Source organism: Shewanella sp. JNE2, assembly GCF_023159115.1.
GTDB classification, from domain to species: Bacteria; Pseudomonadota; Gammaproteobacteria; order Enterobacterales; family Shewanellaceae; genus Shewanella; species Shewanella putrefaciens.
In genome coordinates this window covers 1,326,442-1,384,112 of record NZ_CP096169.1, presented here as the reverse complement: position 1 = coordinate 1,384,112, position 57,671 = coordinate 1,326,442, and the positions used below count along the sequence as shown (strand labels likewise).

At 43.3% G+C, this 57,671-nt stretch carries 45 protein-coding genes and 2 pseudogenes (2 of these 47 only partly in view); 22 read left to right on the top strand and 25 right to left on the bottom strand.

Annotated features, from left to right (window positions below; all coding sequences use genetic code 11):
- Both MZ182_RS06230 and MZ182_RS06225 read left to right on the top strand, forming a co-directional pair.
- Positions 1 to 656, top strand: partial view of an RsmB/NOP family class I SAM-dependent RNA methyltransferase gene (locus MZ182_RS06230; RefSeq protein WP_248065659.1) — the end only. The gene continues 736 nt to the left of window position 1, outside the view; only the last 656 of its 1,392 coding nucleotides appear in the window; its start codon lies beyond the left edge, outside the window; the stop codon is at positions 654 to 656.
- A 288-nt stretch (positions 657 to 944) separates the two neighbouring features.
- Positions 945 to 1,103 (top strand): small highly charged protein, encoded by a 159-nt coding sequence (locus tag MZ182_RS06225; protein ID WP_041408228.1) that lies wholly within the window; start codon positions 945 to 947, stop codon positions 1,101 to 1,103.
- A 297-nt stretch (positions 1,104 to 1,400) separates the two neighbouring features.
- On the opposite strand, the gene MZ182_RS06220 is transcribed toward MZ182_RS06225, so the two are convergent.
- The 3 genes from MZ182_RS06220 to MZ182_RS06210 all read right to left on the bottom strand — a co-directional run bounded on the left by MZ182_RS06220 (position 1,401) and on the right by MZ182_RS06210 (position 4,041).
- On the bottom strand, positions 1,401 to 1,940 hold the full coding sequence (locus MZ182_RS06220) for a YfaZ family protein (RefSeq protein ID WP_248065658.1): 540 nt from the start codon (positions 1,938 to 1,940) through the stop codon (positions 1,401 to 1,403).
- A 164-nt stretch (positions 1,941 to 2,104) separates the two neighbouring features.
- Positions 2,105 to 2,611 (bottom strand): GNAT family N-acetyltransferase, encoded by a 507-nt coding sequence (locus tag MZ182_RS06215; protein WP_025007430.1) that lies wholly within the window; start codon positions 2,609 to 2,611, stop codon positions 2,105 to 2,107.
- A gap of 59 nt (positions 2,612 to 2,670) precedes the next feature.
- Positions 2,671 to 4,041, bottom strand: a complete 1,371-nt coding sequence (locus MZ182_RS06210; protein ID WP_248065657.1) for a magnesium transporter — start codon at positions 4,039 to 4,041, stop codon at positions 2,671 to 2,673.
- Positions 4,042 to 4,188: 147 nt separating this feature from the next.
- Between MZ182_RS06210 and MZ182_RS06205 the strand changes: the two genes are divergently transcribed.
- The gene (locus MZ182_RS06205; RefSeq protein ID WP_248065656.1) at positions 4,189 to 4,674 is read left to right on the top strand and encodes a glutathione peroxidase; all 486 of its coding nucleotides are present in this window, start codon (positions 4,189 to 4,191) and stop codon (positions 4,672 to 4,674) included.
- Between the two features lie 564 nt (positions 4,675 to 5,238).
- Here the strand turns inward: MZ182_RS06205 and MZ182_RS06200 are convergent.
- The 5 genes from MZ182_RS06200 to MZ182_RS06180 form a co-directional block, all read right to left on the bottom strand.
- Positions 5,239 to 7,077, bottom strand: coding sequence for a M1 family metallopeptidase (locus MZ182_RS06200; RefSeq protein WP_248065655.1), 1,839 nt, complete (start codon positions 7,075 to 7,077; stop codon positions 5,239 to 5,241).
- Positions 7,078 to 7,542: 465 nt separating this feature from the next.
- Positions 7,543 to 8,514: a PstS family phosphate ABC transporter substrate-binding protein gene (locus MZ182_RS06195; protein WP_011790078.1), complete on the bottom strand. Its 972-nt coding sequence runs from the start codon at positions 8,512 to 8,514 to the stop codon at positions 7,543 to 7,545.
- Between the two features lie 226 nt (positions 8,515 to 8,740).
- A complete protein-coding gene (gene phoR, locus MZ182_RS06190) occupies positions 8,741 to 10,039 on the bottom strand; it encodes a phosphate regulon sensor histidine kinase PhoR (RefSeq protein WP_011790079.1) in 1,299 nt (432 codons plus the stop codon).
- A 79-nt stretch (positions 10,040 to 10,118) separates the two neighbouring features.
- Positions 10,119 to 10,808, bottom strand: coding sequence for a phosphate regulon transcriptional regulator PhoB (gene phoB, locus MZ182_RS06185; RefSeq protein ID WP_011623460.1), 690 nt, complete (start codon positions 10,806 to 10,808; stop codon positions 10,119 to 10,121).
- A 186-nt stretch (positions 10,809 to 10,994) separates the two neighbouring features.
- Positions 10,995 to 11,960 carry a porin gene (locus tag MZ182_RS06180; protein ID WP_011790080.1) on the bottom strand — a complete coding sequence of 322 codons (966 nt, stop codon included), beginning with the start codon at positions 11,958 to 11,960 and terminating at the stop codon, positions 10,995 to 10,997.
- Between the two features lie 291 nt (positions 11,961 to 12,251).
- On the opposite strand from MZ182_RS06180, the gene rdgC reads away from it, so the two are divergent.
- Positions 12,252 to 13,166, top strand: coding sequence for a recombination-associated protein RdgC (rdgC, locus tag MZ182_RS06175; RefSeq protein WP_011918960.1), 915 nt, complete (start codon positions 12,252 to 12,254; stop codon positions 13,164 to 13,166).
- Between the two features lie 81 nt (positions 13,167 to 13,247).
- Here the strand turns inward: rdgC and MZ182_RS06170 are convergent, their stop codons facing one another.
- The gene (locus MZ182_RS06170; RefSeq protein WP_248065654.1) at positions 13,248 to 15,059 is read right to left on the bottom strand and encodes a M61 family metallopeptidase; all 1,812 of its coding nucleotides are present in this window, start codon (positions 15,057 to 15,059) and stop codon (positions 13,248 to 13,250) included.
- 134 nt (positions 15,060 to 15,193) lie between these two features.
- On the opposite strand from MZ182_RS06170, the gene MZ182_RS06165 reads away from it, so the two are divergent.
- From MZ182_RS06165 to MZ182_RS06145, 5 genes are all read left to right on the top strand, one after another.
- The gene (locus MZ182_RS06165) at positions 15,194 to 17,365 is read left to right on the top strand and encodes a tetratricopeptide repeat protein (protein ID WP_248065653.1); all 2,172 of its coding nucleotides are present in this window, start codon (positions 15,194 to 15,196) and stop codon (positions 17,363 to 17,365) included.
- Positions 17,366 to 17,517: 152 nt separating this feature from the next.
- Complete coding sequence (locus MZ182_RS06160; protein ID WP_011790084.1) at positions 17,518 to 19,074, top strand: sensor domain-containing diguanylate cyclase; 1,557 nt, start codon at positions 17,518 to 17,520, stop codon at positions 19,072 to 19,074.
- A gap of 55 nt (positions 19,075 to 19,129) precedes the next feature.
- The gene (gene ppnN, locus MZ182_RS06155; protein WP_011790085.1) at positions 19,130 to 20,485 is read left to right on the top strand and encodes a nucleotide 5'-monophosphate nucleosidase PpnN; all 1,356 of its coding nucleotides are present in this window, start codon (positions 19,130 to 19,132) and stop codon (positions 20,483 to 20,485) included.
- A gap of 21 nt (positions 20,486 to 20,506) precedes the next feature.
- Complete coding sequence (gene xni, locus MZ182_RS06150) at positions 20,507 to 21,295, top strand: flap endonuclease Xni (protein ID WP_248065652.1); 789 nt, start codon at positions 20,507 to 20,509, stop codon at positions 21,293 to 21,295.
- A 110-nt stretch (positions 21,296 to 21,405) separates the two neighbouring features.
- Positions 21,406 to 21,834 (top strand): DUF3192 domain-containing protein, encoded by a 429-nt coding sequence (locus MZ182_RS06145; RefSeq protein WP_248065651.1) that lies wholly within the window; start codon positions 21,406 to 21,408, stop codon positions 21,832 to 21,834.
- Positions 21,835 to 22,817: 983 nt separating this feature from the next.
- Here MZ182_RS06145 and MZ182_RS06140 read toward each other — a convergent pair.
- Positions 22,818 to 25,646: a prolyl oligopeptidase family serine peptidase gene (locus tag MZ182_RS06140; protein ID WP_248065650.1), complete on the bottom strand. Its 2,829-nt coding sequence runs from the start codon at positions 25,644 to 25,646 to the stop codon at positions 22,818 to 22,820.
- Positions 25,647 to 25,899: 253 nt separating this feature from the next.
- Between MZ182_RS06140 and MZ182_RS06135 the strand changes: the two genes are divergently transcribed.
- Entirely contained in the window at positions 25,900 to 26,910 is a 1,011-nt protein-coding gene (locus MZ182_RS06135) for an isocitrate dehydrogenase (RefSeq protein WP_011790092.1), read from the top strand.
- Between the two features lie 97 nt (positions 26,911 to 27,007).
- On the opposite strand, the gene rlmM is transcribed toward MZ182_RS06135, so the two are convergent.
- From rlmM to MZ182_RS06115, 4 genes are all read right to left on the bottom strand, one after another.
- Positions 27,008 to 28,093: a 23S rRNA (cytidine(2498)-2'-O)-methyltransferase RlmM gene (rlmM, locus tag MZ182_RS06130; RefSeq protein ID WP_248065649.1), complete on the bottom strand. Its 1,086-nt coding sequence runs from the start codon at positions 28,091 to 28,093 to the stop codon at positions 27,008 to 27,010.
- A 177-nt stretch (positions 28,094 to 28,270) separates the two neighbouring features.
- Positions 28,271 to 28,663: a DUF423 domain-containing protein gene (locus MZ182_RS06125; protein WP_014610175.1), complete on the bottom strand. Its 393-nt coding sequence runs from the start codon at positions 28,661 to 28,663 to the stop codon at positions 28,271 to 28,273.
- Between the two features lie 28 nt (positions 28,664 to 28,691).
- Positions 28,692 to 29,366: an alpha/beta fold hydrolase gene (locus MZ182_RS06120; protein WP_248065648.1), complete on the bottom strand. Its 675-nt coding sequence runs from the start codon at positions 29,364 to 29,366 to the stop codon at positions 28,692 to 28,694.
- Positions 29,347 to 30,258, bottom strand: a complete 912-nt coding sequence (locus MZ182_RS06115) for a transcriptional regulator GcvA (RefSeq protein WP_011790096.1) — start codon at positions 30,256 to 30,258, stop codon at positions 29,347 to 29,349. Before MZ182_RS06115 ends, MZ182_RS06120 begins: the two co-directional genes overlap by 20 nt.
- A 177-nt stretch (positions 30,259 to 30,435) precedes the next feature.
- Here MZ182_RS06115 and MZ182_RS06110 point away from each other — a divergent pair, with 177 nt between their 5' ends.
- Positions 30,436 to 30,675 carry a hypothetical protein gene (locus tag MZ182_RS06110; protein WP_011790097.1) on the top strand — a complete coding sequence of 80 codons (240 nt, stop codon included), beginning with the start codon at positions 30,436 to 30,438 and terminating at the stop codon, positions 30,673 to 30,675.
- An 85-nt stretch (positions 30,676 to 30,760) separates the two neighbouring features.
- Here MZ182_RS06110 and thiI read toward each other — a convergent pair whose 3' ends face one another.
- From thiI to pomA, 3 genes are all read right to left on the bottom strand, one after another.
- Positions 30,761 to 32,215 (bottom strand): tRNA uracil 4-sulfurtransferase ThiI, encoded by a 1,455-nt coding sequence (thiI, locus tag MZ182_RS06105; protein WP_011790098.1) that lies wholly within the window; start codon positions 32,213 to 32,215, stop codon positions 30,761 to 30,763.
- A 213-nt stretch (positions 32,216 to 32,428) separates the two neighbouring features.
- Positions 32,429 to 33,355, bottom strand: a complete 927-nt coding sequence (locus tag MZ182_RS06100; protein ID WP_011790099.1) for a flagellar motor protein MotB — start codon at positions 33,353 to 33,355, stop codon at positions 32,429 to 32,431.
- 3 nt (positions 33,356 to 33,358) lie between these two features.
- Positions 33,359 to 34,126: a flagellar motor protein PomA gene (gene pomA, locus MZ182_RS06095; protein ID WP_011790100.1), complete on the bottom strand. Its 768-nt coding sequence runs from the start codon at positions 34,124 to 34,126 to the stop codon at positions 33,359 to 33,361.
- Positions 34,127 to 34,437: 311 nt separating this feature from the next.
- Here pomA and xseB point away from each other — a divergent pair, with 311 nt between their 5' ends.
- Genes xseB through dxs form a run of 3 tightly spaced genes read left to right on the top strand, consistent with a single transcriptional unit; the run spans position 34,438 to position 37,451 of the window.
- Positions 34,438 to 34,677, top strand: a complete 240-nt coding sequence (xseB, locus tag MZ182_RS06090; RefSeq protein WP_011790101.1) for an exodeoxyribonuclease VII small subunit — start codon at positions 34,438 to 34,440, stop codon at positions 34,675 to 34,677.
- 2 nt (positions 34,678 to 34,679) lie between these two features.
- Positions 34,680 to 35,561, top strand: coding sequence for a (2E,6E)-farnesyl diphosphate synthase (gene ispA, locus MZ182_RS06085; protein ID WP_014610172.1), 882 nt, complete (start codon positions 34,680 to 34,682; stop codon positions 35,559 to 35,561).
- Between the two features lie 21 nt (positions 35,562 to 35,582).
- Positions 35,583 to 37,451 (top strand): 1-deoxy-D-xylulose-5-phosphate synthase, encoded by a 1,869-nt coding sequence (gene dxs, locus MZ182_RS06080; protein ID WP_011790103.1) that lies wholly within the window; start codon positions 35,583 to 35,585, stop codon positions 37,449 to 37,451.
- 104 nt (positions 37,452 to 37,555) lie between these two features.
- Here the strand turns inward: dxs and grpE are convergent, their stop codons facing one another.
- Complete coding sequence (grpE, locus tag MZ182_RS06075; protein ID WP_011790104.1) at positions 37,556 to 38,176, bottom strand: nucleotide exchange factor GrpE; 621 nt, start codon at positions 38,174 to 38,176, stop codon at positions 37,556 to 37,558.
- 100 nt (positions 38,177 to 38,276) lie between these two features.
- Between grpE and nadK the strand changes: the two genes are divergently transcribed.
- The 7 genes from nadK (at position 38,277) to MZ182_RS06040 (ending at position 49,301) form a co-directional block, all read left to right on the top strand.
- A complete protein-coding gene (nadK, locus tag MZ182_RS06070; protein ID WP_081429782.1) occupies positions 38,277 to 39,155 on the top strand; it encodes an NAD(+) kinase in 879 nt (292 codons plus the stop codon).
- Between the two features lie 846 nt (positions 39,156 to 40,001).
- Positions 40,002 to 41,645, top strand: coding sequence for an L-lactate permease (locus tag MZ182_RS06065; protein ID WP_011790106.1), 1,644 nt, complete (start codon positions 40,002 to 40,004; stop codon positions 41,643 to 41,645).
- A 77-nt stretch (positions 41,646 to 41,722) separates the two neighbouring features.
- Positions 41,723 to 44,527 carry an FAD-binding and (Fe-S)-binding domain-containing protein gene (locus MZ182_RS06060; RefSeq protein WP_011790107.1) on the top strand — a complete coding sequence of 935 codons (2,805 nt, stop codon included), beginning with the start codon at positions 41,723 to 41,725 and terminating at the stop codon, positions 44,525 to 44,527.
- Between the two features lie 312 nt (positions 44,528 to 44,839).
- The gene (locus tag MZ182_RS06055; RefSeq protein WP_011790108.1) at positions 44,840 to 45,583 is read left to right on the top strand and encodes a (Fe-S)-binding protein; all 744 of its coding nucleotides are present in this window, start codon (positions 44,840 to 44,842) and stop codon (positions 45,581 to 45,583) included.
- A gap of 10 nt (positions 45,584 to 45,593) precedes the next feature.
- Positions 45,594 to 46,988 carry a lactate utilization protein B gene (locus tag MZ182_RS06050; protein WP_011790109.1) on the top strand — a complete coding sequence of 465 codons (1,395 nt, stop codon included), beginning with the start codon at positions 45,594 to 45,596 and terminating at the stop codon, positions 46,986 to 46,988.
- Between the two features lies 1 nt (position 46,989).
- A complete protein-coding gene (locus MZ182_RS06045) occupies positions 46,990 to 47,559 on the top strand; it encodes a LutC/YkgG family protein (protein ID WP_014610169.1) in 570 nt (189 codons plus the stop codon).
- Between the two features lie 563 nt (positions 47,560 to 48,122).
- On the top strand, positions 48,123 to 49,301 hold the full coding sequence (locus MZ182_RS06040; protein WP_248065647.1) for an AAA family ATPase: 1,179 nt from the start codon (positions 48,123 to 48,125) through the stop codon (positions 49,299 to 49,301).
- 114 nt (positions 49,302 to 49,415) lie between these two features.
- Here the strand turns inward: MZ182_RS06040 and MZ182_RS21430 are convergent.
- From MZ182_RS21430 to MZ182_RS06015, 6 genes and pseudogenes are all read right to left on the bottom strand, one after another.
- Positions 49,416 to 49,618: pseudogene (locus MZ182_RS21430) on the bottom strand (hypothetical protein); the annotation flags it as partial.
- Between the two features lie 152 nt (positions 49,619 to 49,770).
- Positions 49,771 to 50,268: a GNAT family N-acetyltransferase gene (locus tag MZ182_RS06035; RefSeq protein WP_248065646.1), complete on the bottom strand. Its 498-nt coding sequence runs from the start codon at positions 50,266 to 50,268 to the stop codon at positions 49,771 to 49,773.
- A 105-nt stretch (positions 50,269 to 50,373) separates the two neighbouring features.
- Positions 50,374 to 51,240: an alpha/beta hydrolase gene (locus MZ182_RS06030; protein ID WP_248065645.1), complete on the bottom strand. Its 867-nt coding sequence runs from the start codon at positions 51,238 to 51,240 to the stop codon at positions 50,374 to 50,376.
- A gap of 659 nt (positions 51,241 to 51,899) precedes the next feature.
- On the bottom strand, positions 51,900 to 52,265 hold the full coding sequence (locus MZ182_RS06025) for a DUF6386 family protein (protein ID WP_248114741.1): 366 nt from the start codon (positions 52,263 to 52,265) through the stop codon (positions 51,900 to 51,902).
- Between the two features lie 119 nt (positions 52,266 to 52,384).
- Positions 52,385 to 53,896, bottom strand: coding sequence for a hypothetical protein (locus tag MZ182_RS06020; protein WP_248065643.1), 1,512 nt, complete (start codon positions 53,894 to 53,896; stop codon positions 52,385 to 52,387).
- A gap of 243 nt (positions 53,897 to 54,139) precedes the next feature.
- A complete protein-coding gene (locus tag MZ182_RS06015; protein ID WP_248065642.1) occupies positions 54,140 to 55,489 on the bottom strand; it encodes an MATE family efflux transporter in 1,350 nt (449 codons plus the stop codon).
- A 399-nt stretch (positions 55,490 to 55,888) separates the two neighbouring features.
- On the opposite strand from MZ182_RS06015, the pseudogene MZ182_RS06010 reads away from it, so the two are divergent.
- Positions 55,889 to 57,430: pseudogene (locus MZ182_RS06010) on the top strand (MFS transporter).
- 78 nt (positions 57,431 to 57,508) lie between these two features.
- Here the strand turns inward: MZ182_RS06010 and MZ182_RS06005 are convergent.
- A protein-coding gene (locus MZ182_RS06005; RefSeq protein ID WP_248065641.1) for a DUF3087 domain-containing protein crosses the window boundary here: on the bottom strand, positions 57,509 to 57,671 show its end. It continues 359 nt past the right edge of the window; 163 of the gene's 522 nt are visible here — the last part of the coding sequence; its start codon lies beyond the right edge, outside the window; its stop codon occupies positions 57,509 to 57,511.

Genomic DNA, 57,671 nt, shown 5'->3' with positions numbered 1-57,671 from the left:
GTAACATTGAGATCCAAGATTTGGCTTCACAGGTCATAGGGCAAATTTGCGCGCCAGAACCCGATGCCCATTGGTGGGATGCTTGCAGTGGTGCAGGTGGTAAAACCCTGCAACTGCGCTCTTTGATGTTAGCTAAAGCTGCTGATAACCAAACACCCTCTGCGGGCAGCATCATATCGTCCGATATTCGCTCCAATGCCCTAGAAGAACTGACTAAGCGTGCCCAAAGAGCCCACTTTAACAATATTAGCGTGGCCCGTTGGAAGAGCGATGCCCTGCCCGTGCCAGCGGATCATTTCGACGGTGTGTTAGTCGATGCCCCGTGCAGTTGCACTGGCACTTGGCGACGTAACCCCGATATGCGTTGGTTGGATGGTGTTGAAGCCGTGGCCGATAAAGCCGCGTTACAGCTCGATATTTTAAGCCGCAGTAGCCGAGCAGTTAAAGCGGGCGGCGTACTCGTTTACGCCACGTGTTCCTTGTCGCCGCTCGAGAACCAAGACGTGGTGACGGCGTTTTTACAGCAACATCCAGAGTTCACGCTCACGCCGATACGCCATCCTTTTACGGGTGAACAAACAGAAATGTTGACCGTATGGCCCTTTGAAGCAAATAGTGATGGTATGTTTGTCGCGCGTATGCTGCGCAACAAGTAACACTAACTCATTATTTTTATTGGATCTTCGCGCCCTAGATTTTGGGCGCATATCATCACGCATAAAAAACACTACATTCAGTAAATAATAATACTGATTAGATATCAAAAAGATAAGTGTGAAAAATAACAGGTAAATTCACTGTAAACCGATGCTTATCATGTAAGCAGGTTATTGGACAAAACTTTTCACCATCAATGATGAAAAATTTCGCTTTAGCTTCATCGCACCTTTGGGTAAAAAGATCGAGTGCTGAAAATGGCACAGGTATTTTTTGGAATTTTGACCATGTCACACTCCTATGAATTTGACGACGATGATGCGCCATGGGGCGATAACGTCAAAGGTAAACAAAAAAATAAACGTGTAAAACAGCGACGTAGGGATACAAAACGTCGTTTCTCGGACGATACAGAGGTGGATTTTTATCAGCATAAATCGAAGTAACCTAGCTTTTAAGAATTTGTGTTAACAAGTTCGCGTTTTATGAAATCTGTCAAATCCGAGCAAGTTGGATACCCTCCAACTTGCTAGTTCACTCTACTGATCCTCTCTCAGCCTTTCTCAATATGTTCAGTTGTAAAATCAATAGATTAATTAATATACTCCGCACTTAGATGATAAATGCCGATTTTGCACTGTAAGCGTCTTAGTGGCTTAATCGATGAAATAAATACAAAGGGTATAAAAAAGCCGACCAAATGTTCACTTTGGCCGGCTCAATAATCAACACAACGCTAAGACTTAAAAGCGGAATTTTCCACCGATATATATACCATCTTCGAAGGTCAAATCTCGGGCATTATCATATTCGAATGCGAGTTTCCGGTAACCGACATAGAGTGCCATATTGGGCGTAAGACGATACTGGACTTTTGAATCCAACTCATAATGACCATCGACATTGCCAAATGATAGGACAGAAGGCGCATAATAAGCCGCAGCGTGGAGTGAAATATTGGGTCCCATGGAAAGGATATAACGACCTCCGACAGAAACAGCACTGCCATTGGGAGCCTCATCAGCCCAAAGTTGGCTCAATTTTGCCCCAACTTCAAAGTGATGAACACCAGTATCATGGGTCATATGCATAGCCCCCTGGGCAATATGACCACTATCATCTGAGTAGATATAACCTAATACTGCATTCGTATCTTTACTCAGTTGCAGTTCTAACTCTGCAGAAACCACGTCATTGTTCAACCCAAGATTAAATTCTGACGCATTCACTTGCAGCGCTGCTGCGCTCAATAATAAAACACTTGCTACTCTGAACTTAGCCATAAAAACACCTCAATAATGACTGTGGGTAATCGGCACGGATCATACCGAAGAAACAAAGAAAATCTGCATATTTATGTAATCAAAGAATGCTTTTTACAAATCAGAAACCAAAAAGATCATAATAAAAACATATAAGTGATAAATTCGCTTCACTTACTGATTATTTAACCACCAGTAGGTGTTCGATCCCCCACCAAAGACTGCATTACAGTTTCAACATTAATACTGTCTTCTAGGGTTAAATAATACCAACCAACAGTATTTCCCGTACCACGGATACTTAAATAATCACGCCAAAATTTAAATCCCGCTTTCAATAGATTGGCTCTGCTAGAGATATTTTCCGCTCGAATGGTTGCAAATAAGATGGCAATCCCCAGAGATTTCGCAACTTCAATCCGTTTTTGTGTCAATCCTTGCGCAATCCCTTGACGTCTATATAAAGGTGATACAACTAAATAACCAAACTCCCCTATTTTGCCTTCGCCAGCTTTAATTGCTGCACAGCCAACAATATTTCCTTGGGGTGTTTTTGCAAGAACCACTGCACGAGAGCGAAAAAAAACTGAGTGTTCCAGTGGGTGAGCATTATCATCGCGTTGCTCTATTAAGCTTGCTGCTAACATTAACTCCTCTGGTTTCTCGCTCAGCACAAACTGAATGCCACTCATATCAAAATTATCCATCAATATTATTTATTGGTTAAACCCCTAAATGCCGCCATGTTCCATTATAAATAGAGTAAGGTTGCCATGCCTAAGAAAGTAAAAAAGCCCACCACATCCGTAACTGTCGTTAAAATGACTGAACCTGATAATGCCGCATCTTGATTAAACTTTTGTAATACCATAGGAACCAGCACTCCAGCTAACGCGGCTACAGCCATATTAATCAGAATGGCACAGGCAATTACAATGCCAATGGTATTGTCACTAAACCACCAACCAGCGACAATACCAATCACGATGGCCCACAAAATACCGTTGACAATCCCTATACCCAGTTCGTTTTTCATTAATGAAAACACGTTACCTACCGAAATTTGCCCCATCGCCATACCACGGATCATCAGTGTCAACGATTGACTACCAGCAATCCCGCCCATAGAAGCGACGATCGGCATCAATACTGCCAGAGCAACAACCTGTGAAAGCACATTTTCAAAAAGCCCGATAGTGGCTGAAGCTAAAAATGCAGTGAGTAAGTTAATACCGAGCCAAACAGTTCGACGTTGAGCGCCTTTCATAATAGGTGCAAATAAGTCGTCTGACTCATCCATACCTGCTGTTGCCATTAATTGCGCCTCATAGTGCTCACGCACTAACGCCGTTGCAGTTCGCAGCGTCACGCGGCCAATTAACTCACCCAGATCATCAATAATGGGTAATTCAATTTCACGGCTATGTTCAATCGCTTCAGCCGCATCCAATAAACTCGTATCGGCGAACAAGGCTCTGCTATCCGCAGCTAGAAGTGAAATTAATAACTCATCGGGATTGTGCTTAAAAATATCGTAACGCCTTACCGTACCTTGATATTTATCTTCATCATTAACGATAAACAGATTGTCATTACAATCGAGTTCTATACGGCGGAAAAAACGCTGTGCCTGAGCAACGGTTGCCTTATCACTGAGAACCAACATTTGGTGATCCGTATAGCGACCAATTTGATTCTCTGAATATTGATCATATAACTCAAAACGTTGTCGCTGACGCTCCCCCATTTGCGCCAATGCACGGTCAGTAAAACTCTCGGGGAGGTAATCGCTCCATTCAATTAAATCTTCTGGGCTTAATTGCGCAAATAACAAATCCACTTCATTATTTGGCATCCGCTGCAAAATCCCCATACGGGGATCGGCACGCATCAAGCTGAGTACTGTGACACGTTCACTAAACTCAACCTGCTGCCAACGCTCGTAACGCTCATCTAAAGGTAAAGACTCAAGCACCAGAGCAATGGTGCCAGGTTCCGCCTCGTTTAGAATTTCGCTAAAGACCTCAGCTTGCTCTTCACCTTCTACATCAGTGAGTTGTTGAACAACCTGTCCCACATCTACCTGAGTGTTTGTTTCATATTCGGCTTGATGTTCAGTCACATGAACGCCCTTTTTTACAACTAAATTAACGTAACTATATTGATATTTAAGATAATTAGCAAACAAGACAACTGAATTGCACACAAGTATATTGTTATAAATTTATTTATTAATTATGCTATTGTCCTACATAAGGGAGAGATAAACATGACATCAAATATTTACAGCCATACAGCAACAGATATTCAAGGCAATACCGTATCCTTGGCACAGTATCAAGGTAAAGTCTTATTGATCGTTAATACCGCTAGTGAGTGTGGATTTACACCTCAATACAAAGGGTTAGAAGCACTGTATAAACAATTTCAAGATGAGGGATTTGTGGTACTCGGTTTTCCTTGTAATCAATTTGGTGCCCAAGAAAAAGCAAATGAGGAAGGGATCCAACATTTTTGTGAATTGAATTTTGGGGTGACTTTCCCACTGTTCTCTAAAATTGAAGTGAACGGCGAGCATACCCACCCTCTATATCGGTATTTAAAAAAAGCCGCTCCAGGAGTTTTAGGCACTGAAGGGATCAAATGGAACTTCACTAAATTTTTAGTTAATCGTCAAGGTGAAGCCATTGAACGTTTCGCGCCAACGACAAAACCTGAAGCATTAACCAGTAAGATTAACGCACTGTTAAAATAATTTATTGTCTATCCATCTGAAAATATTCAGTTAAAAAAATAAATTAATTTTTTTAATATAAAATTGAACTTTAACCGTACGCACCACTCAAATGTATTGAACAGCGAATGTCTTTTTCATGTTCATCATTCTCCCAAGGGCTTCTAGCGCAGCCCCTTGACCTAGGAGTAGGTCACTAGGCGACCGTTTGGTTGCCTTTTTTTATCTCTTCATTTCACTTTTACTATGCCCAAAATGTTGCTATTTAGGTTGCTTGAACATATCCCAAAAAATATTTTCTCTTTTTTTCTAAAACGAGTGAACTTTACAAAAAATGATGACTCTGAATATACGTAAGGATTAGCAAATGAGATTAAATGCACACTTGGTAGTGGGGCTTGTTAGATAAAGAGCTTCATTCAAATGATACAGTTTCTGTTTTATCGCATTGAGTCAGGTTGGTTAGTCGTTCATCATCATCTCCCTTTTGGGATACAACGGAAAACACGCTAGCGCACTGAATTCTTTTGTATTCTACTCTGATTTTTTATGGCAACCTCTGGTTGCCATTTTTTTATCTCAAATTTATGGGCATTTTAACGACTTATCCAACTGTACTTGAATCGATGGATGATACCCTTTACGAGCTTTAGCATAAATTTCTTTTAATTCGGTATCATATCCAGCAATTTGTAGTTCTGCATAAAGCGCTCGCACAAATTTACCTCGGCCAATGCGTATCAAATAAGCACTTAAAGCTGGCAAAACTGGATCATAGTGATTACGAATTGCCACTCTAAACCAATCACAGGCAATTTCTGCATTCTTAGATTGGGTGAAATGAAAAGTGTCATCAAGATCCATCAGTTGGACTTGGGTCAAAACTTCAGGTAATTGACTCAAAAAATATTGCCAGTGGTGAACTCGCCAACCTTTAACGGTTAAATGACTTGCCGCTGTCCCCTGTAAAAAACACGCCAGTGCATCATCCACTTTATCTAAACTCGACGAAGTTGGACCTCTATACCATTCTGGTAAGCCTTCACCATAAACCCACTCAAGCAGCTCTACTTCACTTATTTTATCTGGATATGTTTGTAATATGGTTGCTTGAGCATAAGTGACAAACTCCTCGGTCGTGATGGCTTTAAAAGCAAAATGGCTCACATATTTGATTAAAAATTTATCGAACTCAATCCTTCCGAGTCTATGTTCTAGATCGTGAACAAACATGGAAGCTTTATCATAGGTAAAGCGATTAAACGCAAGATTGGGATCGTCCAGTTGCACATTCGCAGGTAAGGTTTGTTTGTATTTAGGTAACGAGGTCATTTCCTCTTTTAGACGGCCAAACTCTATCACCCACTCTAATTCAGCCTGTTCTTTACCATAAACGGCTTCGACAATTCGATTGGTAAAATAGGTGGTAAAACCTTCGTTTAACCAAAGATCCCGCCAAGTTGCATTGCTCACTAAATTCCCTGTCCAAGAATGGGCTAACTCATGGGCAACGGTTGACACCAAACTTTTATCCCCAGCAATCAAGGTTGGCGTTAAAAACGCCAATCTTGGATTTTCCATTCCACCAAAGGGAAAACTCGGTGGCAGCACTATGATGTCATAGCGATCCCACACATAGGGACCAAGTAATGCTTCAGCAACCTCGAGCATATGTTCGGTATCATCAAATTCGGCAACGGCAGCCTTAAGCATACTGGGTTCAGTATAAACGCCACATCTTGGACCTATTGCTTGGAAAGCTATATCTCCTACAGCTAATGCCATTAGGTGAGTAGGAATGGGCTTTTCCATCTCAAATGTAAAGGCGCCTTCTAATGGGGTTTCTGGATGATTCATAGCACTCATTACAGCACGCATCCCCTGTGGTACATGTACCTTAGCGTCGAAGGTAATTCGCACTTTGGGGCTATCTTGCAGTGGGATCCAGCTACGAGCATTAATGGGTTGCGATTGACTAAAGAGGTAAGGTTGTTGTTTACCCGCGGTTTGTTCTGGCGTTAGCCATTGCAACCCTTGTGCATTGGGGGATGTTTGGTATTCAATACAAATCTGATAGCAAGGAGTGCGAGGTAAACGAATACAGAGTTTTTGCCCTAGGATTGGATTGTTTTCTTGGAATTCAAAATCAAGGAACTCTACATTAAGGGGCTCTGCATTAACGGTTGTCACGGCAAGTATGGTTAAATCTCGAGTATCAAGCCAAAGCTCTGCAACATGTGATTGCACAAAGTTCAATGACAGTGTCGCTTTACCCGTAAGGCGCTGAGCATAAAAATCCACCGATAGCTCCAAAGAGACATGGGTCACTTGCACCTGTTCGCTATTGGCAAAAGAATGATAATCTCGGGTCAGATCCCAATCGGTATTGATAAATAAATGACTGTGTGTTGATTCTATCGACATAGCCTCGATAACCTGTATTCACTGTAGCAATTAAGACACATTATCGACTGCAAATTTAGTCAGACGCAAATGGTATGATCAGGATGTATCATCGGATTTTTGTAACTAAGCATATTCTAGGCATTTGCCGTTTAAGGGGGGTAGGTTGATAAAATGCTGTTGTAGAAAGCATCTATTACGCAGTATTAATCTTTTTATATAAATTTTTTTGCTCTTTGTGTGAACTAATTTTCAAACCTTGAGTCAGATATTATGAACCGAATCTTTGCAATGAGTTTCTTCGTTCATCATCATTCTCCTTTAGATGGTTTCTAGCGCGATCATCCCGGTATTCCGATTTGGAATTTATAGCAACCTACTTAGGTTGCTTTTTTTTATACCTTCGTTTGTACTTAAATCTTTCTCTCAAAGCCTCCCCATAAAAAAGGACCTCCGAAGAGGTCCTTAAGTGTGATACGACTTAACTTACAAGCGAATACCTAATTGCTCTAAATCTTTAGCAACAACGCTTTTGGGTAAAGTGACATAACCGTCTTTCTCTACCACTTGCTGACCTTGCTTAGACAGCACATAACGGATGAATTCTTTTTCCATTGGCGCTAAATCTTTGTTTGGTTGTTTGTTCACGTAAACATATAGGTAACGTGATAATGGGTAAGTACCGTTAGCTGCATTTTCAGGTGTCGCTTCGATAAACTCATTGCCTTTCTTGGCAATAGGCACAGCTTTTACACCTGCTGTAACATAGCCAATTCCAGAATAACCCACAGCATTAAGTGATTGAGATACTGATTGCACTACCGAAGCAGAACCGGGTTGCTCATTCACGTTGGCTTTGAAATCACCTTTACAAAGAGCATGTTCTTTAAAATAACCATAAGTACCAGATACAGAGTTACGGCCGTAGAGTTGAACATCTTTTGCTGACCAGTTACCGTCAAGGCCTAAATCACCCCAACGTTGGATATCACTGCCACCACATTTGTGCGTAGAGGAGAAAATACCATCAACTTGCTCTGCAGTTAGACCTTTAATTGGGTTGTCTTTATGTACAAACACAGCTAAAGCATCAATTGCTACGCGAATTTCTGTAGGCTTATAACCATAATGCTTTTCAAACGCTTCAATTTCGTTGGGCTTCATCTTGCGGCTCATAGGACCGAACTGTGAAGTCCCTTCTGTCAACGCTGGTGGCGCTGTAGAAGAACCAGCAGCTTGAATTTGGATATTAACGTTAGGGTACATGTGCTTAAATTCTTCAGCCCATAATGTCATCATATTGGCTAAAGTATCCGAACCTACAGATGATAGATTGCCTGATACGCCACTTGTTTTCTCATAAGTAGGCAGAGATTGATCAATCGATGCCATGGCAGTGGCAGAGAATACACCAGCGGCAGTAAGAGTCATCGCGCCGACAAGCTTTTTCAGTTTCATTATATGCTCCAGTAGTAAGCTAACTAATTTCTAACTAAGTTTCTTCAGACGCAGCCAGTATCAATTGCTACAATGACAATTCTATGTCTGTGATGTGACACTTAGATGACAATGTCACATTTTTATATTTTTTTGAGTTCACCGTCCTGCAAAGGTGAGATAAACAAAATAAAACAGGCCGTAATGGCCTGTTTTTATTATTAATAAATCCAATATTTTACATATGCTATTTCTTGCGTTTGATTAAATGCAGCGGGATCACAAAGCTAAAAGTACTCCCTTTTCCCACTTCACTTGTAATCGTTAACTCACTATGGTGGTGATTAAGTGCGTGTTTAACAATCGCCAGCCCTAAGCCACTGCCGCCGGTTTGGCGAGAACGAGCGCTATCGACACGGTAAAAACGCTCCGTTAAACGAGCAATGTGTTGTGGTGCAATACCTTCCCCCGTATCTGTCACACTAAAAAGCCCGCCCGTAGCCACACTTCGCCACTGTACGGTAATTTTGCCGCCAGGCTCTGTGTAGCGAATAGCATTAGAAATTAAATTAGAACAAGCACTTCTAAGTTGTAACTCATTACCGTGTGAATCGAGTCCTGATTCACAGTAAAAACTCAACTCATACCGATCTTGAGCAAGTGCTTTCGCTTCTTCTTTAAGGACTTCCATTAATTGCGACATATTAACGGTGTTCTCTAAATTTATATCTGCCGCATCTTCAATTCGCGAGAGCACTAATAGCTGTTCGACCATGGATTGCATGCGTTGAGTCTGCTGCTGCATTAATGCCAGCGGCTTGACATTCATCGAATCAGGCTCTGCCATACTTTGCATCATTTCGAGGTAGCCCTGTAACACAGTGAGCGGCGTTTTAAGTTCGTGTGACACATTAGCGACAAACTCTTTACGCATTCCCTCTAGCTGACGTATACGAGTAATATCCCGCGCAATTAATAACAATTGTCTGTCACCATAAGCCATGATACGGATTTCAAGTAAACGCTTATCCGATACAGGCGAAGGTAACTCCAGCGGTTCTTTATATTGTGCACTTTTGATATAAGCGGAAAAATCAGGATGGCGGATTAAATTATCGATTCGTTGACCATTATCCTGCGGCCACACAAAACCGAGAATCAGTTGCGCTAACTTATTACACCATAAAATATTATGCTCAGAATCAAGCACCACAGCAGCATCGGGTAATGCTTCAGCTCCTTGACGGAATCGTGCTAAAAGCGCAGCAAGTTGCCCCACTCTACGGCGGTTTTTTCCCTGTAGGCGATAAATACCATTAAACACGCCCTCCCAACTACCGCTCCCTTGAGGTGGAGTGAGTTTTTTGTCTCGCCACAGCCAAAAGTTGAGACGTGTCAATTGCTGGTAATGCCAACACAGTAAACCGAGCAGACCAACAACGAGTATCCAGAGGGGCTTCCCTACCAATAAACCAATTAGCAAACAAAGCAGTAAATACACTGCCAAGCGTGTAAACAACCGGTACCCTGAATAAGAGTTAAACATAAATAAACCCAGACATCAGGCTAAATAAGAGAAGGACAAGATAGCCTAAAAGGCTACTTGTGCCTATCACTCATCAGCACTATATGCGTGTTGAAAAACGATAACCTGCACCACGAACCGTTTGGATCAAGCGATCATGACCAGACTCTTCAACGGCTTTACGAAGGCGTCTGATATGCACATCAACGGTTCTGTCTTCAACATACACATTAGTGCCCCATACATTGTCGAGCAACTGTTCACGGCTATAGACGCGTTCAGGGTGTGTCATAAAGAAGTGTAATAAACGGAACTCAGTCGGCCCCATATCAAGAACAGTATCACCCACACTCACCCTATGGCTCACAGGGTCAAGCAATAAGCCTTGTACATCAATGGTTTCTTCTAAACGAGTCGGTGCACTGCGACGCAATACAGCCTTAATACGTGCGACCAGCTCTTTTGGGGAAAAAGGCTTAGTAATGTAATCATCGGCGCCAACTTCAAGGCCTTTGACTTTATCTTCCTCTTCGCCGCGGGCGGTTAACATGATGATCGGAATTTGGCGGGTGAATTCATCTTGCTTTAAACGTTTTGCCAATTGAATGCCACTTCCGCCAGGAAACATCCAATCTAATAAAATCAGATCGGGGTAAGGCTCCTTTAGCAGCGCAATGGCCGAATCAAAATCTTCCGCCGCAGAGGTGGTAAACCCATGCTGTTCCATTACAAAAGTCAGCATCTCACGGATAGCTAACTCGTCTTCTACTATCAATATCCTTGCAGTCATAAGTGATTTTCTGTCAGTGAATGTCAACACGACTATTATTAGTCATTTTTATTACAGATTTATGAATAAGCGCACTATTTAAGCCATACAGTAACAATATTTGTCACAATAAGTTTATATAACTGTTTGTTTATAGCAATAAAAAAGGAGGCAACATGCCTCCTTAATTGAGTCTTAATGCTGAATTTAGAATTTGTGTTCTAAGCCAACACCTATATATTTGTCATCATCTGTAGACGCTTCTAATGAACGGTTCGTGTAGAAAGCGAATAGTTTAGTTGGTTTACCTAAGCTGTAATCTGCACCTACTGACCATGAATCACCAAGGTCTTCCATATCTTGGAACTGTGCTTTTAACGTCACAGCATCAATATCATAGGCAGCGCTTAACAGATAACCGTTAACACTATCTGTGGAGACTTCAACAGGTAAGTTAGTTGAGTCTAATTTGTAAGTTTGTTCTTGTTGCTGGAACATACCGCCCAATTTAATACCCGCTAACTTAGCTTGTAATGTGGCACGAACAATCTCATATCCTGACACATCAGAGTCATAGGCAATAGATGCATAAACGGGAGTTTTCTTCAGCTTTGCATCACCATACATGGCCGCTAAACTAAAGCCGTCTTGAGCAAATTGATCTTTTACAGCATTTCCTTCGGCAACATAGGTCACACCAAAGACAAAATCACCCATTGAAGGCGTGAGGTAAGTCGCCGTTTGAGCTGCGCGAACTTCACCCTTGAATAGTTTACCTAAGTCACCAGAAAGATCGTTGAATTGGTCAACATCACCTTGAGAAATTTTCAACAGGGTATCATTACGACCCACAGAGAACGAACCAAAAGCACCTTTCAAACCAACAAATTGGTTACGTGCAGTAAAGTTATCGCTTGATGCATTACCAGTATCAACTTGATATTCCACAGTATAGAAAGCTTCAAGCGAGCTAGACAGCGCAAAATCGCCCTTCACACCAAAACGAGAAGCATTACTTTGAATAGTTGTTGTAGCATCACCCTTCTCATCATTTGATTGAGCGGTGACATTCAACTTACCATAAACAGTCAGTGGTTCAGCGGCATAAGCTGAAGCCAGAGTTGTAGAAGCTAGCGCAGAAGCAAGTAGAGTTTTACAAAAAACGTTCATCATTTAATCCTTTCGACGTTATGTTCGTCTTGGTTATTGGTTTGGAACGACCGAAAGTGTGCAATGAATCTGTTTCAGTTTTATTTCAAGTGTGACAACTTAGGTGAATACACGGAAAAATACGTCAGCAATAAAAATTAAATGCCATTAATATCAATAAGTAATAACTTAAAAACCGGAATGTTACAATTTAATGAATTCTGCATTAGCCCTTAGATTAAGCTATTGCGTGTAGGTTTACCCCGCCCCAACTATGCCGTAAACTGCCACTTTATTTTCCTATGAGCGCCTCTTATGTGGTTTAAAAATCTTACTCTTTATCGTTTTAATAAACCTTTTGTCGTCGAAACTGAAGCACTTGAAACCGCACTTGCAGATTTCACTTTCTCCCCATGCTCAAGCCAAGACATCAGTAAATTTGGGTTTTCCAATGCCTTAGGAAAAAAAGGCAGTTCCTTGGTGCATAGTGCCAACAATCGCCATTTAATTTGTGTGACTAAAGAAGAAAAAATGCTCCCAGGCCAAGTCATCAAGGAAGCACTTGAAGAAAAAGTGGCTCTCATTGAGGATGAAGAAAATCGAAAACTGGCAAAAAAAGAGAAAGATGCTCTTAAAGATGAAATTATCACCAGTTTGTTACCACGGGCATTTTCACGCCGTAGCCAGACTCGCGCACTGATTTTACCAGAGCTGGAAATGATCCTCGTTGATAGTTCAAGTGCCACTAAGGCCGAAGAATTATTAGCGTTATTACGTAAAGCTCTCGGCAGTTTGCCAGTGATCCCCTTAAGTTTTAAAGCGCCTGTTGAGTCCCATTTAACCGAATGGTTAAAGAATGGCAGTGCACCATTACCCTTTGAAATGCAAGATGAAGCAGAGCTTAAATCAGAAGCAGATGAAGGTGGCATTGTACGTTTTAAGCAACAGGATCTAAAAGAAGATGAAGTGCTCGCTCACTTAGCGACGGGCAAACAAGTTCATAAATTAGCCCTGCACTTTGGTCAATCCATCGCGCTATTGCTGCAATCGGATGCTAGCGTGAAACGTCTTAAATTCTCTGAAGAATTTAGAGCGGGGAACGATGAAGTCGGTACTGATGATCCTATGGCACGTTTAGATGCTGATTTTGCATTAATGGGTAGCGAGTTAGTTGCCTTAATGCACGCACTTGTATCAGCCCTTGGCGGACTAGAAGAAACACAAGACTAACTCCTCACTTAATAACGAGTACATGATAAAAAAGCGCGCTAAATTAGGCGCGCTTTTAATCCAGATAACAACATAAATACGTTAGATTTTAACCGCTAATTCGCCTCGATTATCAAAAGGCCACTCAATACCCAACCATGCCTTAAAGAACGCCTTTTGCTGCTTAGTTGCATTAGCATTGCCCTTTAACATCAGCATACCACTTTGTTGCTCACCCAGTTTCAGAGTCACTTGCTTGATTTTATCGTTGCTAAATAAGGTTACTTCAATGCTATCGCCAGCATTAAAATCTTTTATCCGTTTATTAAAGCCTGTAGCTGTTACCTTAAGACCATTAATCGCGAGGACTTCATCACCCGCTACAATGCCCGCTTGCCATGCGGGACCATTACGCAATACTTGATCTAATACCAAAGATCCATATTTACTGCTTAAGGTCATGCCCGCAAATGCCTCAGCTTTGGAATCCTTTCCATAGGACATAACCAAACCAGCCTGTGCTAACAGATCTGGGTAATCTAGGCTTATAGGACGATTCACATTAGCGTGCCACCAAGGAGTGTAATCTTTACCTGATAAATCTTTTAGAATTTGCTGCACATCATTGACCGTATATCCCTTCGGCACCCGATGATTTTGATATAAACGACGGTGCACATCACGGTAAGAATGCTTCAGTTTAGAGTCTTCGAGAAGTGAGAAGTCTAAGGCTAAAGAGGTTAAGTAGCCCTCGGAGTAAATATTCACACTGTGATTAATCGCATAATCGCCACCCGTACTAGCCCATTGCCCTGCACTGGCCTCGGCGACAGACTGAGTTTCTCGCCCTGGATTAAGTTGGTTTTTTTCAATACGTTTGGCTAAATCGTCGAGAAACTCTTTTGGTGTCATCACACCTGCCCGAAGGAGTAACTGTCCTTGGAAATAGCTAGTTGAACCCTCGGCCATCCATAATAATTCCGTCATATTTTCATGCTGGTAATCATAGGGGACGAGCCCATCAGGGCGATAAGCTTTGACATTCCAAGTGTGGATAAATTCGTGGGATGCCGTACTAATAAAGCGTAAATAATCCCTACGTTCCCGAAAACTAAAACGGGGTAGCTGAATAATAGTGGAGTTTAAATGTTCAGTCGCCCCACTTGCGCCACTGGTAGCATGTACCATATAAACATAACGCTCAAAAGGATAATCGTCCCAAATGGCTTTTGCTTGACGACTTAATGCAGTTAAATCCTTAACTATTTTATCGACGTTGTAATTTCCTTCTCCCCAAAAAACAAGCTCATACTTTTTCCCATCTGCACTGAAGTTTCTATGAGTACTGATGCCTGTTTCAATAGGAGAGTCAATTAACACGTCATAATTGGGCGCAATAAAAGAATGGGCTAAATGACCAGAAGCCATTCCCGAATAGCTTTGCCATGTTTTAGGCACTTTTAACTGCACTTCAACGGGTTCAGCTCTAAATTGCGGACTGAACATAAACACACCACTGGCATCTAAAAACGCATGACTGGCATCAATATGACGAACCCGTTGATCTAATTCATTAGCATATAACTGGTAAGTTACCGTTACACGGGTCGGTTGTTTGAGCGTAACTTGCCATTCACCGCTCGCCGTGCGCTTCCACGGCAGCTCATTACCTTTACTGTCTTGAGCGCTAAAGAGGCGCACGCCATCGGCTAAAGGTAATACTTGATATTTCCCCGTACGCCACACAGGAAGATTAACGGTAAAACTGTGACCACTCGTCTCAGGAAACATGACCCTAACATGTGCCAAATGCTGCTCTGGCTGGCTTAAATCAATTTCATAGTTTACATCAGCAAATACACTGGCTGAAAAAAATCCACTTAGCATCAAGATTGATAATCTGTTGGGTTTCACTCTTGCTTCCTTCTGTTATTATGCTTCTTATAATTTCCCCAAGTATAACAAGTCGATGTAGCAAGCTCATTAGTCGCTAACAAAAGCTAACAAAATATATTCCTTGCCCTAGGAAAGATGAGATCAGTATAAAAATGCAAAAAATTATTGTTATTTTATTGACGCTGTTAATGTCGGTTTCCTGGAGTGTTCAGAGTCGTGATCTTGAATCTGAAGAAGTTGAACTGCGTGAAACACCGCAAAACATGTACGACACCCTACATAAATCGCTCTCTTTCCCTATTGTCTTTAAAAATCGTGAACAATTCGAGCGTGTAGCCCAAGAGCAAGGTTATAAGCCAGCAGAATTTATGCATCTTTTGCAATTACTGGCACGACTTAATATGGAACCCAATGTTAAATCTAAAGTTGGAGTTCAAGATGCAAATGCCATCATAGCGCTACTCGCAAGTATTGCCGAATCGCCCTATGAACAAGCCTTTGTTGCTATGTTGAAGGGGAGGTATATTGGTCGAACAGAACAAAAGTATCAAGAAGCAATAACCCTCTATAACGAGGCGCTCAGCCGTATCAATGACAGCTTTGATATTGAAGCCATGCTGCTTAAGCACACCATTCACGAGCATTTAGGTGGTTTACATTTAGTCATACGCCAAGATGTTCCCGCCTTAATGCACTTTCATACCTATCGTGATATCGCCTATAAGCTACGAAATGATTATCTGATTGCTGCTGCGGAATCAAAACTTGGCCATTATTACAATAAAAATCAGCAACTAACTAAATCATTACAACATTACAGTGAAGCCATTCGGCTCTCTAACCGCTCTAACTATCCCTCAATGAAAACCCACCTACAGCTGCAGTTAGCCAAGGTTTATCGTGATTTAAAGCAATGGGATGAAGCGCTGAAGAATGCCCATGAAGCCGCTGACGGTTTTAAAAAAATGGGCAATGATACTTATCTATCGAGTTGTATGACTGTCATCGCCATGGTGTACGGTGAACAAGGAGACTGGAATAAGGCTATTGATTACTACCTTAATGCCCAGCAATTAGATGCTAAACGCGGTAACTATATTGCCCAAGGTCTGAACTACCATAACCTTGGGCAAGCCTACTCAAATATCAGTGACAACACGAATGCCTTAAAATATTTATTAATGGCAAATCAAATCTTTCAAGAAAAGCAAAGTCATCATTATTTAGTGTATAACGAATTATTGATTGGTGAAGTAGCCAAAACCAATCAGGATTGGCCATTGATGATGAGTCATGCCGATAATGCATTGGTGCTTGCAACCGAACTAAAACTGATGGACGAGCAAAAATCCGCATTAACACTCATCGCCCTCGCGGCAGAAAATTTAGGAGAACAGGGTAAAACCATAGAGACACAAAAGCAGATCATTGAATTAAGTTCACAAGAGCAAAATACAGATAAAGCCCCATCTGTATCACCATCAACGCTCGCAGAGCAGCAACTCAAGCTTGAACTTAGCCTGTTACAAAATAAATTTAATGAAGCTCAGCAAGAAACCCAAAACACCTATAAGCTATTGGTATTATGTGGTTTTATTCTGGCATTATTTATTATCATTATGTTGATACAACTCAAATCTCGCCGCCAAATCAAAATCGAAAATAAAGCGTTAGCACAACTCAGTCAGCAGGAAGCTTTTACCCATCACCTAGGATATGCTGCTTTACTTGCACATTTAAGCCCTGGACATTTAAACCAAAAACAACCATCAACAGCCGCACTAGGCTTAATTGAATTTCCAGAGCACGTCACGACGGATCTTCACTATGGCCAATACTTTGCCAATACCATAAACACTAAATTGGCGGCCCTAATATCTGATGCACTATCCCTACCCGTCTATGTTATACGTCAAGGAGTATTTGCCGTTCGATTCAACCATGGGATAGAACCAGAGCAAATTATCAGCCAAATTCGACAGTACCTCGATAGACAAGCATTGACCCAGACGTTTAAGCTCGGATTTATTAACTTACCTCTGCTGGTTAAATCAGAAATGAAAATGGCGCCTCAACTTCAATTTGAGACAGCGCAAATGGCCCTCGCCTGCGCGCGTAGCATACCGACTCAAGGCGATCATTATGTCAGTCTTAGAGCACTCGATTTTGTACCGCCAACGCTCTTTGCAAATCCGCTCTTTTTACATCTCGAGAAGGGCATTGAACGCGGATTGATCCGCGTGGAAACCAACGCAAATAAAGACGATATCCATTGGCCTTGCAGGGAAAATAACCAATATAGACAATTACTGGAAAATATTTGATCAATATCAGTCATTAATCACGGGGACACAGCCAAATCGCATTTGCACTCTACTGTCATTGTTATAACATTAGTAGCATATCGACTTCACAGCTAATCTGGACATAGGATCGTCATGCTTTTTAGCCTTGCAGAGTTAGGAAAATACTCCGGATGAAGGATTCAAACGCAACCGTTTCACAACTTGCATTATTACAACAAAAACTTCACTCGGCCAAACTCGCCTTAGATGAAGTCAATGAAGATAGAAATGCCAAGTTACAAACACTACTCCAATTTATTGGCCATTTAAGCCTAGCCTGTAAAGGGCAAAACCTTGAACTGGATAATAAGCTCGCTAAACTTCGCCATAACTTAAGTACGTTTGAGCGGATCGATGAGGCATTGCCAGAATTAGTGGATGTTGAACGCCTATTAAAAGGCCAATATCACCATGTGATGGTACAACTCGAAGAAAGTCGAGCGGGATTAGCCCAAGTGGTTCGTCAGATCCAACGCGTTAACTCTGCACCCGAAAAACTCAAAAAAGAAGTTAACTATTTCAAGCAGGATCTTTCCAAACCTTTCCATACAGTTTGGGAATATATTCCTAAAGTTAAACAAATTATTGGCTTTTACGAAACCATATTACAGCAGCAATTTAGCGAATCAGAAAAGCTTGAAATTCTACCTAAGCACAGACAACTTGCCCATGAACTAGCCCACATGATTTCGGAAATTGAATTCCGAAAAGATCAACGTGATCAGGTGTTAGTCATAAAGGAGATGCTGGCTTCCGATATAGAAATCGATAATTTGCTCGAAGCTTATCAAACCATTTTATCTTTATTGCTTGATAACATCGCACGGGAAAAGTCGGCATCCCAAGAATTTTTATACGCCTTAAATGATGCCCTAGCCGCGGTACGGGAAGTGGTCAGTGAATCCTACAACCACACCCAACGCAGTTTTCAGCTAAAAACACAGTTAAACAGAGAGATCAATACTCGGGTTGATAACGCAGGAGCAATCATATTAGATGTTGAAGATGTGGTTGATCTTAAAGCAAAGCTTACCGAACAGTTAAACTCGATCCGCTCGGCATTAGCCCGTAAAGAAGCCTTGGAACAGAGGGAACAAGCACTGTTGCGTAAATCCATGGAAACAATGCGCAAAGAACTCAATGAACTCAGTACCGAAGCAAATACCTATAAAGAACGGTTATTCGAGCAACAAAAACTCAATTTATTAGATAGCTTAACGCAATTACCTAACCGCGCAGCCTTAGAAGAACGCATGGAGTTGGAATACCGTAACTACCAACGTCATAAGAGCCCATTGTGGGTTGCTGTTGCCGATATTGATCATTTTAAAACTATCAATGACAGTTTTGGCCACAGTACGGGTGATAAGACATTGCAGGTAATTGCGATGGCACTTAAGAACTCCCTACGAGATACAGAATTTGTTGCACGCTACGGCGGTGAAGAATTTGTCCTCTTACTGCCCGATGTTGGTAACGGTGATATTGTTCAACTTTTAAACAGAGTGCGTGAAAAAGTAAAAAACATTCCATTTAAATTTAAAAATCAGAGAATTACAGTTACAGTATCTATAGGGGCTGCACAAGTTATGGGGAATGAACTCATACATGAGACCTTCGAACGCGCCGATGCAGCACTCTATAAAGCAAAACATGAAAGCAGAGACAGGGTTGTGATTGACGTATAGTTAAGACCGACTATACGCCTCCTCTTATCACTCCTGTCAAACGAAGGAGTGATAAATGATAGTAAAAGTTAGCCCTAAAGGTAGCATGGATCAGCTTTCACAACTTGAAGTTGATCGCCTCAAAAAAAGCGCAAAAAGCGCATTGTATCAACTGTATCGTAACTGCTCACTCGCTGTACTTGCCGCTGGTTTAAAAACCGATAATTCTAAAGCCCTATTTGAACAATACAAAAACTTTGATATCAATGTCCTACAACGGGAACGCGGAGTTAAATTAGAACTCATCAATCCACCCGAACAGGCTTTTGTCGATGGCCAAATTATCACGGGTATTCAAGAACATCTGTTCTCTGTACTCAGGGATATTCTTTATATTAGCGACAAATATGAAACCCTAAAATACATCAATCTTGCCAATGCCAGCCATATTACTAACGTTGTCTTTGATATTCTGCGTAATGCGAGAGCCATTGCGCCAATGAAAGATCCTAATGTGGTCGTTTGTTGGGGCGGACACAGCATTAATGCCATCGAATATCAATATACCCGTGAGGTCGGCTATCAACTCGGACTGAGAGAACTCGATATCTGCACTGGTTGTGGCCCAGGAGCGATGGAAGGGCCAATGAAAGGTGCCGCGATTGGCCACGCAAAACAACGGATAAAGAATGCCCGCTATATTGGTTTGACAGAGCCTAGTATTATCGCTGCCGAGCCCCCTAATCAAATTGTCAATGAACTGGTGATTTTACCCGATATTGAAAAACGCTTAGAAGCCTTTGTACGCCTCGGGCACGGTATCATTATTTTCCCAGGTGGCGCGGGAACGGCTGAAGAACTGCTCTATATTTTGGGCATTTTACTGAATAAAGAAAATCAGGAAACGCCCTTCCCACTGATCCTCACAGGTCCCACGGAAAGCGCCGATTATTTCATAAAAATAGACGAGTTTATTGCCGCAACCTTAGGGGATGAAGCACAGAAAAAATATCAAATTATCATTGATAATCCCGCAGAGGTGGCTCGGGTAATGAAACAAGGTATGGAACAAGTCAAAGCCTACCGCAGAGCAACAGGCGATGCGTATCAATACCAATGGGCATTGAAGATTGAAGCGGAGTTTCAACTGCCCTTTATCCCAAGCCATGATGTCATGGCCAACTTGGATTTACACTTAAACATCGACAAAGCAAAACTTGCCGCCAACCTACGAAAAGCCTTTTCGGGTATAGTAGCGGGTAATGTTAAATCGGATACAATCAAACAAATAGAACATTTGGGTCCCTTCCAATTGAAAGGTGATCCAATACTGATGGATATGATGGATAACCTGTTGAGTGCGTTTGTGCAGCAACAGAGAATGAAACTTCCCGGCACAGCTTATGTACCATGTTATCAGATAGTTAAATAAGGTCGTTAGCAAACCAAGCCAATGAATAAGTTTTTAATCATCGATGGTCTCAACTTGGTTCGCCGTATTTATGCGGTGATCCCCGATGAGAACGATATGGAAAGCCTTAAGGAGCGCGTCACTTCGGCATGCACTAAATTGCTGCGCGTCCACCACCCTTCCCATATAGCTATCGTGTGGGATGGAGATGAAATTTCATGGCGTAAACAACTTTACCCCGACTATAAAAAAGGCCGTAAACCTATGCCTGAGCCACTTGCACAGGGACTCAGAGCATTACAGGAGCATTTAGCCACACTTAATATCGCCTCTATCTATGCCGCCGCAGAAGCCGATGATGTGATTGCCACTCTTGCGGTGAAAACGGCTAAAGCACAAGGAGAAGCCATAATCGTTTCCACTGATAAAGGCTTTAGCCAGCTCAATCATCCACGCATTACCCAGTGGGATCATTTTAATCAGCAATACCTAGATATTGCTGCATTAGAACAAAAACTGGGCGTTGACCGTAGCCAGTTTCTCGATTTAATGTCGCTGGCAGGAGACAGCGGTAACAAGATCCCGGGTATTGCAGGCATAGGTCCAAAATCGGCGGCAGAACTTTTAAAGACCTTCAGGACATTAAGCACACTCTTTTCATCATTACCTAACTTGGGCGCTAAACAAGCGAAGAAACTGGCCGAGGGTAAAGAAATGGCGCGCCTCAGTTATAAGCTGGCGCAATTGCAAACGGATTTGCCTCTCAATATCAATTTAAAAGACTTCCGAGCAAACAGCACACCTCATCCAGCCCCCAATATAGAGCAATAAATTTATTGTTAACACTAAGTTGCAATAAACACATTTACCTTGGTGTAACAAAAGCGTATTTTATGGTCGAACTAGGGCGATTCATTCGATGAGGAAAGGGATTAGTTTAAATGAAATCAAAAACTTCAGTAATTATCGGTAGTATTTTTGCTGCTTATGTTGCGTTTGTGGCCGTGATAGTCCTCGTATATGAACCCACTCCTGATGAGATGAATTGGGAAGATAGACAAGCCTACTTGAACCAAAAAGTTAACGATCTAACCCTAGGGCAAGATATTACCGAAGTGAGAGCAATGTTAGGCAAGGCTGATTTTTCAGAGGCCAAAACACTTGATACACACCAACTTCAAGTGCTTTTTTATCGTACTCACCATGAAAAATCAGATGGCATAACAACGAAAGGGGAATGTACTCCGCTGATATTTAAAAATAATAAACTTATCGCTTGGGGTGGGGATACCTATAAACAGTATCTCGATGCCGAAACAGATGTTGTAAGTCCCACAGCCAAAGAGACTGAGACTAGTAGCAAAAACTAACTTTATTTTGGCACTGTTATCGCAATGCTATTATCACAACAAGTTAAGTGATATAAGCATGTTAACCAGAGTTGACAAAGGCAGTAGTATATCAACACATTGCCATTTGTGGCTCACAAATACCCCAAAGCAAGACAGTTGAGTTACGCGCATTACGCATTAATTGTCATTGCGTCCCCAGTGACACCTCTCCCCTTTATTTAGCAAGAAGCATCCTTGAGGGATCTTCTAAAACATCCGTGTTTTAGAAGATCACTGGTACAACAATGCCAATCTTAACTACCCTTTAGCAATTCGCGTTCGGCTAAAAATATTACCCCTAAACGGCTTACATCCTTCTGAGATAATTTATCAATCTAATATACGTTGACTTATTTTTAATAATGCTACAAAGTCATTTGATATAAGCTTAAATTTCAACCAATCTGACTGTTTCAAACTAATTCATTAATAAAGGGAATTATATGAAATTGAATTATTTAATATTTATACTATTCGCAGGTTCATTCTTAAGTTCATGTGCCGTCAACAATAGCACAACATCTGAACCCGATTATGCACCACCTTCAGCGCCATGTTCTACGGGCTATTGTTCTGCTGTGACGACCAAACTCTATGAAACAACGACTAGTCTTGTGACAGATACTAGGACATTTGTTTATGAGAATGGTCAGTTAATAGCCATCGATACATCGAGTAAAGAAATTAAGAAATCTGGTAAAACAGTTCAAAAATGATCACATGAGTCATTTTGTTATCTTTCTCGTTGAATAAGGAATTACCGTTGATGTAAATGATGCAATTTACATGTTTAAAGAAAGATTACAGAACACCCCCTTTACGAAGTAACTAACGATGTTTTTGCAGAACATGTGCGTTCGTCACCAAAGAAAATTATCTGCACAAGTCAATGCGCGCCCTTTCAGTATAAAAAATGCCACCTTCTGGTGGCGTTTTACTTATGCTAAAGCTAAGGCTGAGAATTACTCATCATCGGATTTATATTCGACATAGGCTTCACCTTGGCTTAACCAATCAGGCGCTGATTTGCCTTTTAGATAATGGTCGAAATATTCCATCATGCGAATACTGTAATCGAGCTTGTTTGGATATTTTTTCAAATGATGCGGTTCATCTTCATATTGCAAAAACACCACCTCTTTACCCGCACGACGCATCGCTAAATACATTTCAATACCTTGCTCCCAAGGTACTGCATCATCCTTATCGCCAAACATAATCATTAAAGGCGTTTGGATACGATCAGCATAAAATACTGGTGAGTTTTCAATGTATTTTTGTGGTGCAGCAAACAAACTGGCACCAATACGACTCTGCCCAGTTTCATACTGGAACTGGCGCGCAAGCCCTGTACCGTGTCGAATACCGCTATATCCACTGATCATATTAGCAACAGGTGCTCCCGCCACAGCAGCCTTAAACATCTTAGTTTGAGTAATAGCAAATGCCGTTTGATAACCACTCCATGAATGACCTTGCAAACCGATGGCATTGGGATCGGCAATCCCGATATCGATTAACTTTTGAACGCCAGAAGTAAGTGCTTGTACTGAACTTGCGCCAGGATAACCAATATCAAACCGAATATCCGGTAAGAAGATGGCATAACCATTATCGGCATACCAAGCAAAATTGGGCCTATGGTTGATGTGCATCGATGGAAATGCATGCAATCTATCCGTCATCACTTGGTAGTAATAAACCAGTACTGGATAGCGCTTACCTTGTTGATAATGGGTCGGCTTTATTAATACACCATCTAATGGTTTACCATCACCATTAGTCCAGTGGACTAACTCGGATTGACTCCAATTAAAGGCTTGTCGCTGTTTATCTAACTCGGTTTGTTTCACTGCATTTTGTGGTGCGTTATAGCTCGCAGTATATAAATCGGGGAATAAATCAAAACGCTCCTTTGAAAAAAGGAGCGTATCGGCGTCTTTACTGCGCCCCAAGACACTGAGTTTATACTCACCTTGCATCAATGTGTTAACACCAGCGGTGCCAAGCGTTGCTTGATAGAACCCATCGGCTTTAGTTTTATCGCTGTAACCATGAAGTAATACAGTCGCATTATGTGAAAGCTCGGTCGGCTCATCGGGATTATCCACTAAACCTTCGATCCGATATTGGATTTTTTGTGCGCGCCCTTGCCCCGCGGTTAACACAAAACCCGCTTTAGACTCAGTATTAAACTGCCAAACATCGTATTTGTCATAAACTAAAAAGCCCGCATCATCTTTTAGCCAAGGGCCAAAACCATATCCCGGCGCACTAGAGGGATAGTCATGATCTTCATCGGCAAAACTAACCTTTAAAGATTGAGTCAGATTAGTGCGACGTCCCTCTGCAATATCATAAAGATAAACGTGACCCTGCTGATAATAAGCCACATATTTACCCTTCCCTGAGAGTGTTGGCTCTGCATCACTTGGCTGCTGCGTTAGAAATAGCACCTTACGACCAGTATTAATATCAACAAGATAGTAATCTTGATAGAAGCCAGCCCAGGTTGTCATCTTACGATAGGGTAAATCTGAACTCGCCAACATAAAGCGTTTATGTTGTGAAATCGTCACATCTGGAACGGTTTGATCGCCGAGCTGTACCACATTATTCGAGCCTAAATGTAAAACGGCAAGATAAGTACGTTGTTGTTCTTTCTCATATTGTTTGATTTCATTAGGTTTAATTCGCGGGTCATCACCATGCCACACCTTAAGCCCACGCAGACCTGTGACAATTTCTTTATCGTACAGATCCTTTTCTTCGGTAATTTTCTTCAGGCTTAGCTGCTGACTAACCTCAGGGACACGGCCGAAAAAGAGTCGCTCACTGTCTAATGAGAAGCTTAAACTAGTGTAGCGATTGAGTTTCCACTCGGGTGACTCAGGAATTTTACTGAGTTTGCCCGACTGCAGATCAACCAGCGATAACTGATAGCTGCGGCCATAAGGTAACTCGCTGTCTTTGCCCTGCGTAAATGCAAGCCAACGACCATTTTTAGCCAGCGCTAACGCACCAATCTGCTGACTATTCGATTCAAAAACCGTAGATTGCTGCTGGGAGGTTAAATCCACTAATCGCAATTGATGTCGCTGATTAGCGATATCATTGATTGCCAGTGCAAGTCTGCGGCTATCTTTATCAAGAACATAGGCCGTAACATGCTCTGCATCAATTCGTTGCGCTTGGTTTTCTAAATTGATCAAACTAAAACGTCGGCCTTGATCAAACTTATCCACTTTAGGCTTTTCGGCCTTAACAGGGCCTCCCGTTAATATTTCTGCGGTTTCAATAGCCTCTTTGGGATCTTTTGGTGTTTCCTCATCGGCCTCAAACCAAACTGCGAGATGGTTACCCGCATGACTAAACGCAAATTCCTTCACGCGTTCGAAGCGAGTCTGTGTGCCCGTTTGAGTATCGAGCAATACCATGTCAGCCTTGAGTTGCTTCTTTGTCTTAGCATCAGAGGTTTCAACGGTAAGTAAACTAGGTTTCACCACCATAGCCACATAACGACCATTGTGGCTAATCATAGGTTCTGAACCACCCGCGATATTATAGTCTTGGCCAGTGTGTACATTTTTTATTATCGTATGGCTATCGCCCCGATCAGGAGCTGACTCCACCGCAAATACTCGACCATTATCGGCAATCACAGGCTTGCCGAGAGATTCAAAATGCATGATGTCCGTTAAGGTGAGCGGCTTAGTGCGGGTTTCGGCCTGCACCGCAGATAATACCCCGAGGGATAACAGAACCAGAGATGTGATAGGGAGTAACTTCAATGTCTTCCTCTTTTATGTATTTGTTAGACTAAAGTAGACTTTTTTAACTATTGGCCCTCCATCATCGTTATAACCCAGTATTTTTACAAGTTTTAGCACATAAAAAATCGTGATATCGCTCACTATTTCCTGTGAAGTTTGACCAAAGGTGGTTAAAATAATGGGGAGAAAAATACCAAATTCATAGTCCTGCTATCCAGTTAACACTGGGGCAGACAATTGCAGTAACGACGAACCGTGGAAGGACTTCTCCATGTCAAAAAGAACGATAACCGTAATTCCAGGTGATGGAATTGGCCCAAGTATTATTGATTCAGCCTTAAAAATTCTTGATAAAGCAGGTTGTGATTTTGAATATGAATTTGCCGATGCTGGTTTAACAGCACTCGAAAAACAAGGCGAGTTACTTCCACAGCGTACCTTAGAACTTATCGAAAAAAATCGCATCACACTTAAAGGTCCACTCACAACACCAGTAGGTGAAGGCTTCACTTCTATCAACGTGACATTACGTAAAAAATTCGGCCTGTACGCGAACGTGCGCCCAGTATTGTCCTTCAAGGGAACCCAAGCCCGTTACGAAAACATTGATATCATCACAGTACGTGAAAACACCGAAGGTATGTATTCTGGCCACGGCCAAAAAGTGTCAGACGATGGTTTAACCGCTGAAGCCACCAGTATTGTGACTCGCCAAGGCGCAGAGCAAATCGCCACTTTCGCCTACGAACTGGCCCGTAAAGAAAACCGTAAAAAAGTCACTATCGTGCACAAGGCCAACATTATGAAGTCAACTTCAGGCTTGTTCCTGAAAGTGGCCCGTGAAGTGAGCCTACGCTACCCAGACATCAAAACCGAAGAAATGATCGTCGATGCAACCTGCATGAAGTTAGTCATGAACCCAGAGAACTTCGATGTGATCGTGACCACCAACCTATTCGGTGACATTTTATCTGACCTGTGTGCTGGCTTAGTCGGTGGTTTAGGTATGGCACCGGGCGCAAACATTGGCCGTGATGCAGCAATTTTCGAAGCGGTTCATGGTAGTGCACCCGATATCGCCGGTAAAAACCTCGCCAATCCAACCTCCGTCATTTTGGCCTCGATTCAAATGCTGGAATATTTAGGCATGGCTGATAAAGCGGAACAAATCCGTAAAGCAGTATCTGCAGTGATCGAAGAAGGCGACCGTACGACTCGCGATTTAGGCGGCACCCACGGCACCACAGACTTCACTCAAGCGGTACTCGATCGCCTAAGTTAAGATTGAAGCGAACGCATTAAACTAAAAAGCCCCAAGGTTTCCTTTGGGGCTTTTTGTTATTTTTAATAAACAGTGGTGTTAGCTCACACCCGCATAGTTAATTCCACGCGGTATTAGGACGTAGCCATAAATGCACTGTCACTTCATCACGGTCGTGATAAAGATGCTTACACTGCACTTTAAAATCAGTCACACCATTCTCTTTAAGAATCGTCTGCATGGTCTCAAGAATGGCAGTCACTTCTTTATAGCGACTCTTCATCGGTAATTTAAGATTAAAAATCGCTTCCTTAAACCAACCGTTAATCGCCCAAGCTTCAATCAGTTCGGCAACGCGCGCAGGTTTCTCAACCATATCACATACTAACCAATAGATATTTTTGCGCTGCGGCTCGAAACGGAAACCGTCTTCACGGTAATGTTTCACTTGACCCGTTTCCATCAGTTTTTCATCCATGGGGCCATTATCAACCGCTGACACAAACATACCACGGCGAACCAATTGGTAAGTCCATCCCCCTGGGCAAGCGCCCAAATCCACTGCATTCATGCCACTGCGAATACGTTCTTCCTGCTCTTCCTTAGGCACGAATTGGCCAAAGGCTTCGTCGAGTTTCAAACTAGAACGACTCGGTGCATCCGCCGCCATTTTAAGGCGTGGAATGCCCATAAAATGTGGCGAACTGTTATTACTGTTGGAATAACCCACATAGGCACGGCCGGGGCCAATAAAACACACGTGGATAATCGGACGTTTGGGATTTTCCTGCGCAAGCAAACTACCTGATTTTTTCAAATGCTGGCGTAACGGCACAGTGAACTTACGGCAAAAAGCCGAGAGCTCTTTCGCTTCGTTCGTATCAGGTGTTTCAACCCGCACTTCACCCGCTTTGCTGACGTCACTGAGCGCCGCAACGATTGGGCTTATTCTGTCATTTTCAGGCAAGTCGACTAACAAGTCGCTAGCAGCAAACATCTGGCGGGCGAAAATGAGCGAATCTAAAGGTAATTGTTTGACTAATGTATCGGCAGCGTCTTCTTCAAAACATTGGTATACAACATAAGCGTCGTTATTGTTGGCTTTAACAAAGCCACCCACATTGAGCTCACCGGCTCGCTGTTGGATTTCTGCAGCGCATTCTTTTTCAAAACCTGCGCGGCAAAATAAAAATAGGTTTTTCATGGGGATCCCTGAGAAATCCAAGCCAAAGCATTGGCTGACTATCGATTTGGGCGCCAGTATACCAATTTCAATCCACAAATGCCCTATTTGCCTACTGCGGAACCTTGAATTGCGATTAGAGAAATAAAAAAGGCTTAGGTGCGCCCTAAGCCTATTAACTCACATAAGCATCAATGATTAAGACTCGTGACCGTCGATAACTTTGTGACGCCATACCGCGGCGGCAAATAATAACCAACCGAGTAAAAAACAACCACCACCCATAGGCGTAATAGGACCTAACCACTTAGTCCCAAACAAGGCCAGTCCATATAGTGAACCCGAAAATAGTACTATGCCTGTGACAAAGAGATATGCCGACCAGTCCAGTAAACGCGAGGTTAACCATTGGCCCGAGAAGGCAACCATGATGAGGGCAAAGGTATGGTAGAAATGATATTGCACACCTAAGTTAAAGACTTCGATTAAGTTTGGTGGCGCGACCGCTTTTAAACCATGGGCACCAAAAGCCCCTAAGGCGACGGCTAAGAATCCGCTTACGGCGGCGAGTAACAATAAACCTTTACGCATTTAACGCTCCTGCTGGAATGGGATTAACTCATTCAACATTTATTCGCTCAACATTAAGCTCACGAATAAATTCACTTGATAAATCAATAGCACGTGCAAGGTTAGCGGCTTCACTAGCGCATGACGACTTTCTTGGGACAAAACTATGATCGCCGTCGGTTATCCAAGCCAATCCTATCTCAGCTTTCAAGGGCCAGCTTGGGATCTGCGCTTTGCCACCAAACTTATCCCGCTCACCCTGTACGACTAATACTGGGACTTGGCATTCATTCAAAGGTTCCAATCTAGGCTCGCCGCCTTTGAGTGGCACAAAAGGATAACCTAAACAAATCACCCTATCGATGCGCGCCGCTAATGCAGGATCGCAGGCTAATAGGGCCGCCATACGCCCGCCCATGGATTTCCCCATTAACACTACACGTTCAACTTGTGATTGTGAGTGGGCGATATCGAGCATCTGTGTAAAACACGCGAGCAATTTAGGCGCACGGTCCGGTGGACGCCGTTTGCCATCTACAGCATTCGCCTGCATATAAGGAAAGTTAAAGCGCATCACTCGAAAGCCCTGAGCAGCTAATCCCGCCGACATGGCCTGCATAAAATCAGAATCCATGTTAGCCCCCGCACCGTGGGCCAATAAAATCAAAGTACTCGCAGGCTCCCCTTCCAATACATAACTCGGCTTATCCGGGCAACAACTCACTGCGAGACTCCTCGGCAAACATATCTAACATCCATTCGCGAAACGCCACCACTTTACCCAGCTCGGCATGATTTTGTTGGCAAACTAAGTAGTAAGCATCTTTACTGACCAAGACTTCTTGGAATGGGCACACAAGCCGCCCAGCTTTGATATCGGGGCGTGCCAGCACGCTGTAACCCAGAGCAACCCCTTGACCATGGGCTGCCGCCTGCAATACTAAAGACGAATGACTAAAAATAGGCCCTTGATTCACATTAATATCGGTAATCCCACATTGCCTAAACCATGCCTGCCAATCGTGACGACTCATATCATGCAGTAGCGTGTGATACTTTAAATCACTAGGTTGAGATAGAGGTTTAGGACCGTTGAGTAGCAGCGGGGAACACACAGGAATTAATACTTCATTTCTCAGCTTATCGGCACGAAGCCCTGGCCAATTACCAAGACCGTAATAAATAGCGACATCCACATCGTCCGTTAAAGAACTCGCCTCGCTATCGACGGCTTTTATACGTACGTCAATATCAGGATTTTTCTCACTGAACTTAGCAAGCCGAGGTACTAGCCATTGGATGGCAAAACTGGGCGACATACTCACAGTTAAAGAACCTATTGCACTTCGCGCCAATAATCTATCTGTCGCATCGGCAAGTTGGATAAAGATATCTTTAATATCGAGGAAGTAACTCTGCCCTTCTTCAGTTAACAACAAAGAACGATTCTTTCGGCGAAATAATTTTAATCCGAGAAAGTCTTCTAATGCCTTTATTTGATGACTCACCGCAGCTTGAGTAACAAACAATTCTTCAGCGGCTCGAGTAAAGCTCAAGTGCCGTGCGGCGGCTTCAAATGCTTTAACCGCATTAAGCGGTGGTAATCGTCTTGACATAGTGATCTCTATCTCAATTTTTAATTAGTTTTTCTAATCCGTATTGTTACATTTAATCGTTTGTAAAGGCCAGTGATTTTGGTTAAATTTTGCGCCAATGAAACACCTTGGTTGGACAATCTCGAGAACGATGATGGGAATGTCTGACAGCGTTACTTTGTCAGCCCGGAGGCGACTATGTTCAATTTAAAATCTGTGTTTGCGTTTGTGTTAGTTTCAACACTCAGTGCACATGTGAGTGCCAATGCGTTTGTTGACGAAATCGTCATCGACACAGCAGATCTACAAGCAAGTATCAGTGCAGACTTGACAACAACAATGGAAAAAATGCACCAAGAAGCTTTAGAAGAAGCCACTCTGCTCATTGCCGATGAGAAAGAAGCGACACCAGCACAACAAGTTGTTAAAACCAAATAATCCTCTCATTCCACTCGATTTGTCCATCAATTGAGGGAACCCAGAGAAAAGCCGCATCAAAATGCGGCTTTTTTGTGTACTAAATTTATGGGCGATACACTTTTACGTTGGTATATCCCTGTTCAATTAAATATAGCGCCTGCAGCTTACTCATGACACCTCGCTCACAGTAGAGCAAATAGGTCTTTTGCTTGTCGAGATCGGCAAACTGGGTCGCTAATTTAAAAAATGGGATTCGCTTTACCTCAACACCTTCAATATTAAGAGGTTTATGTTCCTCTTCTTCTGGTGCTCGGATATCGATAACCACTTCATTAGTCTCAATGGCGATGACAGTTTCAGTCTCGGTGATTCGAGTGTCCATTTGTTCTGCTATCTCTCTAATATCAATGGTGACGGCCTGTGCGACAATTTGGTCGATTAAATCTTCAGAGAACTTCTTCTCTTCCGCTTCAACCTTGGCGAGTACTGCCTTGACGGTGGGTTTTTGTGAGATAACACCACAATACTCTGGCATTGATTTAGCAAAATCTTCGGTACCGATCCTGCGACTTTCGTTGATGATATCCTGTTTATCCATTGCGATTAATGGGCGCAAGATCAGCAGTTCAGTACAACGATCAATGACGTTCAAGTTGGTTAAGGTTTGACTCGATACTTGGCCTAAACTTTCACCGGTAACCAAAGCTTGGATGCCAAGTCGTTCAGCAATTCTTGCCGCGGTGCGCATCATCATACGTTTCAATACAACGCCCATTTGACCATTGTCGATTTTCTCTAAAATTTCGGCAACCACAGGCTCAAAGGGGACTGAAACAAATTTAACTTTATGGGATTCACCATAGGTTTTCCAAAGATGATAAGCCACTTGCTTAACACCTATTTCGTGCTGCGCGCCACCTAAATTGAAGAAGCAATAATGGGTACGAGCACCCTTTTTGATAAATTGATAGCTAGAGACACCTGAGTCAAAACCGCCGGATATCAATGACAACACATCTTCTTGTGTTGCCATAGGGAAACCACCTAAACCCTCAATACGCTTAGTCACCATGTAAAGTTTGTCGCGGTCAATTTCCAGATTAACGGTGACATCAGGATTCTTTAAACGCACCCCAATCGCATCGGTAAACTGATTTAAACCGCCCCCCACATAACGCTCCACATCAATGGAATTAAAGTCGTGATCGCCAGTCCGCTTAACCCGTACACAGAAGGTTTTACCGGCAATTTGATCGCGGTAAACCGGTAGAGCTTGTTGATAAATATCATCCACGGATTCAAAGCTATACTCATCAACCTGTACGACGTGAGCAATTCCAGGAATACAAGCAAGACGCTCACCAAAGGCCTGAGCTAATTCAGGCTTATGCTTTGGCACCATCACCATAATTCGGTCCCATTGACGCTGCACTTTGGCATCTTCGTCAACTTTTTTAAGCACATTACGGATATTAGTTTCGAGCATTTTGGTGAAGCGCATCCGCACAGGTTTGCTCTTCATCATGATTTCTGGATACAGCTTTACAATAAACTTCATGGGATTTCCGCGGGCAATTTTGAAAACAGCAAAATTGGTTTAAAAAGAATAATCGGAGGATTATAACAAACCCGCTGCTATTGACGCACCTATTTCAATCAATCCAATATTCTCCTCTGCCATCAAATACTCGAACTGTGACAACACGCCCTAAACTCAACGATAAAAAAACCGCGTGAAAGACGCGGTTTTTTATTCTTTGCTCACCGAGTGTTAAGGTGAATTCTTGAGCTGAATTTCTTCAGACTCTTTTGCCTTACCTTGTTCGATCGCAATTTCAACTCGGCGATTACGGGCACGATTTTCTGGTGAATCATTAGGCACTATCGGATTGTTAGAAGCCATACCAACCACTTTCATGCGTTTAGAGTCAAAACCTTTCACCTGGACTAACTCGTGGGCCACCGCGACAGCACGTTTACTGGATAAATCCCAGTTAGAGCTATAGAGCTCATCACTTATCTGCATATCATCAGTGTAACCTGCAACGGTAATAACCCCCGGTACATCTTTTAATAGCTCCCCCACCGAGCGCACTACAGGTTTAAATCGAGGTTGAAGAAATCCAGATCCCGAAGCAAAAGAGCCTTTTTCACGAATACGAATAATGATTTGCTGCCCGAGTGATTCAATCTCAATCGCACCATCGATGATCTCTTTATTTAATTCCTGAGCCATCTTCTTCACTTGCTGATTGATTTTATCCTGTGCAGCAGCCGCATCCGCTTTAACTGCCTCTGCGGTTTCCTGAGCCGTAGAGCTTGCCTCTCCACCACGCTGTTCACCCCGTTGCTGTTGAACCCCACCAGCACTGTCATCCTCTCCAGCTTGAAAATCGAGCACTGGCTCCGTCATTTCATTCGTTTGCTGATTAATAATTTCAATCGGCGTTGGATCGGGACGTCCGGGGCGAAATTCCAGCGCAATCACCGATGTCCCCTTAGGGATATCCTTCACTTCAACCTTATTTTGCACACCGAAAGCAAACTTCATTGACCCTGCGATCTGCTTAAACTTCAATACATCCATTTCGGAAAATGATAATAACAATACGAAGAAGCACATCAATAGGGACATCAAGTCAGCAAATGTTGCCAACCAGAGCGGCGCTCCCGGTGGTGGACACTTGCACTTCGCCATGAGCTACTCTCCGTCCGTCGTATCAATTTTCCGCTGTTTTTCAGCAAGATAATTCTTTAGAAAACCTTCAATGACACGAGGATTTTGACCATCTTGAATTGCTAACACCGCATCCATAATTAAATTACGATTCAGCATTTCTTCTCCCATACGTAGGGAAAGTTTATCTGCGATAGGAATAGCGACCATGTTAGCTAACATAGCACCATATAAAGTAGTTAAAAGAGCAACCGCCATCGCTGGCCCAATGGATTTAGGATCTGACATATTAGAAAGCATCGCGACGAGACCGACTAAAGTCCCTATCATCCCCATTGCTGGACCCACGTCACCAAATGCTCTGAAAATGGCAATACCATTACGATGACGCTCTTCGGTTAAATCAATATCCTTTTCAAGGGCGGCACGCACCACCTCGCCGTCATGACCATCCACTAACATATCCACGGCTTTTTGCATAAAACTGTTGCTAATTTGCGCTTCCTCTAGTGCGAGGAATCCACCTTTGCGGGCAGCATCTGCCATAGTCACAGATTGTTCAATCAATTCTTCAGGTTTATCAATCTTAAACATGAAAGCTTTAACCGCAATTTTTACTGCACTGAAGAATTGTTTTAAATTAAACTTCATCATTACAACGAAGAAAGAACCACCAAATACAATAAAAATCGAAGGTACATCAAAAAAAATCATCAGGCCGCCGCTGGTCACCATAGCGCCGAGGATAAAAGCAAAGGCCCCCACTAATCCTATTAATGTAGCTAAATCCACAACGGCTCCTCAATATTTGTTATCGACGACATCATACTGACTCTATTGATAAAGTTATACTCGCGTTATCCCAAATATATAACACTTTCATCTTCACTTGAGACTTATCGTTGATGTTATCACCTGATTACAACCTAGCTAGGCCTATTGTCCGTTATCGGACAAGCACTAAGCAAGTTTAGCGGTAATTTATATTTTCTGAAAAAAATTCAGCGACAAAGCGTGCTATTGAGCAAATATCCGTCGTTGGAATTTGACCCTTGAGCCGCCCTGATATACCTTGTGTCCGCTAAACCAAAGGAAGCATAGACGTGGCGAAGAAACCCGAAAATCTCAGTTTTGAAGAATCCCTTGGTGAACTCGAGCGAATAGTCTCAGAGTTAGAACAGGGTGATATCTCTCTCGATGACGCGTTAAAGCAATTTGAACGTGGTATTAATCTTGTTCGCAATAGCCAAGCTAAGCTCGAACAAGCCCAACAAAAAGTGGCCATTTTACTAAAACAAGATGAAAATGCGCCCCTATCTCCCTATGCCGTTGAGGGTGAATAAGCGTGTTAGCCAGTACAATTCAAGAGTATCAACTGCGAGTTGATACCCAATTAAAACAGCGTTTTAGTACGCTTGAAGATACCGCCCCCCAATTGAAAGCGGCAATGCAATATGGTGCCTTGCTAGGAGGCAAACGCATTCGTCCCTTCCTTGTTTACAGTGTGGGGCAAATGTTCGGGGTTACTTTAGAAAAATTAGATGCCTGTGCTGCTGCTATTGAGTGCATTCATGCCTATTCTTTAATCCATGATGATTTACCGGCAATGGACGATGATGCGCTGCGCCGTGGTCAGCCTACCGTTCATATCGCTTTTGATGAAGCGACGGCGATTCTTGCTGGAGATGCGCTGCAAACCTTAGCCTTTGAGATTGTGACTGAAGCCGTTCCAGGAATAAGCAGCGAGCAACATATTGCCATGGTTAGGGCCCTAGCAAAAGCATCAGGTTACCGTGGTATGTGTGGCGGTCAAGCAATCGATTTAGCCTCAACCGATAAACAAATTGATCTTAAGGCATTAACTCAGCTACATAATATGAAAACGGGCGCACTTATCAGTTGCGCCGTTGAGTTAGCCTTGATCGCCGCGAATGCGCCTAAAGATCAATATCAAACCATGATGACATTTGCCCATGCGGTAGGACTTGCCTTCCAAGTGCAAGACGATATTCTGGATATCATTGCGACTACAGAAGAATTGGGCAAACCACAAGGTTCGGACACAGAATCAAATAAGAGCACTTTTCCACAACTGCTTGGACTACAGGGAGCGAAAGACACAGCAGCACAACTGATCCAAGAGGCACTATCAGCGCTGGCTAAATTGCCATACAATAGCCAGTTAATTGCAGACTTCGCCCGCTATATCATTGAGCGAAGAATATAATAAGAGACGAAGTATCTCGCTATGAGTTTGGACATTTCTCAGTTTCCTGTGTTGGCACAAGCCAATACCCCTAATGAACTCCGCCAACTTCCTCAGGCCCTTTTACCGCAAGTGGCCGATGAATTAAGGGAGTTTCTACTTAAGTCTGTTGGCATGTCCAGCGGACATTTCGCCTCTGGGCTTGGCACGGTAGAGCTTACGGTTGCCTTGCACTATGTCTACAACACCCCATTTGATCGATTAATTTGGGATGTTGGGCATCAGGCTTATCCCCATAAAATCCTGACTGGTCGTCGGGATAAAATGCACACTATTAGGCAAAAGAATGGTTTACATCCTTTTCCTTGGCGTGAAGAAAGTGAATACGACACTTTTAGTGTCGGTCACTCAGGTACCTCAATCAGTGCTGCCCTTGCCATGGCCGTTGCCGCAGAAAAAGAACAGGCAGGGCGTAAAGTTGTTGCCGTGATCGGCGATGGCGCTATGACTGGCGGCATGGTGTTTGAAGCCATGAACCACGCGGGCGACTTGCACAATGACATGCTCGTGGTACTGAACGACAACGAAATGTCGATTTCAGAAAATGTCGGTGCCCTCAATAATCACTTAGCACAACTCATGTCTGGCCGTTTCTATACCACACTACGTGAAGGCGGTAAGAAAGTGCTCAAGGGTATGCCTGTCATAAAAGAAATGGCGAAACGGACTGAAGAGCATCTTAAAGGCATGGTTGTTCCGGGCACTTTATTTGAAGAGTTAGGTTTTAACTACATAGGTCCAATTGATGGCCATGATGTAGACGCATTGGTTGAAACTATGCGTAATATGCGTAACCTCAAAGGCCCACAGGTACTTCACATCATGACCAAAAAAGGTCGCGGTTACGAACCTGCGGAAAAAGATCCTATTGGCTGGCACGCAGTACCTAAATTCGATCCAACACAATTTAAAAAACCCAGTACAACCCCTGGTTTACCAACCTTTTCACAGGTATTTGGTAAATGGTTATGTGATATTGCCGAACAAGATGACAAAGTATTAGGCATTACGCCCGCCATGCGTGAAGGCTCGGGGATGGTAGAGTTTTCCCAGCGATTCCCTAAGCAATATTTTGATGCAGCCATTGCCGAGCAACATGCAGTAACCTTAGGCGCTGGTTTTGCCTGTGAAGGCTATAAACCTGTTGTAGCAATCTATTCAACCTTCCTGCAACGTGGTTATGATCAGCTGATCCACGATGTTGCTCTGCAACGTTTACCCGTGTTATTTGCCATTGATCGTGGCGGTATCGTCGGTGCCGATGGTCCAACCCACCAAGGGGCGTTCGATTTAAGCTTTATGCGCTGCATCCCCAATATGGTGATTATGGCGCCGTCGGACGAAAACGAATGTCGCCAAATGCTCTATACCGGCTACTGTTACAATGCAGGCCCGAGTGCGGTGCGTTATCCAAGAGGCAGTGCAACGGGGGCTACTCAAGTGGAAGCCATGACAGCACTTCCTATTGGTAAAGGTGTCATAAAACGTGTAGGTAAGCGTATTGCTCTGTTAAACTTTGGTACAACACTCGCCTCAGCTTTAACTGCGGCCGATAACTTAGATGCCACGGTTGTCGATATGCGCTTTGTCAAACCGCTCGATGCCGAGCTAGTGACGGAAATGGCGCAGACCCACGATATCCTAGTCACCGTAGAAGAAAATGCCATTATGGGCGGCGCGGGTTCTGGAGTACTTGAATTGCTCCAAAAACTCAAAATGCCAAAACCTGTGCTGCAAATCGGTCTACCCGATGAGTTTATTAAGCACGGTTCACCAGAGGAAGTCACCCATGACTTGCAACTGGATGCTGAAGGTATTTTGGCCCAAATAAATGCTTATTTAGCACAGTAGCTAAAACTAAAGCTCAATTAAGATAATTGTTCCCCAATAAAAAAAGGACTGCCGTTGCAGTCCTTTTCGTTTTATCTCTTGGATAAGCCTACCGAGATCTCAGCTTACGCCTCAATATCAATGGTCGCCGTTTCTTGGCTAGGGCCGCCCTGCGATACCATTACCATAGCAGGACGCAGTAAACGACTATTTAGCTCGTAGCCCTTTTGCATCACTAACATCACTGTATTTGCAGGAAAATCCGCACTTGGCTGCATACCAATGGCTTGATGTTGATCAGGGTTAAATGACTCTCCTTGTGGATCAATTTGTTTAACACCAAATTTAGCCACTGCAGTAAGTAAGCTTTTTTGCGTTAACTCAACGCCTTGATAAATTGCTTTAGTCGCTTCATCTTCTGGGTTTGTCCCCATCAGAGCGCGCTCCATATTATCAAGCACTGGTAACAATTCATTGGCGAACTTTTCCAATGCAAATTTATTGGCCTTTTCCACATCCATGGCGGCACGGCGACGAATATTATCGACCTCGGCGGCGGCGCGGATGACGGAATCTTTCTGCTCTTCAACTTTCGCCAAAGCGTCAGCGAGTAACTGTTCCAACTCTTCAATACGGAAATTGGCCTGGGTAAGCTCATCAACAAGACTTGCTTCTGCGGTAGATACTTCAGACTCTACACCCTCTTGGATCAGATCCTGTTCTGCTTTAATCGATTCGTTGCTCATTTTCACTCCAGCTAAAAATGCTTTGTTTCTGAAATACTCTGGGCATATTATGGGGATCAATTTTGACGTTTCAAGGCCTAAGGCCAGATCTAGCATAAATATGACCACAAAGTTTCATACCATTGGCCTTATTGGCAAACCGCATCACCTAGGGACAAATCAAACCTTAAAACGCCTACACCATTGGCTGACGATGCAAGGCTATGAAGTCTTAGCAGAAGAGCGCGTTTCCACCGAATTAGGCACCAACATTGAAGCTGTCGATTTATTGGAAATTGGTGCACGCTGCGATTTAGCCATAGTCGTCGGTGGTGACGGTAACATGCTTGGCGCGGCAAGAGTATTGGCCCGCTTCGATTTGGGCGTAATTGGCGTTAACCGCGGTAATTTAGGCTTTTTAACAGACTTACCACCCGATGCCTTTGAAGAGGCACTCGCCAGAGTACTTGATGGGGAGTTCGATACCGAGCATAGATTCTTACTCGAAGCCGAAGTCTATCGCCACGGTATGCTAAAAGCGAGCAACACCGCCGTCAACGAAGCGGTGCTCCATCCGGGTAAAATCGCTCATATGATTGAATTTGAAGTCTATATTGACGATCAGTTTATGTACAGCCAGCGTGCCGACGGCATGATAGTGTCAACGCCAACAGGCTCTACTGCTTACGCCCTCTCGGCTGGAGGCGCTATTCTAACCCCTAATCTGCAGGCATTGATTTTAGTTCCCATGTTTCCACACACTTTATCTTGCCGTCCGATAGTAGTCGATGCATGCAGCACGATTAAGATGGTCGTGTCACCTGAAAATGGCGAGAATCTTGAGGTGAGTTGCGACGGTCATGTGCATTTGGCCGTGTTACCCGGCGATGAAATCATAATACGCCGCAGTTCTGAGCGTTTAAGGCTAATTCATCCCAAAGGGCATAATTATTTCCACGTATTAAGAACCAAATTGGGCTGGGGCAGTAAGTTATTTTAACGAGTCAAAAATAACAACTAACCAGTTTGATAAAAGTTAAAACAGAATTTACCCAGTCAACTTAAGAATTTCAGGGCACTTTTGGGGGACTGTTCTCTGAATAATATTCTTTAACTTATTAGATGTTCATCATTTTTTAACATTGCTATTGACGTATTACACAAACGACACTCTTGAATAATGTTGATTGTTCGCCCAAATTAAGTGAAATTAACTTTATTAACAGTTATTAACTTTCAAAATAAAACATAATTAATTAAGTGATATTCATCACACTAAATTTCCACATCATTTAAAAGGTGATCTAAGTCACTAATAAAAAACTCAAGAAAACCATTAAAAAAACCTTACATACAATCAGTTAAGCAAAAACCTCATTAGTGCAAAAATTCACTCACCTCAATACATGCGACCTTAATCACATCTTAAAAATGTTCAAAAAATCCATTCAATGGTCATTAATGAAATAAATGGATCAGTTAATTGCAATATTGGCAGCTAATCTGAGTAATAGTTCTATTTTTAATAACCAAAATCATCATTGAATTAAACATATATAATCAAAACTGATATCCACACCACAAACTAAGTGATCGAGATCACAGATAGAATAATCCTATGAGAGAAGCGCCCCGCAGCCCTGTAAATTAGCATTTCATTTAACACCCAAGATGATCTAGATCATATTAGTCAGACCCTGAATAGCGTCTAGTACACACCACAGAATGTCGTGACCATGATAATTGACAGTCCATACTGCGATATCTCGGTCTGAGAGTCGACATGAAGGCAAAAGCAAGAATCCAATATAAATAATAAGTCAGACCACTTTATGAAGAGGCAAGCATGACAATACTTCAACTCCTCGCTAGCTTGACGCCAGTGCTCAGTGTAATGCTCTTTTTGGTATTACTCAGAATGCCAGCATCTAAGGCTATGCCCATCTCTATGGTAGTCACAGCGCTCGCCGCCGTGTTTATTTGGCAGATGGATACCACATTACTGGCAGCATCGGTCCTAGAGGGACTGTTATCAGCCATTACACCATTAACCATCATTTTTGGTGCCGTGTTCCTACTCAATACCCTGAAATACTCAGGTGCCATGGACACAATCCGCGCAGGCTTTACTAACATCAGTGCCGATGCCCGTGTGCAGGTCATTATCATCTGTTGGTTATTTGGAGCCTTTATTGAGGGTAGTGCAGGTTTTGGTACCCCCGCAGCGATTGGCGCACCACTATTGGTATTACTGGGTGTACCACCCGTTGCCGCAGCCGTTGTAGCTTTGATTGCTGACTCAGCCTGCGTATCCTTCGGTGCAATTGGTCTACCCGTACTCTTTGGGATGGAACAGGGCCTGATCCAAGGTGGTGTAAGCATGGCTGCTGAGCAGTTTGCTGCCCATGGCGGTACCTATGCCGGTTACGCTCGATATATCGTCATGCATATGATCACTATCGACTTAATCACGGGTTCATTAATTCCGCTGGTTATGGTGACTATGCTGACAGGATTTTTTGGCCGCAATAAATCCTTTAAAGAAGGCTTAGCAATTTGGAAATTTGCCCTTTTTGCGGGTCTTGCCTTTACCGTCCCCGCATGGATCATCAACTACCTTGCAGGCCCAGAATTCCCTGCCGTTATCGGTGCATTGATCGGTATGGCTTTAGTGATCCCAGTAGCACGTAAAGGCTACTTACTCCCTAAAACACCTTGGAATGATTTTGCAGAGAATGACAACCAAGAAGGTGTGAAAATAGACGCGAAAGCCAAGTTTTCACAAATTGCCGCTTGGACACCGTATATCATCATGGCCGCGCTGTTGGTGTTATCTCGTACAGTTATGCCGCTTAAAGCATGGTTATCAAGCTTTAACATTAGCTGGACAGGCCTAATGGGCACTGAGCTTAAAGCGAGCTTCGCGACGCTATATGCACCAGGTGCCTTCTTTGTTGCAGTGTGTATTCTCGGTTTCTTCCTGTTCAAAATGAAAAGCCCAGCGATTAAGCAAACTGTCGGTGTTTCATGTAAGTCCATGTTGCCAACTATTATTTCACTAGGTGCGTCAGTGCCTATGGTGAAGATCTTCTTAAACTCAGGCGCTAATGGTGCAGGCCTTGCCTCAATGCCTGTCGCTTTAGCGGATATGTTGGCTGGCTCCATGGGCGCGGTATGGGCATGGATGGCACCTATTGTGGGGATTTTTGGTGCCTTCCTATCAGGTTCAGCCACTTTCTCGAACATGATGTTCTCCAGTCTGCAATACAGTGTGGCCGACAATGTTGGCATGAACCACACACTGGTATTGGCACTGCAAGGTATCGGTGCAAACGCCGGTAACATGATGTGCGTAATGAACGTGGTCGCCGCAGCAACGGTCGTGGGTATGGCAGGTAGAGAATCAGAAATTATTCGTAAAACAATGCCTGTTGCCATTGGTTATGCCTTACTGGCAGGCACGATAGCTACCCTATGGGGTGGATTCTAAGCCGTTTTATTTAATTGAGTGCCCGAAGCCACTGAGTGTGGCTTCGGCTTTAATCTATTAATAAAGAGAGTGATGCTATGTCGATTAACTATAAACTGGTCATCGATGATCTAAGAACGCAATTAGGCGATCATCCGGTAACGGATGATCCCGTCCGCCGTTTTGCTTGGTCTACCGATGCGAGCTACTTCAGAATCGTACCTGAAGTCGTCGTCCATGCAGAAACCCTAGAACAGGTAAAATTAACTTTAGCCGTTGCCCGAAAGCATAATGCACCTGTGACCTTTAGGGCTGCAGGTACCAGTTTATCTGGTCAGGCTATCGGTGAAGGTATTCTGTTAATCCTTGGCCATGATGGATTTAGAAAGATTGAAGTCAGTAGCGATGCCAAACAGATCACCTTAGGTGCTGCTGTTATTGGTTCAGATGCTAACGCAGTACTTGCGCCGCTTAACCGCAAAATAGGCCCAGATCCTGCCACCATCGGCTCAGCCAAAATCGGTGGTATTGTGGCAAACAATGCTTCTGGCATGTGCTGTGGTACTGCGCAAAACAGTTACCAGACTATCGCTTCTGCAAAACTCCTCTTTGCCGATGGTACAGAGCTCGATACAGGCTGTGAAAAATCAAAAGCGGCCTTCGTACAATCCCACGGAAAAATACTGGAAGCACTGACAGAACTGTCGCATATGACTCGTCATAACACGGTATTGGCAGATCGGATCCGTAAGAAGTATTCCATTAAAAATACCACAGGTTACGGTATTAACTCGTTACTCGATTTTACCGACCCATTTGACATCATTAACCACTTAATGGTGGGCATGGAAGGTACGCTAGCTTTTATTAACGAAGTCACTTACCACACGGTTAATGAAGCTAAATTTAAAGCCTCTGCCATGGCCGTATTCCACAATATGGAAGATGCCGCACGTGCCATTCCACTGATTAATGGTGAAAGTGTTTCTGCGGCAGAGCTGCTCGATTGGCCATCAATTAAAGCGGTAACGGGTAAGCCTGGCATGCCAGATTGGCTGTCTGAACTCCCTGCCCTATCAGCGATTCTACTCATTGAATCCCGTGCTGATGATGCTCAAACGCTCGAAAACTATACCCAAGATGTTACTGCAAAACTTGCTGGCTTCGACTTTATTCGCCCGATGGAATTTAGTACTAATCCTGCGGTTTATGACAAATATTGGGCAATGCGCAAAGGATTATTCCCGATTGTTGGCGGTGAACGTCCAAAGGGAACCTCAGTTATTATCGAAGACGTAGCCTTTGAACTAGAGCACCTTGCGGCTGCGGCGCACGATATCACAGAGCTTTTCCATAAGCATGGTTACCCTGAAGGCTGTATCTATGGCCATGCGTTAGCAGGCAACTTCCACTTTATTATTACCCCCACTTTCTCGACTCAAGCCGATATCGATCGTTTCCATGCCTTTATGGATGATATTGCCGATATGGTGATTAACAAATACGACGGTTCAATGAAAGCTGAGCATGGCACTGGCCGTGCTGTTGCGCCGTTCGTTGAAAAGGAATGGGGACAAGATGCTTACACTTTGATGAAGAGCATCAAGCAGATATTTGATCCACAAGGTATTCTAAACCCAGGCGTTATTCTTAACGATGATAGCAATGTCCACGTTAAAAACATCAAGCCTTGCCCAGTGGTCGATGATTTTGTCGATAAATGTATTGAATGTGGTTTCTGTGAAAAGACCTGTCCGACATCAGCCCTTAACTTCTCACCACGTCAGCGTATTGCCACCCTGCGTGAAATTGAGCGTTTAGAGCAGTCCGGTGATAAAGCTGCTGCAGCCGAAATGCGCGCCGCCGCTAAATATGATGTAGTTGATACCTGCGCCGCCTGTCAGCTTTGTACTATTGCCTGTCCCGTTGATAACAGCATGGGTCAACTGGTGCGTAAACTGCGCACGCCTTATATCACCACCACAGAGCAAAAAGTATTAGATTTCCAAGCTAAACACTTTGGCGCAGTTAACCAAGTGATCAGCACAGGTTTTGATATGCTTGGCGTGATCCACAAGATCACCGGCGATGGCATTACTGGCGCGCTGATGAAAACCGGCCGTTTAATTTCAAAAGAAGTGCCCTATTGGAATCCTGATTTCCCGAAAGGCGGCAAACTGCCAAAACCATCACCAGCTAAAGCCGGCCAAGAAACCGTGGTTTACTTCCCTGCATGTGGCGGCAGAACCTTTGGCCCAACACCAAAAGATCCCGATAACCGCACTCTACCAGAAGTCGTTGTGACGCTACTGGAACGCGCTGGCTATAACGTCATCACGCCAGAAAAAACACGCGACTTATGCTGTGGCCAAATGTGGGAATCAAAAGGCGACTTTAAAAACGCCGATGCAAAACGCCAAGAGCTTATCGATGCAGTGAGTAAAATGACCAATGGCGGCAAGTTGCCAGTACTGGTTGATGCGTTAAGTTGTACCTACAGAACCTTAACAGGTAATCCTAAAGTGCAAATTATCGACCTTGTCGAATTTATGCATGACAACCTACTTAACAAACTTAACATCAGTAAAAAGGTCAATGTTGCCCTGCATTTAGGCTGTAGTGCCCGTAAGATGAAACTTGAACCTAAGATGCAAGCAATTGCCAATGCCTGCTCTGCTCAAGTGTTAAAACCTGCGGGAATTGAATGCTGCGGTTACGCCGGTGAAAAAGGGTTATATAAACCTGAAATTAATGCCAGCGCCTTACGTAATATCAAAAAACTTATCCCTGTGGATATTAAAGAAGGCTATTACGCTAACCGCATGTGTGAGGTAGGTTTAACTCAACACAGTGGTATTTCTTACCGCCATTTAGCCTATTTACTGGAAGAATGTAGCCGATAGTCAATGAGTTAATATGTTACAAACGGGGTGATTTTTAGCCCCGTTTATTTAGCACTGTAGACTTTTCTCATTAATTATTTATTTGGTTGTTTTATTACAAAAAAACAGCCCGCAAAAACCACAAATAACCATTTAAAATCAAACGGATATAACATTTTCATTTTTGAGAAAATCTACAAGATCATTTTCTAAATTAGGACTACTTATTTCGCTAAGATAGGCCTATATTTGTTCAACTACCTTAGCATTTGTGTGGACTTTGGGGTCACAGTGCAAGGCAATGTCGCTCACTAACAAGAAAGAGAAAACACAATGAAAATCGCACTTTTCATCCCGTGTCTAGTCAACCAAATGATGCCAGATGTCGCAATTGCTACCTTGGAATTATTAGAGAAACTCGGACACCAAGTGGTTCTACCCGCGGGTCAAACATGCTGTGGCCAGCCAATGACAAACTCGGGTTGTTTCGACGAAGCACGCAGTACTACCCTTAAATTGCTCAATGCCTTTAAGGGTGTGGAATGCGATGCTATTGTTTGCCCCGCCGCTTCTTGCTTAGTGGCCGCCAAAGAGAATTTCCATGAGTTTGATAGCAGCCCAGAAGCCCAGGCTGTGATCAACAAACTCTATGAACTCACCGAGTTTTTACACGACATTGCGCCGATCCCCGCCTTTACCAAGCCCTTCGCGCATAAAATTAGCCTACAACTCAGTTGCCATGGCATCCGGATGTTAAGCCTTGCAACACCAAGTGAGCAAATGGGGCCAAGATTCAATAAAGTTGAAGCCGTATTAGCCAACATTGCAGGCATCGAAATTGTTTACCCCGATCGCCGCGATGAATGCTGTGGCTTTGGTGGTACTTTCGCCGTTGATGAAGGCGCTGTATCAGCCAAGATGGGTAAAGACAAAGCGCAATCCCATGCCGCAACGGGTGCTGCTTATGTGGTCGGTTTCGATCCCTCATGCCTATTGCACTTAGATGGCATGATCCGCAGACAGCAATTGCCGATTGAAATTCGCCACATAGCGCAAGTGATCAACGCGGCGCTTTAGGAGACTCACCATGGCTTACCAACATAATCACGGGGCTCATGGCTCCCAAGTGCATGCCCACAAAGCAGATATATTTTGTCGCGATGAAGCTCGTGTCGACTGGCATTCAAAGGCGCTTTGGATGCTCAGAGAAAAACGCGACCGCGCCGCGGGTAGCATCCCAGAATGGGAACAACTGCGTCAGCTTGGTTCAGAAATTAAGCTCCACACGCTAACCCATCTTGCCCAATACCTTGAAACCTTTGAACAAAGCTGTATTGCTAATGGTATAAAAGTCCACTGGGCAAAAGATGGTGCCGAGCACAATCGTATTGTCCATGACATTTTATCCCGCCACAAAGTCAAAAAATTGGTGAAATCTAAATCGATGCTCACCGAAGAATGTCACCTTAATCCCTACCTCGAAAAACAGGGTATTGAGGTCATAGACACAGATTTAGGTGAGCGCATTATTCAGCTCGCCCAAATGCCACCATCGCATATTGTGGTGCCCGCTATCCATATGAAAAAGGAAGAAGTCGGTGATCTCTTCCATGAAAAACTCGGCACTAAAGCAGGGGCAGCCGATCCCTTGTATTTAACCCGCGCCGCCCGTGCCCACCTGCGTGAACAGTTCCTTAGCGCCGATGCCGCGATGACAGGCGTGAACATGGCAATCGCCAATACAGGTACTGTCGTTGTCTGCACGAACGAAGGTAACGCCGATATGGGCGCTAACCTGCCTAAGTTGCAGTTGCACTCAATGGGGATCGACAAAATTGTCCCTGATATCGACAGTGCTGCCGTTTTACTGCGAACACTGGCGCGCAATGCCACCGGCCAACCTGTCACAACTTATAGCGCCTTTTACCGTGGCCCACAGCCCGAAGGTGAGATGCACATTATTATCGTCGACAATGGCCGCACTGAAATGCTCAAGGATAAAATCCTCGCAGAATCATTGAAGTGTATTCGTTGTGGTGGCTGTCTCAATACTTGCCCTGTGTATCGCCGCTCCGGTGGTTATAGCTACAACTACACCATTCCCGGCCCTATCGGGATTGCCGTTGGCGCTAAATTGGATGACACTAACTCGATTGCTTGGGCCTGTACCTTGTGTGGTAGCTGTACTTTTATCTGCCCGACTAAAGTACCGCTCGATAAGATTATTCATCACCACAGACGCCTTAAGGCTGAGGCACGACAACTCCCTTATGGCAAAAATAGTTATATGCCATTAGTGGGTAAATTTATGGCCAGTGAAACCATGCTAAATTGCTCTATGAGTGTGGCAAGAACCGCGCTACGCATTTTACCCGGTAGTCTACTCAAGCCATTTAGCGGCGCATGGGGCAAATACCGTGAACTCCCAGTCGCCCCCAATTCCAGCTTCGAAGCTTGGTTTAAGAAACACAGGAGCCTATAAGATGTCTAGTAAACTTGAAATTCTCAATGCGCTCAAACTGTCAGCCTTAATCAATCACCCAATGCCAAGCATCGAAGTGGAGCCAAGGCTCGAAAACCTCGTCGGACAGTTTGAGACTAACCTCAATACTGTGGCAGGCACACTGCACAAAGAAGGTGGTCTTGCTGCCCTACAAGCAAAAGTGGATGAACTTATCGCCCAAGGGTTACAAGTGATCTCCTTAGTTGATGGGATAAAAGCCAATCGTGAAATGCCACCCACCGCCCACGAGCTTAGGGATATAGATTATGCAGTGATCCCGGGTGACATTGGCGTTGCCGAAAATGGTGCCATTTGGGTTAACAATAAGAATCTAGGCCACAGAGTGACACCCTTTATCTGTGAAAACCTTATCTTAGCCTTGCCAGCGAATAAGATTGTGCCGAACTTACATCAGGCAGCTAAAGAAGTCACGTTAGCCTCAGGTGAGTTTGGGGTGTTTATCGCGGGTCCATCAAAAACTGCCGATATCGAACAAGCTCTCGTCGTCGGCGCCCACGGTGCCTGCAGCTTGAACGTGTATTTGCTCTAGAACCACGAATGATGATGTAAAGTAACCTAGAAAACGCAAAGGTTACGGGACAATCGAAACACAAAAGCCGCCGTCATCGGCGGCTTTCTTATTTAAACTTTAGCATAACGATATTTAAGAGATTTGATTTGTACGGGTTATGTTACCTACAGATACAGACTTGTTATGGCATTCGCTCGCCGACTCGGTGAATAGAAATCGAGGGGTTCTACGCTTATGAACGAGAGCCATATATGGCGAACTGGCAGTTAAATACGGATGTTGTTCAAGTCAGTCTGTGGATGCGTCCTGCTCTTTGATGAGCGGGCGCTATCCCTGATATTTACCAACGTACTTTAAAATGAATGCTTAAATGTTTTTTATGTTAAAAGCCTGATTTCCTACAATATCGCCGCTGCCTAAGGCGACAGTTAGTGATAAATAGGGGCTCGTCAGGCTGCTTTATCAAGTCGCTTTAACCGCGTGCGATAGTGCACATACTGAGGATACCTTGATAGTATCATCGACTCGGTTGATAGTATTCTCGACTATGTCCATGAGGCATTTATAGTAAAGGTGAGTAAATGAACGAGGTATTACTACAAATAAAGGCGCTCACCAATGGTGATCCTTTGTTGACGGCTGTCATTGTTGGAGTATTAACATTTACGTTAATTGGACTCGTAGGCTACATGCTAAAAGATGTCCCCGCAAAGCTGTTAAGTTGTCTCAGTAGTCTGCTGTTTGTGCGGCTCACTATAGACGATAGCCATCAGGCGCGCACAGAGGTATTCAATAAGCTGTCCTTTTTGATCAGTAATACTACTATTCCATTTTTTTCACGCTCTATCTCTGAGGCCGTGTACTTTGACTATAGTGTGAGTTACGACGGACGTGTCAGTGTTAAGTCTATCGGCTACGGTATGCACCTGTTTAAATACGCTGGTTGTTTTATGTTGGCTACCCGCTCTAAGGTCGATAGTACGATGGCATACGATACTATTACGGTAAGTGCACCATGGTGGGCAAAAGATAAACTATATCGTTTTTTAGAAGATACTCGTGGAGACATCTCTACTGAGCCGAAAGTGAATATTTTCGAAGAAACCGAATGGTGTCGCTACGGCACATTGAAATCATCGGGTTTTAGTGAATTAGTGCTAGATGAAGGGTTTAAGCAGGAGTTGATGAGGGAAGTTGATAACTTCGCCAGTAGGGGAAAATCGGTTGTAAGTAAGCTAACCATACTGTTACATGGCAAAACGGGTACAGGTAAGACGGGTATAGCGAGAGCCTTAGCTGTTGAGTATCATCGCGATCTTTACATATTGAATCTATCGACTGTCAATGATGCCACTATTCATAAGGCTATTAGAAAAGTGCCACCCGGAGCTATGTTGTTAATAGAGGACTGTGACTGTGTAAAGGCGACGGTATCGCGTGCTGCTGAAAGCAATGTAGATAATCCACCACTTACTTTAGGTGGCGTTCTAAACGCGTTAGACGGAATCGTTCCTCTTGATGATTGCCTTGTCATAATGACCACAAATCATCTTGATAATCTTGACCCCGCGTTGATACGTAAAGGTCGTGTAGATGTCAATATTGAAGTACCACTTATCAGTGCAAAACAAGTTAATGAAGACTACTTTGAGCGTTTTGGCGCAGTTCTTAATAGAACTGAGCCATTGTTAGGTTGTGAAGTCTATGAACTCCATCGCAGAGCGAGCTTAAGATATGGAGTGTGTTGTAAACCAGTGTAACCCTCCTCCGAAATAGACTCATTCAACGGTCAACGCTATTTGGCTATTGCTTTAACCGAGTACTTATTAGGGTCTGAGTAAACCTTCCTCAGACCCTTTAACTATTAATTACACCGCAACATCGATAGCAAAAACCGCTTCAAGTTCAAATAATAATGACTCAACCCAACCTCATCGTTTTTACCCCAATAGGCATCATCACCCACTTTTTATTCAAAAAGTAACGCACTGCGACAGCAAGGATCAGAATTCAGATAATAGGGAGTGATTTTAAAGAGGGGTTCAAGACTTATCTGGATTCTGCGGGGGCGAGATATAAACCACCTTGTTCAATGCTAAACCCAAGCATAGTCGGAGGTTAACTACTGCGCTATTAAGGTTGGGTGTCTATTTAGACTTACAACAACCGTAACCACCGCGGCTTGGGACTGGAAACGCTACGCGTTGACAGTCCCTCTTGAGGCGTTTGTCATGCATGTGCCACAACGCGGGCCATATGGTAAACATCAACGTAGCTACCATTTCTGAACGCATAAGCTTTCGACTCACCTTCAATTTCAAAGCCGAACTTCTTGTACAAATTGATCGCTCGTTCGTTATCCACATAGACCGTCAATTCGATTCGTTTCAAATTAAGCCAGTTATCTGCCAAATCGATAACCGTTTTCAGTAAAGCACTACCAACACCTAAACCTTGAGCATCGTCTTTTACGCCCATGCCGAATGTACCAACGTGACGACGTCTCGGATTGGTACATAGATCAAAGCCCAAATTACCGACGACTTCACCGTCGACTAGTGCCACATACGCATAAACATGATCTGGAATATTCTGGAAACGTTTTTCCCACATATCGGAGGAAGGAAGTGGAAGTTGTAATGTGCCAGTGTAGGCATTTGGGCACTCATAAATTCCTTTTATCGCTTTAGCATCTGATGGCTCTGCTCGCCTTACTTCAACAACCATAGTTTCTCTTTTCCCAAAAAATGCATAACGCCCACATTTAGCGCGAAAAACCGCGCAGTGGATTGACGTCGCAGCCAGCGCTTTTTGCTGGCGATAAAATTTTTGTTAACTGCCTTTGCTTTTTCTTGGAATTGCTTTTTGAAGGCCATCCGTTAATAACACTGCAAAAGCAGTGTGATGAGTCAACCCTGGCAATACTTTGGATTGAATGCTTAAGCCTTGATAATTTCGTGATTTTAGCTGATTCTCAAATGCCAACATTTGCTCAACCATACTACCCTCTTCACTGCCAATATACATAAACACACTTGCTTTCATACCCTTATTACTTTTTGCATAGTCACTTTCCATCCGAAACATCACTTTGTTGTCATACCAGAACGATGGGCTACCTAAGATGTAGTCATCAAATAACTCGGGATTAGTCATTAGGATGTGAGCTCCAAGCAATCCGCCATATGAATGGCCAACAAATATTTTTTTATCCTGTCTGATTCGATATGTTTGACTAATCAGAGGTAAAACCTCGTCTGAAATGAAACTAATGTACTGACTGGCTTTACCTGAATACTTCTGAACTTCGAGCGAATGTCCCCTTTTTTCATTTGGGGCATATGTTGGTGTGTAGTCTCTTGTGCGACTAAGCAAAAGGTTATGCCCTTTGGAATATGAAATCCCTACAATAATGACATCCTCGATATCCCGGCCTGCCATCAGATGCACAATGCCGCTCGCCACTGCAACTGAATAACCTGTGTCATTTAATAATACCAACGGGTATTTTTTGTTATTTTCTGAGTAATCGTTAGGCAGGCGGATATACAGTTCGTACTCCAATCCGCTTACTTCAGATTTTATTTGCAGGGTATGCGTATTTCTAATTTTAAATTCAGTGCTTTCCTTGGCACTTAGTGGCATAGAGAAAAAAACAACGATAGCAAAAGCCAACTTAATAAACTTAAAAAACATCATTTTCCTTAAATGTGCGAAGGTTAAACTCAGCTAACAGTGTATTACCCGTACTTCGAATAAAACCTAATTCAAAAGGAGTTGAATATTGATATGTAACGAGTAAACAATACTAATTTTACAGAAACTTAGCACCACCACGATATGTTTCCAACAAATTTTTATGTGGAAAATCGAGATCTTATTTACCAAGAAGTATTTTGCCGCGGTATGCTAATCCTAAAGCTGAAAAAGTTAATTAACTTCAGTTAGTTAAACTTACTCCCAAAAAATAGAAAACGATACGGTTTAGCTCAGTCTTTCCCAAAAACTTTCAGTTTCCTGCTATACCTGTACATATACAGTGATTAGCAGGACGTGAGTTGCGCCTTTTAAAAAACGTTGAGGAATTCGAAACGACAAAATGATAAAAAATTTTAGTGTACCCAAACAACATTTCAGTGTTGTTATGTGAACAAGTAGCTCACTTTGGGATAATAACAAATGACATTTACACAAAAGCCGCCTAGGGTCGGCGGCTTTTTACTGGGATAGATAAATAGACTGCAAATAAATAAGCCACTTAAAGTGATGGGCTAGACGTAAACTCGTTTAGTGCATCTTCTGAGGTTGGCTCATATTCCACCACCAGTTTATTAGGTGTCAGCCGATAAACTCTCACCTCAATATTCCCTCGCACAGCATAAATTAAAGCGCCGCCATAGGTTGTTTCCAAGATCTCCCGCAGGAACCTGCTCGGCGGCGCCAATATACAGGCACCCTGACAATACTGTTAAGTTTGCAGAGAGATAATTCGAATTGAGTCCAGCCTCACCTAGCTTGCGGAAAATTTCAACCTCATAACAGCCATCGGCACCGAGTCCCACAAATAGCACATGACCTTGATTGATTTCCAAAATTTCGTCACTCGGCACAGACCACCAATCAGCCGTATCTTCGCAGCGATGAGTTAATGCCGCGGGATCAAATATCGCCATTGTGGCGGTATCGGTGTCAAACTGAGTTGTTGTATAGGGTTGATTCATCATCCTCGCCTACTAACAGAATATGATTCTGACTACCTGTTTTATTCTTGATAACCCAAAACCAAAATAGAAAAATCGCCATAACATTATGGCCGTTACTACCACTTACTTACAACAATCCGCTACATAAACGCTTTGGTAAACGCTTCCTTCGACTGGCGAATATAGTTACGTGCACTTTTAGCGTGTTGCTCCCATACAGCGCGATCGCTTGGGTCGGTAAAGGGGTTTTGTTCAGTGGCAATTGATCGTTCAAACTTATCGTAAAAGGTCAACATCGCCGAGGTAATTTGATTAAAACGCTCTTTGAACTCTTGGAATTCATCAATTTTTTCAGTGGTTTTAATCATATATTGCACTAACTCAGCATTGCTGTTTGATGCCAGTAATGCCTCCGCTTTTGCGCTAATATTGGCGCTCGCCTCGCTAATCACCAGTGCACGAGTCTGCTCATCCTTGCTCATCACTCGACTGTAGTTTTCTGGTGTGCGGGCAATACTGGCATGCTGTAAATAACTGCGTAGATGTCCGTCGAGGTCTCGACGGAACGTATCTAAATTCTTTTGCATACTGACTAAATCATTATCGAGGGCGGTAACCTGTTGCAGTTCTTTCTCGATTTCAGACATAAAACGTTCAGCCTGCTGATAAATTCTAAGGCCATTTTCTTCGGCAAACTTTTTATCACTGCGGCTTAAGTCACTATTGTCATAGTTAGAACGGTCAAAGGTGGCCGCTAAAAATGATTTGAACGGTTCGGCAAAGGCAGAATAGGCACCTGCGCTCACTACGTTTAATGTCGCGGTTGCTAAGTCACCAAAGGGTTTGACCATAGAGCCTAGACGCGCCTGCTGTATGGGAGATGCTACACGCTTGGTATCGTTTAATACCGACCTAAAGGTATTGTAGCCCAGCGGATTAGACATTTTATTGCGCTCAGAGGTCGCAAGCACAAAGGTAATACTGGAATAAATCGCATTCGAGTACTCAAGATATTGTCTTTGGCTTTCAAGTTGGGCAGCGTAGTTTTTACCTAAAGTTCTAAAGGACTCTGCTTGAACTTCGTAGTTTTTATCTTCTTTTAGCTTATCTAAAATGCCACCGATAATTTTTTGCTCATTTTTTTGCAGGGCAATATCGAGGCGAATTTTATCTAAGCTGAGATCATCCAAGCTGATGGGACCATTAATGGCTTCAATATCGAGGCGAATATACTGGCGGCTGGGATCATCAATAGACACCCGATGGGCTAAATACTCTTTTGTACCAGGAGTGATATCAATCAAGGCAACATGTTGCCACTGGGCATCCAGTTTTAATACTGGCGAGGTTAATACATTGATCCGATACTGAGTTTGGATATTTTGAGTCTTCACCCAAAACTCCAACAGACCCGCTTCCGCGACAGGGCACTTACTCACAATGCTGCTATTACCTTCGGCACACAACAAAGCACTTTCACCGCTGTGTGGCTCGGCGCCTTCAAACTGACACCCCATGATCCACGACCAAGGTTGCGCTAAGCGGTTGCCTTCAAAATCGCTAGCAAACACTAACTCATTGTCTTTAGCACTGGCATTTACGGTATTGAACACGCCGAACAACAGCATAAAGATGACTGTAGTGGTGCGCATAAGAGCCTCATCAAACAAAAAAACAAAATCAACGGGCCGCACAATCAGCCCAATATCCGGTTGTATCTACAGCCAAAGACACCTAGGACAGCAGCATTAAGGTCGTTTATTCGTAATATGACCAAGTATTCACTGTACTACTTAATGAGCCATTTTTTAGCAAGTAGATTAAACCAGCGAAATGTATCAGAGCACATCATCCCACGCTAGTCTTAAGTCAATATACTCTTTAAAGATATCTTACTAAGGTAAACGGTTATCCACCTTCTTCATTGCATAAAACATCCATAGGGTCAGCAAAGTACTGCAAGTCGCGAGCGATATCCAAACCCCTATAACCCCAAATGCCCAAGCAAAACAGTAAATAATGGCCGCGATCAGGACAAGTTTAGTGCCAGTCAAGATAGAGGCCTGTTTTGAACAATTAATGGCTTGGAAAAAACTTGCCCCAACTAAGATTAACCCTTCCATAGGTAAGCCCCAGAAATACCAACGCATGCCTTCAATGGCTACAGGTGTTAGGTTCGGGTTATCACCAGCAAATAAATACACTAACCACTCAGGGCGAGAGTAAATCAAGGCAAGCCCTAAGGCTGCTGTAAGTAATGTCATCGTAAAGGCGATATTGCGCGCTTGTTTAACTCTGTCAAAACGCCCTGCACCCGCGTTGAAGCTATAGATAGGTTGAGTGCCAAGGGCTATGCCCTCAAAAATCAGATAGAAAAATGCTTCGGTGTAACTCACCACCCCGTAGGCCGCCACGTGCAATGGCCCACCAACCCATAAAAATGCCGTGTTGTGCAGAGTGAGCACAATTGATAAATAAAGGTTCATCAAAAAGCTAGGTAAACCCACGCGGGCAATATTCACACAATTATCAAACTTAAGCTTCATTTGCTCTAAGTTGATTTTAAGCTGGGTACGAGAGCCAAAAAAATGCTGTAAACACAGTAAGCCCGTCACAGCCTGCGCTAACATGGTCGCAATCGCGGCGCCCGCCAAACCAAAGGGAAATACCACGATAAATAACCAATCTAAGAAAGTGTTGAGTACCCCCCCTAAAATTAACACAAAGGTCACCATAGATGGCCGACCATCATTACGTAAAAGTGTGGTAAAGGCCATTGAGATGATGGGGAAATGGCACAGGGCGAAATACCAGAATAAATATTGATTGGCATTTTCGAGGATATCCCCTTGTGCACCAAGGGCAATTAAAATATCCCGTGAAAATAATCCGCCCATAAGGGCAAAAAATCCACCTGCCAATAAACACAAACTAAAGGCATTACCCAAGAGTTTGCGGGCTTTAATCACGTTACCTTGACCAAGATTGATTGACACTAATGCTGCACTACCCATGCCTATCATAGCGCCGATGGCATATAAAATGGCCCCGACTGGGTAAGCTAACATCATCCCTGCTAGCCCCGCTTCACCTAAATAGTGCCCCACGAAAATCCCATCAATAGTCACATACACACCCGTTACCAACATGGAGGCAATGGTGGGTATGGTATAACGCCAAAAAAGCTTAGAAATCGGCTCTTGGAGTAAATGTTGATCCGTCTGGGGTTGGGATACTGCTGTCATTACCGTGTCTCACTATCATTAGGAAAAGGCGCGCATTAGAAAAGTAAATCTATAATGGACAAAAATGCGGCAACGGATTGTACCTAAATTCGACAAGAATACAAAATGCATATTCATCATTTTTAAAGTTAAAAAAACAATAATCACAACAACTTAAGCATAAACACTTACATTCCAGCCAGACGACATTATGCCTACAACTAAGCAACAGTTGTGGGCTAACTCATCATTTTTTGCTACTTTTTTGGCGTTTTAAGCTGAATTAGGTAAAGTGGGAACTTAAATCAACCCAAGGCAGTTTAGTGCTGAACACTAAGCATTTAACTAAAATTTTTATATACCTTGATAAACAATGTGTTATGTAATCACAGAACAAATAACAATAATAAAGGGAAGAATATGAGTCAAAATAGCCCAAATGCAGAGAACGATCTGCGTGAAGTCAAACAGCTGGGAATGTGGGCTTCCATCACGAGTTTAAGTTATATTTTTTGGCTCGTTGGGGGGATGGAACTGGTTGAGCGAATCGCCTATTACGGCGTAAAAGCCAGTGCGGGCCTCTACGCAAAAGCACCAGAATCGGCAGGTGGATTAGGGATTAGCCTAAGCGACTACGGCATTATTATTTCCCTCTGGGCCATTATGCAGACCTTTGTACCTGTATTTACAGGGGGCGTTTCCGACCGCGTTGGTTACAAAGAAACCATCTTTGGCTCCACCATCATTAAAATCTTTGGCTATTTAGTTATGGCATTTTTCCCCAGCTTTTGGGGGTTCCTCGTTGGTGCATTACTGCTCGCGATAGGCACAGGGATATTTAAACCCGGCATTCAAGGCACCTTAGTACTCAGTACCCAGCGTAACAATACCTCTATGGCTTGGGGGATTTTTTACCAAATAGTTAACATTGGTGGTTTCCTCGGGCCCTTGGTTGCCGTACATATGCGTCAACTGTCATGGGACAATGTCTTTTTTGCCTGTGCCGCCATTATCTCGCTCAATTTTTTATTTTTACTTACTTATACAGAACCAGGTAAAGCAGAGCGACTAGAGCGCAATAAACACATTAAATCAGGGGAAATTAAGCAAGAAGCGCTCTGGCGCGATGCTTGGCGAGAGCTAAAAAAACCAATTGTGATCTACTACATGCTGGTATTTTCTGGTTTTTGGTTCCTATTCAACGCGCTATTTGATGTACTGCCTATCCATATTTCCGAATGGGTTGATACCAGTGTAATAGTAACCTCCTTGTTTGGAACCGAAGGCACCCGCAACGGTATTCTGCAATTCTGGCTTGGCCTTAATAACTAAGGTACTAAGGTCATGCCTGAAGGCATGCTTAACCTCAATGCGGGTTTGATTATGACCTGCTGCTTTATTGTCGCCGCGCTGACTGCGAAATATCGGATCACCACAGCAATGTTCGCAGGTTGTTTACTGAGTATTCTGGCCTTTGTGTTTATTGGCGCTTTCCATGCCGCGTGGTTTATCGTACTGGCCATTGCCATGTTCTCTATTGGTGAGATGATGATAAGCCCGAAGAAAAATGAGTTTATGGGGAATATTGCCCCCGAAGGCAAAAAAGCCATGTACTTGGGATTTGTGATGTTGCCCCAAGGAATTGGCTGGGGATTAGAAGGCTATTTTGGCCCTAAACTCTATGAGATTTATGCATCAAAGGAGCTATTTTCACGGGATTTACTGCTAGAACGCGGCATGAACAGCGCAGAGGTCAGTGCCATTCCACAGGGTGAAGCCTTTACCACTTTGGTGAGCTACACAGGTGAAAATGCACACGATCTTACCCAACTGTTGTACCACAGCCACAATATTGGCATGGCATGGTACATCATCGCCGCCATTGGGACTATCTCGGCGGTGGGCATTTATATCTATGGTAAGTGGTTACTTACTCTGCAAAAATCCCAACAGTACGCCTAACCGCCGAATATAAGATAAGCAGTACAAGATAAGGCCACAGTCTCATTTTGTACTGTTTATCTTCCCATCATAAAACCATCAAAAAGCACGTAACAGTTCAGCGGTAAACTGATCAGGCGAGAGCAATAAACCTAATCTCTCGATTTGCGTATTCAACCGATTAAGCTCTTGAGTCAGCGCGGACAACGTCAGTGTATTGTCATCCAGTAAATACACTTGCCTTAAACTGGTGTAATAAAAA

Bases quoted from the DNA above. Each gene is read 5' to 3' on its own strand.
- MZ182_RS06225 (WP_041408228.1), top strand. From the start codon at position 945: ATGTCACACTCCTATGAATTTGACGACGATGATGCGCCATGGGGCGAT.
- MZ182_RS06220 (WP_248065658.1), bottom strand. From the start codon at position 1,940: ATGGCTAAGTTCAGAGTAGCAAGTGTTTTATTATTGAGCGCAGCAGCG.
- MZ182_RS06215 (WP_025007430.1), bottom strand. From the start codon at position 2,611: ATGAGTGGCATTCAGTTTGTGCTGAGCGAGAAACCAGAGGAGTTAATG.
- MZ182_RS06205 (WP_248065656.1), top strand. From the start codon at position 4,189: ATGACATCAAATATTTACAGCCATACAGCAACAGATATTCAAGGCAAT.
- MZ182_RS06200 (WP_248065655.1), bottom strand. From the start codon at position 7,077: ATGTCGATAGAATCAACACACAGTCATTTATTTATCAATACCGATTGG.
- MZ182_RS06195 (WP_011790078.1), bottom strand. From the start codon at position 8,514: ATGAAACTGAAAAAGCTTGTCGGCGCGATGACTCTTACTGCCGCTGGT.
- phoR (WP_011790079.1), bottom strand. From the start codon at position 10,039: ATGTTTAACTCTTATTCAGGGTACCGGTTGTTTACACGCTTGGCAGTG.
- phoB (WP_011623460.1), bottom strand. From the start codon at position 10,808: ATGACTGCAAGGATATTGATAGTAGAAGACGAGTTAGCTATCCGTGAG.
- MZ182_RS06180 (WP_011790080.1), bottom strand. From the start codon at position 11,960: ATGATGAACGTTTTTTGTAAAACTCTACTTGCTTCTGCGCTAGCTTCT.
- rdgC (WP_011918960.1), top strand. From the start codon at position 12,252: ATGTGGTTTAAAAATCTTACTCTTTATCGTTTTAATAAACCTTTTGTC.
- MZ182_RS06165 (WP_248065653.1), top strand. From the start codon at position 15,194: ATGCAAAAAATTATTGTTATTTTATTGACGCTGTTAATGTCGGTTTCC.
- MZ182_RS06160 (WP_011790084.1), top strand. From the start codon at position 17,518: ATGAAGGATTCAAACGCAACCGTTTCACAACTTGCATTATTACAACAA.
- ppnN (WP_011790085.1), top strand. From the start codon at position 19,130: ATGATAGTAAAAGTTAGCCCTAAAGGTAGCATGGATCAGCTTTCACAA.
- xni (WP_248065652.1), top strand. From the start codon at position 20,507: ATGAATAAGTTTTTAATCATCGATGGTCTCAACTTGGTTCGCCGTATT.
- MZ182_RS06145 (WP_248065651.1), top strand. From the start codon at position 21,406: ATGAAATCAAAAACTTCAGTAATTATCGGTAGTATTTTTGCTGCTTAT.
- MZ182_RS06135 (WP_011790092.1), top strand. From the start codon at position 25,900: ATGTCAAAAAGAACGATAACCGTAATTCCAGGTGATGGAATTGGCCCA.
- rlmM (WP_248065649.1), bottom strand. From the start codon at position 28,093: ATGAAAAACCTATTTTTATTTTGCCGCGCAGGTTTTGAAAAAGAATGC.
- MZ182_RS06125 (WP_014610175.1), bottom strand. From the start codon at position 28,663: ATGCGTAAAGGTTTATTGTTACTCGCCGCCGTAAGCGGATTCTTAGCC.
- MZ182_RS06115 (WP_011790096.1), bottom strand. From the start codon at position 30,258: ATGTCAAGACGATTACCACCGCTTAATGCGGTTAAAGCATTTGAAGCC.
- MZ182_RS06110 (WP_011790097.1), top strand. From the start codon at position 30,436: ATGTTCAATTTAAAATCTGTGTTTGCGTTTGTGTTAGTTTCAACACTC.
- thiI (WP_011790098.1), bottom strand. From the start codon at position 32,215: ATGAAGTTTATTGTAAAGCTGTATCCAGAAATCATGATGAAGAGCAAA.
- MZ182_RS06100 (WP_011790099.1), bottom strand. From the start codon at position 33,355: ATGGCGAAGTGCAAGTGTCCACCACCGGGAGCGCCGCTCTGGTTGGCA.
- dxs (WP_011790103.1), top strand. From the start codon at position 35,583: ATGAGTTTGGACATTTCTCAGTTTCCTGTGTTGGCACAAGCCAATACC.
- grpE (WP_011790104.1), bottom strand. From the start codon at position 38,176: ATGAGCAACGAATCGATTAAAGCAGAACAGGATCTGATCCAAGAGGGT.
- nadK (WP_081429782.1), top strand. From the start codon at position 38,277: ATGACCACAAAGTTTCATACCATTGGCCTTATTGGCAAACCGCATCAC.
- MZ182_RS06065 (WP_011790106.1), top strand. From the start codon at position 40,002: ATGACAATACTTCAACTCCTCGCTAGCTTGACGCCAGTGCTCAGTGTA.
- MZ182_RS06060 (WP_011790107.1), top strand. From the start codon at position 41,723: ATGTCGATTAACTATAAACTGGTCATCGATGATCTAAGAACGCAATTA.
- MZ182_RS06055 (WP_011790108.1), top strand. From the start codon at position 44,840: ATGAAAATCGCACTTTTCATCCCGTGTCTAGTCAACCAAATGATGCCA.
- MZ182_RS06050 (WP_011790109.1), top strand. From the start codon at position 45,594: ATGGCTTACCAACATAATCACGGGGCTCATGGCTCCCAAGTGCATGCC.
- MZ182_RS06045 (WP_014610169.1), top strand. From the start codon at position 46,990: ATGTCTAGTAAACTTGAAATTCTCAATGCGCTCAAACTGTCAGCCTTA.
- MZ182_RS06040 (WP_248065647.1), top strand. From the start codon at position 48,123: ATGAACGAGGTATTACTACAAATAAAGGCGCTCACCAATGGTGATCCT.
- MZ182_RS06035 (WP_248065646.1), bottom strand. From the start codon at position 50,268: ATGGTTGTTGAAGTAAGGCGAGCAGAGCCATCAGATGCTAAAGCGATA.
- MZ182_RS06030 (WP_248065645.1), bottom strand. From the start codon at position 51,240: ATGATGTTTTTTAAGTTTATTAAGTTGGCTTTTGCTATCGTTGTTTTT.
- MZ182_RS06025 (WP_248114741.1), bottom strand. From the start codon at position 52,265: ATGATGAATCAACCCTATACAACAACTCAGTTTGACACCGATACCGCC.
- MZ182_RS06020 (WP_248065643.1), bottom strand. From the start codon at position 53,896: ATGCGCACCACTACAGTCATCTTTATGCTGTTGTTCGGCGTGTTCAAT.
- MZ182_RS06015 (WP_248065642.1), bottom strand. From the start codon at position 55,489: ATGACAGCAGTATCCCAACCCCAGACGGATCAACATTTACTCCAAGAG.